The organism is Bacteroides sp. ET71 (assembly GCF_023336905.1).
Classification (GTDB): domain Bacteria; phylum Bacteroidota; class Bacteroidia; order Bacteroidales; family Bacteroidaceae; genus Bacteroides.
Genome location: NZ_JAMBLS010000014.1, coordinates 1 through 57,671, shown reverse-complemented (window position 1 = coordinate 57,671; position 57,671 = coordinate 1). Strand labels below are relative to the sequence as shown.

Here is a 57,671-nt window from a genome sequence, read left to right as displayed (position 1 = left end):
GGCTACAAGGTGGCCGCGTTCTTGCAAAACATCTGCCACCGCGAAGACCCCACCCGTCTGGTGACGTGCGGCATGGACCAAGTGTCGTGCGTGTTGGACAACGGCTTTGCCACGCTGCTCGACGTGCCGGGCTTCAACTACCGCACTTTCCGCTACCTGGAGGCATACCGCTTGCTGCCCCAGTCTGTCGTGCTGGGTTCGGAAACTGCGTCTACGGTAAGCTCGCGCGGCGTGTACAAGTTTCCCGCGCTTCCGAAGAAAGACGCGAAGTACCTCGACCACCAGTCGTCGTCCTACGACTTGGAAGCGTGCAGTTGGTCGAACGTGCCCGACGAAGACCTGGCCCTTGCCGAAGACTATCCCTGGACGATGGGGCAGTTTGTCTGGACCGGTTTCGACTACCTGGGCGAGCCTTCGCCGTATGACACCGATGCCTGGCCCAACCACAGCTCGCTCTTTGGCATCATCGACCTGGCTTTCATCCCCAAAGACCGTTATTACCTCTACCGCAGCCAGTGGAACCGGGAAGACCACACGCTGCACGTCGCCCCGCACTGGACGTGGCCGGGACGCGAGGGCGAGGTGACCCCTGTTTTCGTCTACACCGACTATCCCGAAGCCGAACTTTTCGTGAACGGCAAGAGCCAGGGCCGCCAACGCAAGCTGACTGCCGAACAGAGCCGGGCTCTGGAGGCGACGGACTCGCTGGCCCTGCAACGCCGCTTCCGGTTGATTTGGGACAGTGTGCGCTACGAACCCGGCACGCTGGAGGTGGTGGCCTACGACGCCACAGGCCGGGCGGCCGACACGCTGGCGGTGCACACCGCCGGGCGGCCCCATCATCTGGAGGTGGTGGCCGACCGCACCTGCCTGTCTCCTGACGGCAAGGACTTGGCCTACCTCACCGTGCGCGTGGTGGACAAAGACGGCAACCTCTGTCCGACAGACGGCCGCCTGGTCAGCTTCCGGGTGAAAGGTCAGGGCTCGTTCCGCGCCGCGGCCAATGGCGACCCCACCTGCCTCGACCTCTTCCACCTGCCCCGCATGCACGCTTTCTCCGGCCAGCTCACCGCCATCGTGCAGAGTGGCGAAGCGGAGGGAACCATCGAGTTCGAAGCACGCGCCCCGGGTGTCCGCCCCGCCCGCCTGACGCTGGAGTGCCGCCGCTGACGGCCGGTGTCCGCATCCTTTTCCCGCAGGATTCCTTCCACATGCCGGAGGGCAGTCCTGCGGTTTTTTCATGCCCTTCCGCAAGCGCTGTGGCCCGTCCGCACACGAAGCGCGCTTCTTCCGCACACGAAACACGGCTCTTCCGGATGCGGGACAAGGCCCTGAAACATCGTTCTTTGTGTCGTTTCCCCGTCTTTTCGCGCTTTTTTTTCCTAATATTTTGCAGTCGGACGGATTATTATTATCTTTGCAGCGGATTGGATGATAGGGGAGGGGCGACAGAGCTCCTCTTTTTTGTTCCTTATGTTTGTTAATCTATGATAGAAAAGAAAACTGTTTGCCAAATCGTTGACGAATGGCTGGAGGGGAAAGACTACTTCCTGGTAGAAGTGACCATCGGCCCCGACGACAAAATCGTGGTGGAAATAGACCACAAAGAGGGAGTTTGGATAGAAGACTGCGTGGACCTGAGCCGATACATCGAGTCTCGCCTGAGCCGCGAACAGGAAGACTACGAACTGGAAGTGGGTTCGGCCGGCATCGGACAGCCCTTCAAGGTGCTGCAACAATACCTCATCCATGTGGGCGAAGAAGTGGAAGTCTTGACGAAAGACGGGCGCAAACTGCACGGCGTGCTGAAAGAGGCCGATGCCGAACACTTCACGCTGACGATACAGAAGAAAGTGAAGGAAGAAGGAGCCAAGCGCCCCAAGATGGTGGACGAAGACCTCGCTTTTTCCTATGACGACATAAAATATACTAAATACGTAATCAGTTTTAAATAAAGACTATGGCCAAGAAAGAAGAAACAATCAGCCTGGTGGATACCTTCGCCGAGTTCAAGGAGTTGAAGAACATCGACCGCGCCATCATGGTGAGCGTACTGGAAGATTCCTTCCGGAGCGTCATCGCCAAGATGTTCGGAACCGATGAGAATTACGTCGTAATCGTCAACCCGGACAAGGGAGACCTGGAAATATGGCGCAACCGCGAGGTAGTGGCCGATGAAGACCTGACCAACCCCAACTTGCAAATATCACTCAGCGAGGCACAGAAGATAGACGCTTCCTATGAGGTGGGCGAGGAAGTGACCGACGAAGTCAACTTTGCCAGCTTCGGGCGACGCGCCATCCTCAACCTGCGCCAGACGCTTGCCTCCAAAATCTTGGAACTGGAGAAGGACACCCTCTACAATAAGTACATTGACAAGGTGGGCACCATCGTCAGTGCAGAAGTCTATCAGATATGGAAGAAGGAAATGCTCCTCATGGACGACGAGCAGAACGAACTCCTGCTGCCGAAGACCGAACAGATACCCAGCGATTTCTACCACAAGGGAGAAACCGTCCGTGCCGTCGTGGACCGCGTGGAAAACAAGAACAACAACCCGAAAATCATCCTGAGCCGCACCTCGCCCGTCTTCCTGCAACGCCTCTTCGAACTGGAAGTGCCCGAGATTAACGACGGACTCATCACCATCAAGAAAATCGCACGCATCCCCGGCGAACGGGCCAAAATAGCCGTCGAGAGCTATGACGACCGCATCGACCCCGTCGGAGCCTGCGTCGGCGTCAAGGGAAGCCGCATACACGGCATCGTACGCGAGCTGCGCAACGAGAACATCGACGTCATCAACTTTACGAACAACACGCAACTGTTCATACAACGCGCCCTGAGCCCCGCACGCGTCTCTTCCATCCGTATCAACGAAGAAGAGCACAAGGCCGAAGTCTTCCTGAAGCCCGAAGAAGTCTCGCTGGCCATCGGTAAGGGCGGACTCAACATCAAGCTCGCCAGCATGCTCACCGGATACACCATTGACGTCTTCCGCGAGGTAGACAACAGCGTACCGCAGGAAGACGAGGACATCTACCTCGACGAGTTCCGCGACGAGATAGAAGGATGGGTTATCGACGCCATCAAGGGCCTCGGCATCGAAACGGCCAAAGCCGTGCTGAACGCTCCGCGTGAAATGCTCATCGAACAAGCCGACCTGGAAGAAGAAACCGTCGACGAGGTTATCCGTGTACTGAAAAAAGAATTTGAAGAAGAGTAACAGAACGTGCTCGTCTGTAGCACAAGGCACATCGAAACATTAAAAGCAATATATGACAATAAGGTTAAATAAAGTAACGAGAGACTTGAATGTAGGCATTACGACGGCTGTCGAGTTCCTGCAGAAGAAAGGGTTTACCGTCGAGGCAAACCCCAATACGAAGATTACGGACGAGCAGTTCGAAATGCTCAAGAAAGAGTTCAGCACAGATAAGGATCTTAAAATAAAATCAGAACGCATCAGCCAGGAACGGCAGAATTTTAAAGAACGCACCAAGGCTACGGCGGCACGTGCGTACGAAAATGCGGCACACGACAAAGAACGGACGGAGGAAATCAAAACCGTTGTCCCCGAAGACCGGTTGCCGAAATTTAAACCCGTAGGGAAGATTGACCTGGATAGCCTGAATCATCCCAAACCTACGCCTGCCGTGCAGGCGGAGAAAACCGAAGAACCGGCACCCCAGGTGGTGGAAGAACCGGAAATGCCGGTGCCGTCAGAGCCGGAACCCGTAGTTGAACCCGAACCGCAACCCGAGCCCGTGGTCGAACCCGTGGAGCCGCAGCCTATGGCACAGCCGGAAGAGATGCCGGACGAGCCGGTTGAAACCCCGGAACCCGTAGAACTTGAACCGGCCACCGAAGCCGGAATGTCTTCGGATGCGGACGACCAGCCGGAAGAAGAGGCCGCCGAAGAACCGGCTCCGCAATCGAAAGAAGAGGAAATCTTCAAGATACACCACGAAGGCCTGGGCACGAAGATTAACATCATCGGCCAGATTGACTTGGCTGCCCTGAACCAGTCTACCCGCCCGCGCAAGAAATCGAAAGAGGAGAAACGCCGCGAGCGCGAGGAAAAGGAGAAGCAGCGTCAGGACCAGCGCAAGCAGATGAAGGAAGCCATCATCAAGGAAATACGCCGCGACGATGCCAAGCAGGGCAAGGACGCCAAGGATGCCGATGGCAACAGCAAAAAGAAACGTGCCCGCATCAACAAAGAGAAGGTCGACATCAATAACGTCTCCAGCTTCCAGGGCAAGGGAGGCGGCGGCGAATATGCCGGCAAGGGCGCTTCCGCACAAGGTGGTGGCAAGAAGAACAAAGACCGCTTCAAGAAACCCGTCATCAAGCAGGAGGTGAGCGAGGAAGACGTGGCCAAACAGGTGAAGGAAACCTTGGCACGCCTCACTGCCAAAGGCAAGAGCAAGACGTCCAAGTACCGCAAGGAGAAACGCGAACAGGATGCCGAACGCCGCCACGAACTGGAGAACCAGGAACAGGCCGAAAGCAAGGTGCTGAAGCTGACGGAATTTGTGACGGCCAACGAGCTGGCCAGCATGATGAACGTGCCTGTCACGCAGGTCATCGGCACGTGCATGAGTGTGGGCATCATGGTGTCCATCAACCAGCGTCTCGATGCGGAGACCATCAACCTGGTGGCCGAAGAGTTCGGCTTCAAGACCGAATACATCAGCGCCGAGGTGGCACAGGCCATCGTCGAAGAGGCCGATGCCGAAGAAGACCTCCAGCCGCGCGCTCCCATCGTGACGGTGATGGGTCACGTGGACCACGGTAAGACTTCGCTCTTGGACTACATCCGCAAGTCCAACGTCATTGCAGGCGAGGCCGGCGGTATCACGCAGCACATCGGTGCCTACCATGTGACGCTGGACGACGGACGGGAGATTACCTTCCTCGACACGCCGGGACACGAGGCCTTTACCGCCATGCGTGCCCGCGGTGCCAAGGTGACGGACGTGGTCATCGTCATTGTGGCGGCCGACGACAACGTCATGCCGCAGACCAAGGAAGCCATCAACCATGCCATGGCTGCCGGTGTGCCCATCGTCTTTGCCATCAACAAGATAGATAAGCCGGGAGCCAACCCGGACAAGATAAAGGAGGAACTGGCCAACATGAACTTCCTGGTCGAAGAGTGGGGCGGCAAATACCAGTCGCAGGACATCTCGGCCAAGAAGGGCATCGGCGTCCACGAACTGCTGGAGAAGGTGCTGCTCGAAGCCGAAATGCTCGACCTGAAGGCCAACCCCAACCGCCGGGCCACGGGCTCCATCATCGAGTCTTCCTTGGACAAGGGGCGCGGCTATGTGGCCACGGTGCTCGTGTCCAACGGTACGCTGAAGGTGGGCGACATCGTGCTGGCCGGTACGCACTACGGCAAGGTGAAAGCCATGTTCAATGAGCGCAACCAGCGCATGAAGCAGGCTGGACCCGCCGAACCCGCCCTTATCCTGGGCTTGAACGGTGCACCTGCCGCCGGCGACACGTTCCACGTGATTGAGACCGAGCAGGAGGCGCGCGAGATTGCCAACAAGCGCGAACAGTTGCAGCGCGAACAGGGCCTGCGCACGCAGAAGATGCTGACGCTGGACGAAGTGGGCCGCCGCCTGGCGCTGGGCGACTTCCACGAGCTGAACATCATCGTCAAGGGCGACGTGGACGGTTCGGTAGAGGCCTTGAGCGACTCGCTCATCAAGCTGTCGACGGAGCAGATTCAGGTGAACGTCATCCACAAGGGCGTGGGACAGATTTCCGAGTCCGACGTATCGCTGGCTGCCGCTTCCGACGCCATCATCGTGGGCTTCCAGGTACGTCCGTCCGGTGGTGCCGCCAAGCTGGCCGAGCAGGAGGGTGTGGACATCCGCAAGTACTCCATCATCTACGACGCCATCGAGGAGGTGAAAGCCGCCATGGAGGGCATGCTGGCCCCGACGCTGAAGGAGCAGGTGACGGCCACCATCGAGGTGCGCGAGGTGTTCAACATCAGCAAGGTGGGCCAGGTGGCCGGTGCGATGGTGAAGACCGGCAAGGTGAAGCGTACCGACAAGGCCCGTCTTATCCGCGACGGCATTGTGGTCTACACCGGTGCCATCAACGCCCTGAAGCGATTCAAGGACGATGTGAAGGAGGTAGGTACCAACTTCGAGTGCGGCATCAGCCTGACCAACTGCAACGACCTGAAGGTGGGCGACGTTATCGAGGCCTACGAAGAGGTGGAGGTGAAGCAGACGCTGTAATCCGTGCATTATGTGGAAAGAGAAATTAGGAAACTACCTGATTGATATATCCAAATATATCTTTACCGGCGTGGTCATCGCCTCCTTGTTCAAGGATATGGGAGATAATAAATAGCTAATCTACGGATTAGGTTTTACCTCTGCATTGCTGGCATTGATATTAGGATTAATACTAACCAATAAAAAGGAGGAGTAGACATTTATGGGAGCGATTATCGGTTTTTTGCTTGTAGGCATTCCGTGTGCCGCTGCATTGATTTATTTTCTTACCCCTAACGGCAAGCGGTGGTTGAAAGCCAACCACTTGCTTTGAGGGCGGAGGGCGGGTCACCTGCCCTGATTACAAAATGAAAGGAGGTACACAATATGGACACCATGAATCTAAATGCTGAACTGTTTCGCGAACTGAGCTATATAGCCGACGACGAAAGCAGCATGAAAAAGTTGCTGGAGTATGTCAAGAAGCTGGCGGCACAGCAATACGGCAGACGCGAGGAGGCCGGAGAGACTTCCCTTTCATCGGCTGTCGTGGCGGAAGATGCGGAAGAATATCGCCCGCTGACCAAGGCCGAACTGATTGCCGATGTGGATGAGATGTGCGAGGAAATCAAACTGATTCGGGCCGGGAAGTTGAAAGGAAAATCCTGGGAGGAGTTTAAGCATGAACTACACAATTAGACTCTACCACACGTTTCGGAAGCAGTTCAAACGATTATTCAAGAAATATCGGTCGCTGGAGACAGACACTGACGCATTGGTGGAAAGCCTGCTGGCGAATCCTTTGCAGCGCAACGGCATCCTCTGACCCCGCCCCGCACGAAAAAGAGGAGAGGATGTGTGCATCACCCGCACACATCCTCTCCTCTTCATTTTACGCCTTCGGGGCCTCGTTATCCGAACGTCCCTTGGCCGTCGTCGTTGCCATCCGAGCCGCCGGGCGTGGTGGCGTCCGAGCCCGTGCCGTCGAGGGCGGACACGGTCTTGATGTTCGTCCACACCAGGTCGTCGCTGATGAGGGCGCGCGTGATGGTGTTGCCCTTGCGGCTGGATTCGGGCACGAAGCGCACGCGCGTACCGGTGATTTGGTTGGCGTTCACCTTCTCTTCCGCGTCCACGCCCTGACCGTTGCTGACGCAGGTGTAATAGAACGTGCCCAGCCCGTCCACATGCACCGAACGGCCCGCGTTCATCAGGTCGCCCATTACGATGCCCAAGGCCTCAATGGCGGCCTTGGCGTCGGGGATGCTGACGGTAGACATGCGGGCGATGTGCTTGCACAGTTCGTCCATCTCTACGGGCGCACCCACGGTGATGGCCTGCGGGTGCCACTTCTTGGACAGTTTCTTGTAAATTGCTTTGAATATCGGCATCGCTGCAAAAATTTAAGTTAGACATGCCCTGCAAGCCCTTCTGGAGAGGTGTTGACACTTAGCACAGGTGTCGGCGACACTTAGCACAAGTGTCGGACACACTTCTTATAAGTGTCGGCCACCTTGCCTAAGCTCGTCGCCTCCGGTCAAAGGACTGTCAGGAATTATTTATAATTCTCGGTTTTATTCGTATCTTTTTTTGCCGGGTTCTCCACCATCCCGGTTTGGCAGCCAGTCGTTGCAGCCACTGGCCGGGGCTGTATGTTGTTTAATATCCTTATTCATAACCGTCCGCATAGGTCGTGCCGTTGATGACCACGCCTTCCCACGGGCCTGAGCCATCTTGGTTAAGCAAGGACGGAGGATACGGTATTGCATGTGACCCTACGCCTATCCGTTGCGCATACGCGGCAAACTCCGCATGCGCTGTACCACCGGCTGTCAGCTTGGACAAGAAAGTCTCAAGATTATCCGTGGTAATGATTATCTGTCCTGCCCTGTAATCAGGCGTAGGATTGACCACACTTTCTGTATAAGAAAAACCGATGGCGGATGCATAACGCCCTGCTTTAGCCGTCACATCGGAGTTGGTGATGGTAATCTTGCCGATGGATGGCTGGGAAGTATTTCCATATCCCATGCCGATGCCCGACGAATAATCTCCGCCATTGGCCACTATCACAGCGTCCGTGATTGTGACATCTCCGCAAGTTCCGCTGCCGGACGAGCCTATACCTGCGCCTCCAAAAGCGGAATTTCCACTACCTCCGGTGGCATGAATCGTAACATTGCCGATAGTGATATTGCCGCCGACTGTACCGCTAAGGGGAGAACCAATGCCTGCGCCCCCGTTGCCTGCCGTAGCCGTCAGCATGTCCGCCGTGCTTCGTCCCTCGATGGTGAGAGTTGCTCCGCCGGAAACGGCGATGCCCGTGTTGTCGGTGGAGGTTACGGTGTTGCCCTCACCCCTTACATGGATAGTAGGGTTGCCGCCCGTGATGTCGATGGCATTGCCGCCCGACACGCTTATCTGTGCATCTTCCAGGTAGATGTTCGGATTACCGCCCGTCACCCGTATGGCATGGCTGGCTGTGCCGCTGAAGTAGTAGATGCCGTCGTCGTTGATGATGTAGTCACCGTTGGAGAGGTCGATGGTTTTCGTGTCCTTTCTGTCCACCGTCAGCGTGATGGTATGGACTTTGCCAGCCTCCAAGGTTATGGGGGTAGTAAGGTCACATGGAGTGCTAATAGGATCTGAAGTAAGAACCATGAAATTTTCTATTTGATAATCAGGACTTGGCGGCAGGTTGATTTCCCAGCAGGGGCCTATATCCTCGTAAGTGGTTTTAAACATTAGATGATTGCGTGGTATAATAGTTCCAATATTTACTATTTTTCCTTCTTTAACATCACAATCAATGGGTACATTTATAGCTTCAACATCTATCACATCGGCTGTTCCCTTGACCATCACTCGTACCTTGGCAAGTTGGTGCTCGAACTGCAAGTTAACAGGAGTGTTGTGGCTTGCGTTGTCTGCCGTGGCCCGCAGCACATACACCAAGCCGTTATCTTGGCCGCCGAGGTACAATGCGCCATCCGTAGCGGGATACCAGGCAGTGACTTCGGCAGTCTGGGTGTTTTTCCAATAGAGGGGAGTATCGGAAGTCCATGCGCTGCCATCGTAAGTATAAGTGGCTGTTTCACCATCGAGACTGACGGTAATGGCATCATCCGGCTGCCACACGCTGCCGCTGCCATCGGGCTTCTCGCTGACGCGCGTCCACGGCTCTTCACTGCTCTCTGCGGTGATGCTGACGCTGCCTATCTGCAAGGGGTATTCGCCGTCGGGCAGGGTGTTGCCCTGCTCCATCCCTTCGTCCTGCGTGCAGGCGGCAAGCAGCAGGCAAAGGATACAGAAGTTAAATAAGGTTAAATAAATAGGGGGGGGGTAAAACGGGAAGTCAGTTTTCGGTTCATCATGTGCTTTCGGTTAAAGTTACTGATTATGCCCGCAAAGTTAGGCATTTGCAGGAGATATGTAAGGGAAGGGGGGGAAGATTTTTATCTTTTGTCCTTAACTGATAATTCACCAGGATTAACCACAGATGGGCAGATGCATCCGTCCCCCCGAGCATTGTCCTCCCCCTCTATAACGGGAGAGAGCGTATCGAGAGGTCTCACATACAGCCTTTCCCCACATGTTACGTGAGATGTCCCGACAAGCTCGACATGACAGATACAATGTTCATCTATTAAGTATAATCATTCCTTTTTAGTTTATACTATTGATGTGTCTGTCATGTTGAGCGGAGCGCAGCGAAGTCGAAACATCTCCTTCTTGCGCTGCCAGACGGACAGAGACCTTAGGGAGATTCTTCGACTACGCTTCAACCCCCTCTTTGCTCCCCCGTTTGTCGGGGGAGAACAACGCTCAGAATGACAGACACCTCATTCTCCATTATAGTATAAACTAATTATGAACAGTTACTTATTATAAAGAACCGGTGTAAATCTGTCCCCTCAGTGTTATCTGTGGTCCATAATCACCGGCACACCATCTTGCAATCCCTGCACCGTCCCAGCTCGCCGCGGAAACGCTTCTCCACCAAGTGGTGCAGGCGGTCGCGCAAGGCATCGAGGCGGATGCTGTCCACCACCTCGCCCACGAAGGCGAACATCAGCAGCAGCCGTGCTTCGCGCAAGGGGATGCCGCGCTGTTGCATGTAGAACAGGGCCTGTTCATCCAGTTGGCCTACCGTGGCGCCGTGGCTGCACTTCACGTCGTCGGCATATATCTCTAACTGGGGCTGGGTGTACATGCGGGCTTCGCGGGTGGCACAGAGGTTGCGGTTGGTCTGGCGGGCATCGGTGTGCTGCGCACCGGGACGGACAAGGACAAGCCCGGCAAAGGCACCCGTGGCCTGCCCGTCCAGCACATACTTATAGAGCTGGCGCGAGGTGCACGAGGGCACGGTGTGGTCCACCACGGTGCGGTTGTCCACGTGCTGGTTCTTGTCGGCGATGGCCATGCCGCAGAGGTCAAGCGAGGCCTGCTCGCCGCCAAGGATGACGCGGGTGGTGTTGCGCGTGGTGCCGCAGGTCAGGGTCATGCCGTTCAGCAGGACATTGCTGCCGGCCTCCTGGCGGACGTAGAGATTGCTCAGGCGGGTGGTGCCGGTGTGCGTCTCCTCCAGCTCGTAGAGGTCGAAGGTGGCGTTGCGGCCCACGAATACTTCGACGACCTGCGTGGCCAGGAAGTTTACCTCGTCCATGGCATGGTCGCACACCAGCAGGCGGGCTTGGGCACCTTCTTCCAGCACGATGAGCACGCGGCGGTTGACCAGCAGGGGCACGGTGCTGCGCAGGATGTTGATAAGCTGGATGGGCTTCTCCAGCACTACGCCCCGGGGCACGTAGAGCACCACGCCGTCCTGCGCGAAGGCGGTGTTGAAGGCGGTCAGTCCGTCGTTGGACGTGTCGGCCAGGGTGCCAAGGTAGCGGGAGACCAGTTCGGGATGGTCGCGGAAGCTGCCGAGGATGACGCCTTGGTCTGCTAAGAGTGACGAGCTGCGAGCTACGGGTTCTTGAACCGCACCACTTGCCGCTGCATTATAAAACATGTCGTTCACCACAAAGAAGAGCGAGGTGCTCATGTTAGGCACGTCGCATTTGAACACTTCGTAGGGATTGACGGGCATTTGCAGGCGTTTGAAGTTCATGCCGTAGTCGGGCTCGAAAGCCTGTGCCACGTCGGTGTACTTGCAGTCTTCCTGCTTCCGCGTGGGGAAGCCCAAGCGCTCGAAGTCGGCAAAGGCCTTGGCGCGCAGGTCGTTCAGCGGGTCGGCGCTATGGGCACGCAGCAAGGCTTCTGCCTGGGTATATAAGTCGATGTATTGCTGTTCGGGTTTCATATATCTGCATATTTTTAGGCGCTCAGGTATCTGTCATGTTGAGCGGAGCCCGTAGGGCGTAGTCGAAACATCTCCCGAAGGGAACGGCAAGAAGGAGATCCTTCGACTCCACTCCGCTTCGCTCAGGATGACAGATACCCCGCGCCTAATTCATTCTTCATTTACCTGTTCCTTCTTTATCCAGTCGAAGCCGCGCTGCTCAATCTCCTGCGCCAGTTCCGGCCCACCGGTCTTGACGATGCGTCCGCCGAGAAGGACGTGCACCGTGTCCGGCTTCAGGTAGTCCAGCAGGCGCTGGTAGTGCGTGATGACCAGGGCCGAGGTCTGCGGTGTGCACAGCTTGTTGAAGCCTTCGGCCACGATGCGCAGTGCGTCGACGTCGAGGCCGGAGTCCGTCTCGTCCAGGATGGCGAAGGTCGGTTCGAGCATGGCCATCTGGAAGATTTCGTTGCGCTTCTTCTCGCCGCCGCTGAAGCCCTCGTTCACCGAGCGGTTGGCCAGCTTGCTGTCCAGCTCGACGATGGCGCGCTTCTCGCGCATCAGCTTGAGGAACTCCGAGGCGGAGAGGGCAGGCTGGTGGCGGTACTTGCGCTGCTCATTGACGGCGGTGCGCATGAAGTTCACCATCGACACGCCGGGTATCTCCACCGGCGTCTGGAAGGACAGGAACAGTCCCTCGTGCGCCCGGTCTTCAGGCGACATGGCCAGCAGGTCCTTGCCGTTGAACAGGACGGTGCCGTGTGTCGCGCGGTAGGCGGGATGGCCCACGAGGACGTTGCTCAGCGTGCTCTTGCCCGCGCCGTTCTGTCCCATCAGGGCGTGCACCTCGCCGTCGCGGATGGTGAGGTTGATGCCCCGCAGTATTTCTTTGCCGTTTATCTCGGCATGTAGGTCTTTGATTTCTAACATAAGCTATATGGTTATTGTATGTCTATCAAGTCTATTTATCCCACACTCCCCTCCAGCGACACGGAGAGCAACTTCTGCGCCTCGACGGCAAACTCCATGGGCAGCTTGTTGAGCACCTCCTTGGCATAGCCGTTGACGATGAGGCCCACGGCGTCTTCGGTGGAGATGCCGCGCTGGTTGCAGTAGAATATCTGGTCTTCGCTGATTTTCGACGTGGTGGCTTCGTGCTCCACGATGGCCGTCTCGTTGTGGATGTCCATGTAGGGGAAGGTGTGCGCGCCGCAATGGCTGCCTAATAGGAGGGAGTCGCACTGGCTGTAGTTTCTTGCGTTGTCCGCCCGTTGGCCCACACGGACCAGGCCGCGGTAGGAGTTTTCGCTCTGTCCGGCGGAGATGCCTTTGCTGACGATGGTGGAGCGGGTATTGCGGCCCAGGTGAATCATCTTCGTGCCCGTGTCGGCCTGCTGGTGGTGGTTGGTGACGGCTACGCTGTAGAACTCGCCCACGGAGTTGTCGCCCGCCAGGATGGTGCTGGGATACTTCCACGTGATGGCCGAGCCCGTCTCCACCTGCGTCCAGGAGAGTTTGGACGACTCGCCCTTGCACAGCCCGCGCTTGGTGACGAAGTTGTAGACGCCGCCGCGGCCCTCGGCATCGCCGGGATACCAGTTCTGCACGGTGCTGTACTTCACCTCGGCGCGGTCGTGTACCACGATTTCCACGATGGCGGCGTGCAGTTGGTTCTCGTCGCGCATGGGGGCGGTGCAGCCCTCCAGGTAGGAGACGTACGAGTCGTCGTCCGCCACGATGAGTGTCCGCTCGAACTGGCCCGTGTTCCGCGCGTTGATGCGGAAGTAGGTGCTCAGCTCCATCGGGCAGCGCACGCCTTTGGGTATATACACGAACGACCCGTCGGAGAAGACGGCGGAGTTGAGCGCGGCGAAGAAGTTGTCGCGATAGGGCACCACGCTGCCCAGGTACTTCTGCACCAGGTCCGGATGTTCGCGCACCGCCTCGCTGATGGAGCAGAAGATGATGCCTTTCTCCAGGAGCGTCTCCTTGAAGGTGGTCTTGACGGACACGGAGTCCATCACGGCGTCCACGGCCATGCCGCTCAGCGCCATCTGCTCCTCCAGGGGGATGCCCAGCTTATTGAAGGTCTTGATGAGTTCGGGGTCTACTTCGTCCATCGACTTGGGGCCGTCCTTCTTCTGTGCCGTGGGGTCGGCGTAGTAGGATATGCTTTGGTAGTCAATCTCCGGGATGCGGAGGTGTGCCCACGTGGGCATGTCCATCGTCAGCCAGTGGCGGTAGGCCTTGAGGCGGAAGTCGAGGAGCCACTCGGGCTCGCCCTTCTTCTCGGAGATGAGGCGCACGGTGTCTTCGGTGAGGCCACGGTCGATGATGTCGGTGTGCACGTCGGTGGTGAAGCCGTACTTATACTTCTCTTCGGCCAGGCGGCGCACCAGTTCGTTGTCCGCCTTGAGGGTATCTTTATTTTTATTCTTGTCAGATTCGTTGGGTTGCATCGTTTATCTCGTTATAGATTTGTCTGGTAAATTCTTGCGCGGCGGGCAGGAAGAGTCCGGCCAGGGGCTTGAGGCGGTCGTAGAGCACAGACTGGCGTTTGGCTTCGCGGCTGAGCAGGACGCTGTCCGTGTCGACCACCTCCATCACGCACACCAGCAGACTCAGCACCAGGGCATGCAGCAGTCCGCCCAGCACGGCGCCCAGCAGGCGGTTGAGCCAGCCGAGCGACACGGCCTCCATCATCTTGGTCAGCAGCGCGGCCGCCAGCCAGAACAGCAGGGGAACGGCCAGCCAGATGGCCACGAACGACAGGAGCTGTGCCACGGAGGGGTTGTCGGTGACGTGGCTGAACACCCGCTCGGCCACCGAGGCGTACAGCGCCCGGGCCGCCAGCAGGCCCACCACCAGCCCCAGGAGGCTGGCCAGTTGCTTCAAGGCCCCGCGCAGGAAGCCCAGCACGACGCCCAGGGCGATGACGGAGAGGAGGATGATGTCGAGTGTAGCCATGCGTCTTCTTTGTTTATCAGACGGCAAAGATACAAATATTCCCGAAGAAAAGCCTCACCGGCTCTTGCATATTGAGCAGAAAACCCTATCTTTGTCACCGACAATGCGGGAAGAGGGTGTCATCCGAAGGTGCTTTGGCCGTCTTCGGATGACACCGCCACGCACGGCGCAACCACACACGGGGCGCGGACCGGACAGACGAATTATCTGCCCGCCGCGCCCCGCGGTTTGCAACAATATGCGTATCTTTGCACCGCATAACTAAAGAAGAAACACTTATGTACGACATCCACCAGATACGCGCCGACTTCCCTATCCTCGGCCGCACCGTCTACGGCAAGCCGCTGGTCTACCTCGACAACGGCGCCACCACGCAGAAACCCCGGCAGGTGGTCGAGGCCATTACCAACGAATACTACAACACCAATGCCAACGTGCACCGGGGCGTACACTTCCTCTCCCAGCAGGCTACCGAATTGCACGAAGCCAGCCGCGAGACCGTGCGCCGGTTTATCAACGCCCGCTCGACGAACGAAATCGTCTTCACCCGCGGCACCACGGAGAGCATCAACCTTCTGGCCGCCACCTTCTGCCAGTCGCAGATGCAGGCTGGCGACGAAGTCATCATCTCTACCATGGAGCATCACAGCAACATCGTCCCCTGGCAACTGCAAGCCACCCAGCGCGGCATCGTGCTTCGCGTCATCCCCATGGACGACCGCGGCGAGCTGCTCCTGGATGAATACGAACGCCTCTTCACCCCGAAGACCAAGCTCGTCAGCATTGCCCACGTCAGCAATGTGCTCGGCACCGTCAATCCCGTCAAGGAGATGATAGCCACCGCCCACGCCCACGGCGTCCCCGTCCTCGTCGACGGCGCGCAGAGCATCCCCCACATGCCCGTCGACGTACAGGCCCTCGATGCCGACTTCTACGTCTTCTCCGGCCACAAAGTCTACGGCCCCACCGGCGTAGGCGTGCTTTATGGCAAGGAAGACTGGCTGGACAAATTGCCCCCCTACCAGGGCGGCGGCGAGATGATTCAGCACGTCTCGTTCGAGAAGACCACCTTCAACGAGCTTCCCTTCAAGTTCGAGGCCGGCACACCCGACTATATCGGCACCACCGGTCTGGCCAAGGCGTTGGACTACGTCTCCGCCCTCGGCATGGACACCATCGCCGCCTACGAACACGAACTGACCCGGTATGCCACCCGTCGCCTGAAGGAAATCCCCGGCATGCGCATCTTCGGCGAATCCGAACAAAAAGGCAGTGTCATCTCCTTCCTCGTGGGCAATATCCACCACTTCGACCTCGGCACCCTGCTCGACCGCTTAGGCATCGCCGTGCGCACAGGCCATCACTGCGCCCAGCCGCTCATGACGCGCCTCGGTATCGAAGGCACGGTGCGTGCCTCGTTCGGGCTGTACAACACGAAGGAAGAGGTGGACGCCCTGGTGGCGGGGATTGATAGGGTGAGGAAGATGTTCTGACAGCCGTACCCCATAACTCGTAACTCGTAGCTTGTAACTATATCAGATGTTCAATTTAAGTTTATATGATAATGGAAATTCAGGTATCTGTCATGTTGAGCGGAGCCCACAGGGCGTAGTCTAAACATCTCCCTAAACTCACGACATAAGGACACGTGCCTATCTTGAGATCCTTCGGCTGCGCTCCGCTTCGCTCAGGATGACAGATTCCCTAACCTGTATTCGTAACTTGTAGCTTGTAACTCGTAACTATTATACTATATGAAAGGATTCTACACCATTCTCCTGCTCATCGTCTCCAACATCTTCATGACTTTTGCCTGGTACGGGCACCTGAAGCTGCAGGAGATGAAGATTACCACCCATTGGCCCTTGTTTGCCATCATCCTTTTCTCGTGGGGCATCGCCCTCTTTGAGTATTCCTGCCAGATTCCGGCCAACCGCATCGGCTTTACCGGCAACGGAGGCCCCTTCTCGCTGATGCAGCTCAAAGTCATCCAGGAAGTCATCACGCTCATCATCTTCACCGTCTTCACCACTCTGTTCTTCAAGGGCGAGGCGTTGCACTGGAACCATCTGGCGGCGTTCATCTGCCTCATCCTGGCCGTGTACTTCGTCTTCATGAAATGATGGCAAGTCCAAGGAACGGTTCGAAGTTATATTCTGTGTGCGGTGCAACTTTTCGCCTCGCGCTGCGTCTAATAGCAAAGAACAATCATATTAAACGTCAACATTTATGTTAGTAACTACCACCAACACCGTCGAAGGCAAGCGCATTACGCGTTACTTCGGCATCGTATCCGGCGAAACCATCATCGGCGCCAACTTTGTCCGTGACCTCTTTGCCAGCGTCCGCGACATCGTGGGCGGACGCAGCCATTCGTATGAAGAAGTGCTGCGCGAAGCCAAAGAGACTGCTTTGCAAGAGATGCAGGAACAAGCCCGCCTGATGGGTGCCAATGCTGTCATTGGCGTCGACCTGGACTATGAGACAGTGAATGGCTCCATGCTGATGGTGACTGCCGCCGGTACGGCTGTCTTCATCGAAGATTAAGCGTAACAGATACGGCACGTCCGTTTCGGCAAGGGGTTGTCTCTTTGCCGGGCAGCGTGCCGTTTTTCGTGCGGACGATGCGTTTGCTGTCTTTTTCTGCTTTGTCGGGGAAGATTCCGCGGTGAAACCGTTTTTCTTCGGCAGAAAAACCGTACTTTTGCAAACCAAAACCACCGCATTGTCGATATGAGAGTCCTACTTATCAACACATCCGAACGCATGGGCGGCGCCGCCATTGCGGCCAGCCGTCTGATGGAGGCACTGAAGAACCACGGAATCAAAGCCAAACTGCTGGTACGCGACAAGCAGACCGACCAAATCACGGTCGTACCCCTGAAACACAGTTGGCTGCTGGTATGGAAATTTGTGTGGGAACGTATCGTCATCTGGAGTGCCAACGGTTTCCGCAAGCGCAACCTGTTCGCCGTGGATATAGCCAATACCGGTACCGACATCACTTCACTGCCCGAGTTTCAGCAGGCCGACGTCATTCACCTGCATTGGGTCAACCAAGGTATGCTTTCGCTGCACAACCTGGAGAAAATCTTGGCATCGGGCAAACCTTTGGTATGGACCATGCACGATATGTGGCCGTGCACAGGCATCTGCCACCACGCCAATCAGTGTGATTACTACCGCACGATGTGCCATAACTGTCCTTACATCGGCGGTGGACGTCGCGAACACGACCTGGCTTACCGCATTTTCGTGAAGAAGCGCTCTCTTTACGCCCATCACCGCATACACTTCGTTACGCCCAGCCATTGGTTGGGTGAGCAGGCCAAGAAAAGTGCGTTGCTGGTCGGGCAGTCCGTCACCGTTATCCCCAATCCCATTAACGTCAATCTTTTCAGGCCTCATGATAAGGCTGCCGCACGTCGGAAGTGCCTGCTTCCGGAAGACCGTAAGCTGATGCTGTTTGGTTCGGTGAAGATTACCGACAAGCGCAAAGGCATTGATTATCTGGTGGAAGCGTGCCGCCTGTTGGCCGAACGGCATCCCGAACTGCGGGACAAGCTCGGCGTAGTCACGTTTGGCAAGTATTCGGAACAACTGAAAGCCATGTTGCCGTTCGAAACTTATCCGTTGGACTTTGTGCGTGACGACCACCGTCTGGTCGATATCTACAACGCTGTCGACCTCTTTGTCACCCCTTCTCTGGAAGAAAACCTGCCCAATACCGTCATGGAAGCAATGGCCTGCGGGACGCCCTGCGTGGGTTTCAATGTCGGGGGGATTCCGGAGATGATAGACCATCTGCACAACGGCTATGTGGCTGCTTACAAATCTGCTGACGACCTGGCCAACGGGGTCTATTGGATTCTGACAGACCCGGGCTATGCCGGCCTGTCCGAACAAGCTTGGCGAAAGGCCGTGGCCTATTATTCTGAGAACACCGTGGCCCGCCGCTTCATTGACCTTTATAATAAACTCTGACTTTTCCCAGAACGATGCACAACCGTCCGACTCCCGTATTCAGCGTGATTACCGTCACCTACAACGCCGCTGCTGTGTTGGAAGACACTATCCAGAGCGTCATCGCCCAAACCTACCATCATGTGGAGTACATCATCGTGGACGGTGCGTCGAAGGATGGGACGACTGGCATCATCGACCGTTACCGCGACCGCATTGCCCGCGTGGTCAGCGAACCGGATGGCGGACTCTATGACGCCATGAACAAGGGCATCGCGCTGGCCACGGGCGATTACCTCTGTTTCCTCAATGCCGGCGACAGCTTTCACGAGGACGATACCTTGCAGCAGATTGTCCACTCGCTGGCTCCGCACGACACGCTGCCGGGCGTCATCTACGGCGAGACGGACCTGGTGGACTGCGAAGGGCATTTCGTGCGCAAGCGTCGCCTGTCCGCTCCCGAAGTCCTGACGTGGAAGAGTTTCCGCCAGGGCATGCTGGTCTGCCATCAGGCTTTCTTCGCACGGCGCGACCTGGTGGAGCCTTACGACCTGCGCTACCGTTTTTCGGCCGATTTCGACTGGTGCATCCGGGTCATGAAGAAAGCGCACGTGTTGCACAATGCCCACCTGGTGGTTATCGACTACTTGGACGAAGGACTGACCACGGCCAACCGCCGTGCCTCGCTGTTGGAGCGTTTCCGCATCATGTGCCGTCACTACGGCGTGCTGAGCACCGTGCTGCACCATGCGTGGTTTGTCGTGCGGCTGCTGCTGAAAAAGTGAGCCTGCGGCAACAAATCATACCTATCTTCGAAACATTCCGGCGGCGCCTTGCCGATGCTTTTCCTTACTTTTATCCCGGCCGTTGTTTGTTGCGGGTTGCTGCTTCGTTCCGTGCGTGGCAGTCGGCTGTCCTAACATTCTAAATTTATCTTTATCATGAAACAACCTTTATTAAGAAAGTGCGCGGTCTGCGTACTGGTTTTGGCGGCTTTGATGGCCGGAAGCGTCCTGCGGGCGCAAGAGAAAGAACACCCCATTCCCCAGTTGGTAACGAAAGACGGACGCCATGCTCTGCTGGTGGACGGAGAGCCTTATATGATTCTGGCCGGGCAGTCGGACAACTCGTCCACCTGGCCCAAGATGTTGCCGGGTGTGTGGCGGGTGATAGAAGAAATGCATGCCAACACGCTGCAAATACCTCTCTACTGGGAGCAGGTGGAGCCTGAAGAGGGCAAGTATGACTTTTCGATGGTCGACCTGTTGCTGAAGCAGGCCCGTGAACACGAAGTGCGGCTCATCTTGACCTGGTTCGGGACTTGGAAGAACGGCAGCAACCACTACATGCCCGCCTGGATGAAGCTGCAGCCCAAGAAGTATCCCAACGTCGTCGGCAAGGACGGGCGTCCCGTCGATTCTCCGTCACCGCATGCCCTGGCCACGCGGGAGGCCGACGCGAAAGCCTTTGCGGCGTTGATGCGTCACCTGAAGGAAGCCGACCCGCAGCGCACGGTCATCCTGGTGCAAGTGGAGAACGAACCGGGCACGTGGGGCAGCGTGCGCGACTATTCGAAAGAAGCCGAACGGCTGTTCGGCCAGCCGGTTCCCGAGGCATTGTTGAAGCCGGAGGTGCTGAAGGCGCTGGGTGTGGATGCCCGGTCTGAGGGCACGTGGAGCGAAGTGTTCGGCGAGCGGGCCGACGAATACTTCCACGCCTGGTTGGTGGCTTCGTACATCGAATACGTGGCAGCCGCCGGACGGGAGGAATATCCCCTGCCGATGTTTGTCAACGTGGCGTTGCGCTGGCCGTTCGGCAACCCGCCGGCCACCAACTACGAGAGCGGCGGCCCCACGGACAACGTGATTCCCATTTGGAAGGTTGCCGCCCCGTCCATCTGTCTGCTGGCTCCTGACATTTATTTGCAGGGTGATGAGCCGGTGCTGAAAGTCCTCGAGCTTTACGCCCGTCCGGACAACGCCCTGCTGGTGCCCGAAACAAGCAGCGACCGTGTGAAGTACTTGTACGAAATCGTCGGTAAAGGCATCGGCTATTCGCCCTTCGGCATTGACAATCCGGTGAAGGTGGCCGTGCGCCAGCACGATGCCATCGCGGCGGAATACCGGCTTTTGGCGCCGATGGCGCGGCAACTGGCCCGCTGGAGTTTCGAGGGGCGCATCTTCACTGCCGTCGAGCGGGAGAAGCAGAGCGAGAGCCGCATCGACCTGGGCCAGTGGGAGGCAGTGCTTCAGTTCGGTACCGGACGCCACGCGGGCCAGCGGCCCGACACTGTGCCGCGTCCTGCCGACGGCAAGGCGATGATTGTCCGTCTGGCTGACAACGAGTTCCTGGCCGTGGGCACGCACTGCCGCTTCTCTTTCCGTCCCGTGGGGAAGAACGCCGGGAAGCCCTGGCAGTATCTCCGGGTGGAGGAAGGGTATTATGAGAATGGCGAGTTCCAGATGATTCGCGTGCTCAACGGCGACCAGACAGACTGGGGCGGACCGTACATAGGTGACAAGCCTACGTTATTGCGCATCACGTTGTACACGCGCTGACAGCCGGACGTGCCTCTGCACGCCCGGACTGCCCTGCCGGGGCGCTACGGCACGAGCATCTTCCGCAGTTCCTTGACGCCTTCCGACGCTCCTTCCCGAATGACGTGGATGGGGCGGTCGGAGTGGGCGTCGACGGGTTTGGGGTCGATGAGGTAGACGGGAGCCGTGTCGGGCACGTAGTACAAGAGTCCGGCGGCGGGATAGACATTGAGCGAAGTGCCGATGATGACAAAGATGTCCGCCTTTTGTACGAAGCGGATGGCTGTCTCAATCTCGGGAACAGCCTCGCCGAACCACACGATGAACGGACGTAGCTGGCTGCCGTCGCCGGCCAGATCGCCCAGGCGGACTTCGTATTCCTCGGGCTTCAGCTCTTTGATGTAGGCAGGGTTATAGGGGTCGCGGCTGGAGCAGACCTTGGTCAGCTCGCCGTGCAGGTGGATGACGTGCGTGCTGCCGGCGCGTTCGTGCAGGTTGTCCACGTTTTGCGTGACGACGGTCACGTTGAAGTCGCGTTCCAGTTCGGCCAGGCCGATGTGCCCTGCGTTGGGCTGCACGTCCAGCAGTTGCTTGCGCCGCTGGTTGTAGAAGTCGATGACCAGCCCCGGGTTGCGCGCATAGCCTTCGGGCGTGGCCACTTGTTCCACAGGATACTGTTCCCACAAGCCTCCCGCGTCGCGGAAGGTGCTGATGCCGCTTTCGGCGCTCATGCCCGCGCCGGTCAGGATGACAAGATTCTTTTTCATACGTTTTCTGTTTAAGGATTTCCTTTTTTCTTCTTCCACAAAAATACGTTTTTCCCGTTTCTTCGCAGTAGGAAATGTGCAGTATTTATTGTTTCTTTGCATTTTACAGACAGTTGAACCAAACTTGACAGACTATGGACAAACGTATTTTATCTGCCTGCTGTGCGGCATTGCTCCTGGCTCTGTCCGGGCTTCCGCTGCGGGCGCAGAATGTGTTTGCCGGGCGCTCGTCGCTGAGCGTGCAGGCCGGTCCGTCGTGGTACACGGGGCGTTTCCTGGGGCTGACCCATGCCGGGGCGGACTATCGCGGCGATTTGCGCCGGGGAGTAGCGTGGTCGGTGGACTACTGGTGGCGCGGCGTGCGGGACAAGGGGCGGCATGTGCGCGTGCAGCCGGGATTGCTCTACCAGGGCAGCACGTACAGCGGCTCGTGGCAAAACGGTTCGGACCGCCTGCATCTGCATTACATCGCTCCTCAGTTCGGCCTGTTCGGCGGGCGGGACCGCTGGCTGTGGCAGGCGTCGGTGGGCGCGGGCTACCAGTTCTTCAAGAACCACAGCCGGGTGTACGGGCGCGACCGCCGCGTGTCGATGAACAAGCTGGCTGCCAACCTGTCGGCGGGCGGCGAGTATGCCTTTACCCACCACTGGGCGGTGGCGTTGCGCCTGCACTGGTTGCTGTCGACGTCCGACCGCTACAACGTCTCCTACCACGACGAACACTGGAACGTGGAGCATCCCGCCACGGGCGAGGGCTACTTCGGTCAGTTGTCCCTGCAAGCCGGACTGGCCTGGCGTTTCTGATTTTTTGCCAACGTCCCACCCGTGCGGGGCGGCCGTGGCTCTTGTCCGCACGGAGCGTGCCTCGTGTTTGGAAGAAGCGCGGCCCGTGTCCGCAAGAGGCACGGAATCCATGAATATGAACTAAATGCTTGAATCGCAATGAAAATCCTTTATTCTCTTTTTTTGATTCTCTTGTCGGCCTGGTTGGTTTCCTGCGAAGAGGACAAGTCGGTCGACCCCACACTGATGCCTGAGGCCACGATGGAAGGGGCCAATACGTTCGGATGCCTGATAGACGGGTGGGTGTATGCCAGCGGCCGCTTCGGCCTGCCGCAAGTGAAGGACGAGAGCAGCGGCAGCGAGAGCCGCTTTGTGCTGACCGCTCCTGTGGGCACGTTTGAAGCGGTCAGCCTCACCTTCCTGAACCCCGTGGCGGGGCAGGAGTGTGACTACACCGCAGTCACCTCCGGCGGCGAAGACTTGGGCGCGGGGCGTGCCAGCATCAGTCGCCGCGACGGCTTCGTGTTCAGTGGCACGTTTGCCGGCGGACGCATCTCGGAGGGACGCTTCGACGTGCGCACCGGTTGGGACAGTGCGGAAGAACTGCCCGTGGAGTAGGGCAGGCCGTCAGTCGCCCAGCAAGTCCTTCAGCGGGATGGCCTGGAAGAGAATGTGTGCCGTGCTGCTTTCGTAGAGGATGCCTACCGTCTCGCGGTCAATCATCGTGAGGCACGAGTAGCCCCAGCTCTCGCCCTCGTCCAGCAGGACTTGCTGTGCGGCGGGCCACGTCAGGCCTCCGTCGGTGCTCAGTTTTACGGTGATGCGGTGGCGGCGCTTCGGGCTGTCGGGGTTGGAGAAGAGCAGCAGGTCGCGCCCCGTGGCATTGTCTTCGGCACGGACATGCAGCAGGCTGGCCATGCAGACGGGTTCTTGCAACGCACTGCGCGACGACGGGTGCTCCTGCCAGGTCTGCCCCAGGTCGGTGGTGGTGCACACCGCCCGGCTGCCCCCGCGGTTGTCGCGCATGTTCAGCATTAACTCGCCGGGTCGTACTTCCGCCACCTGGGCTTCGGTCGTGTTGCTGCGGGCCGGCTGGCTGATGCTCCACGTCTGTCCGTGGTCGCGGCTGTAGATGAGGCAGGCATGGGGCGTGCGGTCGGCGGCGATGAACTGTCCGGCAAAGACCAGCGTGCCGTCCGTCGTGCAGATGCCCCGTCCGGGCCCTTGCAGCAGGAAGTGCCATTCGGGCTGTTTCACCTGGGCGGTGATGTTGACAGGCTTCGACCACGTGCGTCCGTCGTCATCGCTGCGTGCCAGCACCAGTTGCCCCGTCTCTTCGATGTCCATGCCCGGCTTCGACTGGTTCCAGGCGCGGGCGTTGCCCATGCCGTGCGTCCAGGCGGCCATAATCCAGGCGGTGCCCGTCGTGTGGTCTACCAGGATGGCCGGGTCGCCCACACCGTTCTGTGCGCGGGGCAGTCCGCCGTGCTCCCCGAAGCTCAGGGGGATGCGCATCTTCTCCCACGTCTGTCCGCCGTCGGTGCTGCGGCTCAATCCTATCTCGATGTCTTCCTGAAGGTCCACACTGCTGTTGTGACGCACGTCGTAGACGGCGAGCAGCGTGCCGCGGTTGGTCGTGGCCAGTCCCGGTATGCGGTAGGCGGCCGCACCGTCGTCGCCGGCGTGGCGCACGCCCACGGCCATCCGGCGCGTAGTGCTAAGGCCCGTGCCCGACACCGGAGCCTCGCGCCCGTCCAACTGTGCCCCGGCCAGGCTGGCAGTCAGCCGGGCGGTCAGCGGGGTCGAACGTTTCATCTGCAAGCTTACCCAGAAATAGTTGGTGCCCGGGAACAGGTCTAGCCCCGCCTTCAGGGTCACTTCGCGGCCGGGGTGCTTCACTTCGTCTTTCAGCACCGAGTACGACGGAGAGGCGGCGCGGGTCTGGCCGGGCTGGTGCAGGGGGATGTAACTGACGGGGTAGAAGAAGTCGGCCGGGCGCTGGCGGATGCGGTCTGTGCCGCCATAGTACAGCTTGACGCTTTCGATGCTGTTCAGGTCCGTCTCGTCTCCGAAACGCACCTGCACGCAGTCCAGCCGCCGGGAGTCGGTGGCCCGGATGCGGAGATACATCAGTTCGTTGTCTTGACGGTCCAGCAGGATGGGAGTGGCGGGCGTGCGTACGAAAACAGTGTCGCCCGCTGCCTGTACGGACAAGGCTGCCATGAGGCAGAGCAGAAGGAGGGATGCTTTGGTATTCATAAGGTAGCGAAGGATTAAAGTTCTTTTCACGCAAATGTACGGATTCTATTCGGATTTCCAAGCAAAGGACGGGCGGAAAAGGGCGCCGGTGCCGGCAGAAGGGCGGATGGTCCCGTTTCTTTTGTGCGCTTTTTTCGTCATGCTAAGATTTTTTAAATCAGCGAAAGGTAGTTCATTCGGAGAAAAGACGTACTTTTGCGCCTTACAAAATGACAACCGGCTGGCAACGAACCGGAACCGGCCGGCAGACTAAAACGAAAACATGGACAAATTCAGCTACGCCATTGGCCTGGGGATAGGCCAGAATCTTTGGAGTATGGGCGCACGCGGCCTGGTGGTCGAAGATTTCGCCCAAGCAGTGAAGGATGTGTTGGACGGTAACGAGACCGCCATCAGCCACACGGAGGCCAGAGAGATTGTGAACAAGTATTTTGAGGAACTCGAAAAGAAAGTCAACGCCGAGAACATAGAGAAGGGAAAGCAACTGCTGGAGCAGAACAAGCAACGCCCGGAAGTGGTGACGCTGCCCAGCGGGCTCCAGTACGAGGTGATTGTGCCGGGCAACCCCGACGCTCCGCGTGCCACGCTGACCGACCGCGTGCAGTGCCATTACGAGGGCACACTGGTGGACGGCACTCTGTTCGACAGTTCCGTGCGCCGCGGCCAACCCGCCACGTTCGGCGTCAACCAGGTCATCCCCGGATGGGTGGAAGCCTTGCAACTGATGCCCGAAGGCGCCAAGTGGAAACTCTACATCCCCAGCAACCTGGCCTATGGCGCGCAGGGAGCCGGCGAACTCATCCCGCCGCACAGCACGCTGGTGTTTGAGATAGAACTTCTGAAAGTAATCAAATCATAATAAATAAATACGAAAAGCAACATGAAAAAGTTATCTTTCCTGGCCGTCGCAGCCATCGCTGCCGGCTTCGCATCCTGCACGGCGCAAAGCCCGAAGGCAAATCTTGAAAACAATGTAGACTCGCTGTCCTATGCCATCGGCATGGCCCGCACGCAGGGCCTGGAGGCTTTCCTGAGCCAGCAGGGCATCGACTCGACACAAATGTCCAATTTCATCAAGGGCTTCAACCAGGGCGCTTCGATGATTGACCCCGAAGACGTGGCCTACGTGGTCGGCCTGCAGGTGGGCAACATGGTCAGCAAGCAATGGGTGGAAGGCTTCAACCGCCAGATTTTCGGCAACGATTCTACGCAGACGCTGAGCCGCGAGAACATGTTGGCCGGATTCGTGGCTGGTACCCTGCACCGCGAAGACGTCATGAAGCAGATTGAGGCCGAAGGCTACATGCGCACCCAGATGGAAGCCATCCGCGAGAAGGCTCTGGCCGTGGAGTTTGCCGACAACAAGGCTGCCGGCGAGAAGTTCCTGGCCGAAAACAAGACGAAAGAGGGCGTGCAGACCACCGAAAGCGGCTTGCAGTATAAGATTCTGACCAAAGGCAACGGCCCCATCCCCGCTGACACGAACCGCGTGCAGGTGAACTACAAAGGTACGCTCATCGACGGCACCGAGTTCGACAGCTCTTACAAACGCAAGGACAAGAACGGCAAGAGCAAACCCGCTACGTTCTCGCCCAAACAAGTCATCAAGGGTTGGAGCGAGGCACTGACCATGATGCCTGTCGGCTCGAAGTGGGAACTCTACATCCCCTACGACCTGGCCTACGGCTCTCGCCAGTCGGGTAAGATCAAGCCTTTCTCCGCATTGATATTCGAAGTAGAACTGGTGGGCATCGAGAAACCGAAGAAATAAAGACGAGGCTCTCCGCGCGCCGTTTCGCAAAACAAAAGGGCAGGACAAATGCTGCAAAAGCATGTGTTCTGCCCATTTTTTTTGCCTTTTCCGCATTTTTCCTTCGTTTTGCATAGATAAATTAAAATAAAGCGCTATATTTGCTTACTATTTGACAATCGTTTATCTCTTATACCAAACATCATGGAAAAAATAGACAACCTTGATCGGCAGATTCTCGAGATCATCTCGCAGAACGCCCGCATCCCGTTTAAAGACGTGGCGGCAGAATGTGGCGTGTCGCGTGCAGCCATCCACCAGCGTGTGCAGCGCTTGATTGACTTGGGCGTTATCATTGGTTCGGGATACCACGTCAATCCCAAGTCCTTAGGCTACCGGACGTGTACCTACGTAGGTATCAAACTCGAAAAAGGCTCCATGTACAAGTCCGTCGTGGCCGAAATGAAAAAAATCCCCGAAGTCGTGGAATGTCATTTCACCACCGGCCCCTACACCATGCTGACCAAACTCTATGCCCGCGACAACGAACACCTGATGGAGCTGCTCAACAGCAAGATGCAGGAAATCCCGGGCGTCATCTCCACCGAAACCCTTATCTCGCTGGAGCAGAGCATCAAGAAAGAAGTACCCATTTGCCCGGAATGAGCCTATGGAGATTCTGACGGAATACCGTGTGGGCGGGTTGGTCATAGGCATTTGCACGTTTCTCATCATCGGCCTGTTCCACCCCGCCGTGATTAAGGCCGAGTATTATTGGGGCACCCGCTGCTGGTGGGCATTCCTGCTGTTGGGCGTGGCCGGCGTGCTTGCCTCTGTCTGCGTGGCCGACCTGTTCTGGTCGTCCTTGCTCGGAGTTTTTGCATTCTCTTCCTTCTGGAGCATCAAAGAGGTATTCGAGCAGGAAGAGCGTGTCCGTAAGGGTTGGTTTCCGAAGAATCCGCGTCGGAAGTACACGTTCTGACAGAAAAATATCCGCCAAAGTCTTGCACAAGTCAGGGAAAAGCACTACTTTTGCCCCCGCTATCCCGCAGAGAGGATGCATTGGACTTGTAGCTCAGTTGGTTAGAGCAACAGACTCATAATCTGGAGGTCCCAGGTTCAAGCCCTGGCTGGTCCACTGATAAACTCCTGTAAGTTAAATACTTATGGGAGTTTTCTTTTTATCTTCTGTTTATGAATCTTGACAGGAATCTGCCTGAAATCTGCTGATGTTGGTCTATTGTTGTTCCCAAATTATTTGAGATAACATGTTGACATTCAGAGTAGAAGTACTAAAGAGTAAGCGAAAAAGTGATGGTACTTACAATGTAAAGATTAGAATGACCTATAACAGGGAGGTCAAAAGACTGTCTACCAATATCTTTGTTAGGCAAGAAGATTTAACTAAATCATTCAAACTAAAGAACCCCAAGTTTATTAAAGAGGCAGATACCATAGTAAGGTATTATCAGGAAATCTGTGCTAAATTGCAGGTGGATATTAACAACTATACTTTGGATGATATTATAGTTCTCTTGAAGGGAGAACAAAAGAAATCCCAAGAGATAGACTTCATCCAATTCAGTAGAGAGTGGATAGCTCATACAACCATCAAAGGTGCAGAGAATTACACATCAGCCATCAATGCCTTTGTGAAGTTTCTTGGTAAAGATAAGTTGCTTGTCCAGCAATTGACTACTTCCTTATTAAAGGAATTTATGGACTATCTTGTCAAGAAGAGAGAAGAAAAAATCAAGTTGCTCAGGAAGCAAGGTAAAAGAATTCCATCCAATAGAGTAGTTTCCTTATATCTTGGCAGTATCAAGCATCTGTTTAATGAAGCCAAGAAGCAGTATAATGACTATGATAGGGACATAATACTCATCCCTCACTCTCCATTTGAGAACTTCAAGATACCCAAGCAGGAGGCAACAAGAAAAAGAGCCATTTCAGCTAAGGATATATTGAGGATATATGAAATGCCCTATCTTCTGGACTGTAAAGGCAGGGAAAGAGTAGGTAGATTCAATCTTGCCAAAGACTGTTTCATCCTCTCATTTGGGCTTATAGGCATGAATTCAGCAGACCTCTATTCATGTGAAGATATAAAGGAGGATGTCATTACTTATTATAGGGCAAAAACTTCTGCCCGAAGAAATGATAAAGCAAAAATGAAAGTAAAGGTAATGGATGTTATCAAACCTTTGGTAGAGAAGTATAGGGACAGAACAGGAAAGAGGGTGTTCAACTTCTATCAGCATTACTCTACAGCCGATGCTTTCAACAAAGCCATCAATTATGGCTTAAAGCAGATAGGAACAATCCTGCAAATAGAAGATTTGGAATATTATGCTGCCCGGCATAGTTGGGCTACCATAGCCATCAACAAAGCAGGAATAGACAAATATACCGTCCATTCAGCTCTCAACCACATAGATGAAGCTATGAAAGTGACTGATATTTATATTGAAAGGGACTTTAGAATTGAGAATGAAGCCAACAGGAAAGTGATTGAGTTTGTGTTTGGCAAATGAATAGGTTACAGTACAGAGAAGAATCTTTTGTTATTTTCGACGAGTAACAAAAATTCTTCTTCTGTATTCATTTCCTTTTCTTTAATTAGAAGAAATGAATACAAATGATTAACTTCGCGACATTAACAACTTATACCAAAATAAAATGGAAAATATTATAGAGCCGGGGAGTATCATTTCTGTAGGTAGATATGAAATACTATTTGCAACAGCACCTTATTATGACGAGGAAAACAATATGGTGGATGACAAGAAAGTCATACAATATTTGAATGATGCGGCAGTTAAATATGGTGAGATTGATTTGAAATATACCATAAATTGGTTGGAAAAATGGAAATCTATTTCTTCTGTCAATTTTCTAATGCCTGAAGATAAAACTCATTTGATGGATATTTTTGTCACCACCCCATATGGTCTAATAAAGAAGAACCGAACTGGAATTGGAGCTACTACATTGGAATTAAATTCTCCAAGAAACAGTATAGTGGTTGTACCAACCCGTTCATTGGCTTATGGAAAGGCTGTTAATAGTAAAATAGAAGGAGAAACGAATAAATATAAGATATTATATGTTGGCGGAAAAATTACAGGTTTTGATATACCAAGTATATCTGATTATTTATTAGATTCTTCTATAGGGTATAAGAAATTTATTGTTGTTGCTGACAGTCTGCCTATCCTATTAAATATGATAGGAAAGGACAATTTCAAGGATTACTTCTTTATGGTTGATGAAATAGATTCATACCAATATGATTGTAGTTATAGACCTAAAATGGAAGACGTCATTGATTACTATTTTCAATTTCCTCCTTCAAAAAGATGCTTAGTATCTGCTACTATTGGAAATTTTTCAAACAAAAAAATAGAAGAAGAACCTGTAATCAATGTGGAATTTTGTAATCCACAACCAAGAAATATTAAACTCATCCATACAAATGATGCCGAGGTGAGAACTAAAAAGACTATTGAAGATATTTATTCGGCTAATCCCAATGAGAAGATACTGATAGCATACAATTCTGTAAAGGGATGTGCTACAGTCATAAATAGTTTAGATGCAAATTTGAAATCCCAATGTGCTATCTTATGTAGTTCTACAAACAAGGAGATAACAGAATATTATGACGAAATACTAGAGGAAAATCTTCCTAAACAGATAGCTTTTATGACTTGTACTTATTTTGTAGGAATTGATATTAAAGAAAGATTTCATCTTATTTCCGTTGTCAACACCCAAAAACCTTATACTGTCTTGTCGATTGATAAGTTACAACAAATTGCAGGAAGATGCAGGAATAAAGAAGGTTTATTAAGCGAAACCATAATATATACAACTACAGAAACTGAGGAAAATATTGATTTACAGGATATACAAAGACGAGCATTGGAGGATGCTAAACAAATGTCTGATTTTGGTAATTTATATCCTCAGCTTAAATGCAAGTTCCCTAATTCATACTTGCTTAGGGATGAATTTGTAACAAAAGATTTCATTGAATCATCCAAGAAAAAGTATGGAAGAAGTGGATATATAAGAATGGTTCGGAAGGATATATATGAAAAATTCGTACCTTCATATTTTAATTTGGATTTTATTAGAATACAAGTTGAAATGTTGAATTATTTATATTCAAAGGGGTCACATCTTGCAGAAAAAATGCAAAATACTGGACATTATATTGAATGTTATGATTATACAGAGAGTGAAGAAATACCGGATGATGTTAGAGAAAATACAGATGCAGAATTCCAACAAGCCAATATTATTCAAAGAGAAGAGATTATTTTACGATTACAAGAAGCAAATACGATAGAAGATAGAAAGATGATTGCAAAGAATTTATCTATGGGAATTTGCTCACAACAAAATAGACTATTTCTTGAGTATTTTGTTGAATTACAAGAATATGTGCCTTTTAGCGTCTTAATAGAAAAACTAAATTCTTTTGATACTTACTGCTATGATAAATTCTATAACTTTGTCATTTTCTGGGCTTTAGATGATACCCACTCTATTAAATCTACAATCCATAGGAACCTACCTACAAATACCCCTTTTACGGGGGAAGAATTAACAAAAAAGTTTAATGCTGTATATAGCGGAGTGTTAGGCTATGCTCCTTTAACTCCGAGACAGGCAATTCCTATTATTCGGAATTTTTGTACTATATCAGAGAGGACGTCAAAACGTGTAGAAGGAAAACCTATAGGAGCGTACAAAGTAATAGATTATAATCCTTTTGGATTAGAGGGAGAACCCTTAAAACGTATTACTGCCAACCAAAACATGAAAACTTTTTTTAGATTTTAACATCCTTGATTGTATTCACTTCTCATATATATTAAAATGGATATGAATACAAAACAATCCATTAGCCCCTGTTTTCAACCCTTTGGAAGCAGGGGCTTATGTTTCTGAAATAGTAATGAATAGCTGAATTTACTCCCTAAGTCATTTCTAACTAAAATTATTTTATTTTTTTCAGTCGTCTTTATAACCACAAGCACCCAGTAACTCACTTTTCCCTCCCTCCCCTTACTTTAGAGTGGGATATTCCCCTCCGCAACAACTAAATATTACAGATATGGAAAAGCTGAAATTTCTGGAGACTATGACTGTAGAAGAATTCAAGTCCAAAATGAGTGTGAACAAGATTGAAGTGAAGCAGAATCCCCACACAGGTAAATGCTTCTTTGTGTATGGCTTTGAGACAGGGGCAGTAAGTGAGAAATTCATCCATGGTGAAATCACTAATCCTGTTATCTCACAAGTATGTTCGCCTGATACAGGTGATATGTTCTACATGCTTCATCAGAAAGGGGATAATGGGGCACCTACACTGGCTACTCTCTAAGGCAGTCAGTAAGAATCAGAAAAGTGGCAGGCTGAGGCTTGCCACTTTTTTTGTTTATCAGCGAGTTTAACTTAATAAATGGTATAGTTATGATGAATTTAAGAAAATCATCCAAGAAGCAGGCTAAAATCAAATTAGCCTTGCAAGGCTGTGCAGGAAGTGGAAAGACCTACTCAGCCTTATTGCTGGCTTATGGACTTTGCAGTGACTGGACTAAAATTGCAGTCATTGATTCTGAAAATGGGAGTGCAGACCTCTATGCACATTTGGGGGATTATAATGTGTTGCCTCTTCTGGAGAACTTTACTCCTGAAACCTACATGGAAGCCATTGGTATCTGTGAAAATGCAGGCATGGAGGTAATTATCATTGATTCCATTTCCCAATGCTGGGATAATTTGTTGGAATACCATGCCAACCTGCAAGGAAACTCATTCACCAATTGGCAGAAGATTACTCCAAGGATGAATGCCTTCATGCAGAAGATATTGCAAAGTGAAAGACATATCATCTGCACCATGAGATGCAAGCAGGATTATGTCCTCAATGAGAAGAATGGTAAAATGGTGCCTGAGAAAGTAGGATTGAAAGCTGTTATGAGGGATGGAATAGACTATGAATTTACCATAGTTTTTGACATCAATATGAAGCATCAGTGTGTGGTGTCTAAGGACAGAACAAACCTTTTCATTAATAAACCTGACTTCATGATTACCCCAACTACAGGACAAATTATCCTTGATTGGTGTAATGATGGAGTAACTGTTGAGATGATAAGAAGCAAGATAAACAACAGTAAATCCATTGAAGAACTGACTTCCATCTATCATCAATATCCAGAATGGTATCAGCAGCTTACCTCAGATTTCATGCAGAAGAAAGCCTTTCTTCAAGAGCAAAAGACAAATAATCAATCTATTAATTATTCACCTAATTTCGTAAGATATGGAAGCAATGCAACTACAGCCTGTGCACAGAATTAACAGGCAAATCATGCCAATCCCCCAACCTCAATATGAGGAAGTGGAAATCTTGGAACCTGAAATCACAGGCTCCAGAGGAAGTGATGTAAAACTGCCTTTTATTGAAGCCAATACAAAAGAGGTCACTATTGAACATTTGAAGAATGACTGTGTAGTTCCTGTATTCAGTAAAGACAATGAGATAACCATCAGCCATCCTGTTTTTATAGAATCAGTCTGGGAAGCTGCCAACAGGGTATTTCCCCATGAAACTATAGAAGAACCAGCCATAAGGGTAAGCCATGTAATCAAGGGAAGAACCCCAGAAGCCATCCACAAGCCAGTAAAAGATTTGTTGGAAACTGACAAAACCATCTATTATGAAAGGATGATGTTCTGTTTTGAGATACCCACCATCCATGAGGATATTGCAGGTAACAGGCTAAACCTCACTATTGGTGGTGTAAGGGCATACAACCATGAGAACCTCTACAGCAAGAAAGGCATGGAGAAATTCAAACTTTTCATAGGCTTCAAGAACATGGTATGCTGCAATATGTGTATCAGTACTGATGGCTACAAGTCAGAACTAAAGGTGATGAATATACATGGTTTGTTCAATGCTGCCATGCAGCTTTTTCAAGACTACAATGCAGCCAAACACCTTTACTATATGGGTGCTTTCAAAGACAGCTATATGACAGAACATCAGTTTGCACAATTTCTTGGGAAAAGCAGGCTGTATCAATATTTGCCTGTGGAACAGAAGAAAAGGCTTCCCCAGATGCTTATGACAGATACCCAGATAGGTCTTGTAGCCAAGTCATTCTACAATGATGGCAATTTCTCAGTAATAGAGCGTGGAAATGAAATCAGCATGTGGAATGTGTATAACCTGCTTACAGGAGCCAATAAGAGCAGCTACATTGATAACTTCTTAGACAGGGCTTATAATGCCACACAACTTGCTGAGGGGCTGAATAAAGCCCTCTATGGAGAAAATGAGTATACCTGGTTTATCAGTTAGCATGGCTGTCTCCTTAGGAAGTAGGAAAATAGTGGCATAGTCTTTCTTATCCATTATGGTAGGAAATTTTGCAGTGTCGAAAAAACTGGTTCTATTCCTTAGAAGAAAGAAAACAAAAAATCGACATTAGCGCACTAAGTCACATATTATATAATTGAAATATACAGACTATGCAGCAGAATGAGTTTGTATTCACTTCTTTTATTTTATTATAGAAAAGTGAATACGCCTGTTGTTTACTAGTGGCTATTGTGGTCAGGAAGTGAATAATCTGGAAAGGTATTCTTTACCACCTTACTAAAATATTTCCTTCTGGAGCATAATAGCTATGTAAATATTGACTATGTCGAACAATTTATCATTTGAAGAAATGGACATATTATTGAATATTGCAGGAGGAATAGTCATGTTTGTCATAAGCCTCTATGTTATGGCGCAGATATTGGACTGGTAACAGTTCCATATTTGTAGTTTAGTGTTGTTTAGCCCCGACTTATTATAGGTTGGGGCTTTTACTGCATTGCATTTATGAAAGTCTTGGCATGATTATTTGCATTTGTCCGCATGAGAAACAAGGAATAAAAGTACTTTTGTATGTCATTAAGGCATAGCCCATACCTATGGTATCTGATGTGTTGAAGTTGAACTGAAAAATTAGTGTTCAGATGATTGTTACTTGCCGAAAAGTAGTAACTTTGTAGCATGAACAATTAAATGAATGGCTAATGAAATAAAAGTTTAACCAAGACATATTAGAAAAAGAAGTGTTTGCTTCTTGCTTGATGAGTTCTGAAAAATCGCCAATTTGTAAGAATATATCCATCAATAGCAGGTAAGTGAATGCTCATACCATAAGGTGTGGGCTTTCCTTGTTTGTATGGATATAGGTGTTTGGCGATACCTTCAGAATGACATTCAAGGTTAAGCCTGCACCTTTCTTTTTGTGGTATGGCTACAAAAGGAATATCAGATGGACAGGGACTATATCATTTTTCAGGAAAATGGTTTGTTTGGAGCAAAGAATCGAAGTGGAGAGGTTATCATTGTTCCCCAATATACAGAAATGCAACCTTTCAGTTGTGGTTTATCCTTGGTCAGAAATGACCAATATCAATATGCTTATGTTAATACAAACAATAAACAGGTGGTTCCTTTTGGAGAATATTCTTGGTGTGACCCCCAATTCGTTTGTGGTTATGCACGTGTATTGGATAATCATTGGGGCATCATTGATACATTAGGAAATATCGTTGTTCCATTGAAATATGATAAGATTTGGACTATAAAAGAAGAATATATTTTCTCAATTAAAGCATTTATAGGTGATGAAATACAGATATTGAATCTTCACCAATTAGCCAATAAAACCATTTTTGATGGCCTGAAATACTTAAAGATATGCTCAATAGAAGAATTTAAGAATTTGGTGAATTGCGAAAAATTATTTGTCAGAACAGTGCCTAATACTAATCAGTTGTATTTTACTTATGGCTGTAATATCGGGTTAGCTGCAGCTATTGGAATTCCTAAAGAACCAGTAATTGCTATTGTTACGAATAGCAGTGGCAAGATATTCCCTTTATGGATGGAAAAAGGAGACATCGGAAAATCAACATTACCAATTGCTACAGTAACACTTAAAAAGAAAGGATATTCCAGAACAGATAATGCTGATAACTGGAGTGACCCTTATGGAGATGAACAAGCTTATTATGGGGGATGGAGTAGAGAGGATGTTGAAAGTGGATTGGCAGATGCTTATGAAGGTGATTTGGATGCAAGATGGAATACTGATTAATTCATAAAATGGTTTTACCGTGAGTATAAATGTGCTTATAATTGGAATAGAACATTTCTTTTTTCTAGTTTTTGGATAGCTTTATGAAAAGATTCAATCAAACTCCAGACCTTTCAATAACAATTCATTCAGGTGGTGAACTTAAGGGCAGAATCAGTGAATCTTGGTACATAGAAGGGCGTATTAGTTACCTAAATAAAACAGGAATAGGACTTTTTACAACAAAAGAAATCTTGGAAAAGATTCCCTCATATTTGTATCCTGTTGTACAGGATGGTAAGATAGGCTTTATCAATAGTTTTGCAGACGTAGTTATTCCTCTGCAATACGATGAGTTTATTGGAGAGTTTTCTTCATCTGACTCTTTGATTACGGTATGTAAAGAAGGTAAATGGGGAATACTAAATGCCAATGGTATTGAAATGTTGATGGGAGAGTATCAAAGTATATCACTTATTGACACGCAATATGCAATAGTAATGAATTCAGAACGGCAGAAAGGTATTATTGAAATTATGACAAAGAAAACAACAGTACCTTTTGGAGAGTATAATGACCTCAGCTATTACGGCAGCCTTTTGAGAGCCTCTAGCAAACAATTTAAGGGGTTGATTACTCCTACTGGCAAACGGATTACTCCTATTCAATATAAGTGGATTGGCGATGTTGAGTATGGGTTAATTAGAGTTATCATAGAAGAAAAAATAGGTGAAGAGGTCATTCAAAAATGGGGAATGATAGATACCCAAGGGCGTGAAATACTTCCTGCTATCTATGATAATATATCACGCATTAAATATGGTAGTACAACAATTTATGCTAATAAAGACCATAGGTGCATAAAATTTGATATAGAGAATTTGACCAAAAAATTTGGTATCTATAATAACAGTGAATCCAAGTAAAAATAACATTAGAAAAAGATTGATTCATATGGAATTTCCTTTAAGCTGGGGGTTAAGCAAAACTGGTTTGCCCCTTTTCATTGTAACTTGCAAAGATGATGGTGGCAATGTGAGAAACTTATGTTTCATGATTGATACAGGTGCCACAGAAAACATTTTGTTCAACTTTGTGTATGGCTTGTTCAAAAACAGTTTCAGACATATAGATGACCAAGGCTCTGTAATGTCCATTGATGGGGCTACATATGAAGCTCCACTTGTTCAAGCCACATTTAACTTCGAGAATGAAACTTTTACTGGCAGTTTCTTGATTTTGAGTGTCTCTGATGCCATAAAAAGTATAGAGAATGAATCTGGAATACAAATACATGGTGTGATTGGTACTCGCTTTTTAGTAGAAAATGAATGGATTATAGATTTTGAAAAGTGCAAAATAACATCCAAATGAAATGGTGCCTACAGGTATTGGTATATCTATATGGATTCTGATGATATTGGGATTCTATTTTTCATATAGAAATGAAAGAAAAGCTGCTGCGATTTGTATAATCCTTGTATTTCTGCTGGGCGTAATATTTGCAAAAGACCCATAGTTATTAGTCAATTCGATGATGAGTACAATACATAACTATTTAACAATAGAGTGATTTATGAAACAGAAGCAAGAAACTTTAGCACTAATAAGTGCATTTATTGGCATAGTATAAGTACAAGCCAATGTTGGTCAATAGTTGTTCTATTGGCTTTTCAAGAGAGTATTAACCGACTGACATACAGTAGTTTCAAGCAAATGTTCTGATAGCCTCATAATCTGGAGGTCCCAGGTTCAAGCCCTGGCTGGTCCACGTTAAGAATCAGGCACTTACGAGAAATCGCAAGTGCTTTTTTCTTTGTCTGCGTAAACAATGCGTAAACAAACGGTTTGAGTTGGCTCGGTTTACCCATAGAATTTCTATGAAATCCCATGCCATTCTATAACATAATTCATTAAGATATTCTGTTAATATGACTCTACTTGGCGGTTAAATAAGCTCAAATATATTCCATTTATACCTTGATTTATAGAATAATATCGTACTTTTGTATCGCGTAATGCATTTGTGGCAAGCCATGACCTTGGTGGTGCTCTTTCTTGAAAAAGAAAAGTGAGTTTGCCTAACCGCCGTGGGAGGGTTATCCCATTCCGATGAATCAATGCGTAGAGGGAGTGCCAGTCGGAGGGTTCTCTATGACAAACGAAACGCGAGAGTTGCTTCAGGGGTTGAGACCGATTAGCATAAGCCCGGTTACCAGTCAGCGACAGAAGACAACGAGATTGCACCGCTGCATATAACAACGATGTTTTTATCCGCCTAAAGGATAGGGACTCTGTGGTTATATGCAGTGTTTTGTATATGTATGCCTCACATTGCAAAGCGTCTGTATTCAGAGGTTATGTTGAACATAAACAATGAATGCAATGGAAAAACTGACAAAGTCCCTGTCGCTTTTCAAGGAACGGAACTGTTCTGTTTCTGTCGTGTTGGATTCACGTACTCGCAGGAAAAACGCGTGCGAGTTTCCATTATCTCTCCGTTTCACGATAGACCGCAAATTCTTTTATCTTATTGTCGGAAGTTCTTTCACTGAAAGAAAGTTCTCAGACATCTGTAATGCGACTAAATGCAAGAGCGAGAATTACAAACTTCAAAAAGAGTGGAAAGATAGCTTTGCCCCCAAATACAAAGAAATTCTGATGAACCTGAATAAAGGTGGCATTCTGACATTTGAAATGGTACGCCAATGTATCATGGGTGAGGGAGTGATGCCATTCAAAGAAGATACGACCAAGGTACAAACCTTTGTTGGTGTATGGGAACAAATCATCCATGAATTACGGACAGACGATGGTGGCGCACGTTTTACCACAGCAGAGAGCTACGAATGCGCACTCAAATCATTCAGAAAAATTCTCGGAAGCAATATGATTAGAGGATTCTGCATCAGTGCTGCAGAAATTCAGAAGTGGAAAGACGGAATGCATGATGGAGTAAAAGACGAGAATGGGGCGATAGTCGGGAAAATCAGCGATACTACCGCCGGGATTTATCTCCGTTGTTGCCGTGCTGTATGGAACAGGTGTATACATGAAGGCTATCTCAAAGATGTTCCTTATCCTTTTTCTAACAAGAAGGAGAAAGGGCTTGTGAGCATACCCAAGAGTGCAAAGCGCAAACAGAGCTTTCTGAATGTCTGCCAGATGACGGAGCTATATAACCTTTTTGTCTCAAAGAAATATCCCGAACATTGGTCGGAAGAATATACCAAACGTGCCCACTACTCATTGGGATTGTTTCTTGCCCAGTACCTGTGCAATGGCTTCAACATGGCAGATGCAGGGCGATTGACTTATGACAGTTATTATTATCAGACAGATGGCAAGGCTTTTCGTTTCAACCGAAAGAAAACTTCCCGAAGAAGCGCTGACGGTTCTGAAGTTATCGTTCCCATTATCCCCCCTTTACAATATGTGTTAGATGAAGTGGCGGCACCTCCGACTCGGGGTGGGCTTGTTTTTCCTCATATATTAAAAGGGGCAGAAACGGAAGAGTTGCGCCGCAAATATACCATGCAGGAAAACTCAAACGTAAAAGATCGTATTATTAGGATATGCCATGAAGCTCTAAATTGGGATAAGTCCATCTGTCCGTCCGGGACTTGGTGCCGACACTCATTTGCCACCAACCTGCATAATGCCGGAGTAGACATGGATTATATTTCTGAAAGCATGGGGCACGCATCCTCTGATCATGCTATCACTCAAATCTACATCGAGCATTATCCTCTCGACATTCAGATGCAGAACAATTCAAAGCTGCTAAACCTGGGTAATACTTCTGAAAGGGATGCTCTGTTGGCAAAGTTGGCAAGCATGTCCACAGAAGAATTGCTCAAACTGTTCAGACAACCTTAATACCATAAGACAATGAAAAATTTCATAGAAAGGATAAAATCCTATTCCAAGAGAAAGGACACTGCAGATATGGCTATCCGTGCATGGAAATCAGTCAATGAAGAATCGTATGCCGATTTCTGTAAACGCATGGATGCTATAGGCAAAGGGTACTTATCTATTCTAATGGATATATACCGGATGATGCGGGAGTGTACACCGCCAGAAGCCTTGTTACTATATAACTGGCTTTCTGATTTCATAAACGGTAAAGATGTACAGCATATAGCCAATCAGCAATGGGCTGGCAAGTATACAGATATTATTGCCCAATGTATCACCAACAAACGGTTATGGATAGGTATCAATGTAAAAACGGGTACGGTAGAGCTGCTCACATCCCCAAAGTCAGAATTATTGATGGTTCATTCCGGAACACCTATTGAAATTTGGAACCGCTTACCGCAGGAAACGAGATCCTATTTGATAGAGCAATTGGATGTACTTATGAAAAACAGCAAAGGTTGTTATCTGTTGAGTAAACTGGAAAGAAAAATGGTCTATCAGTTCCTGGCCTATATCTCTCAAATTGTTTTCCTCTCCCATGCGGTGTTTATTGGTGGATTTATGGCTAACCTCTATGACCGTGTGATGGAAAAGAAAGAAGACTTGGCTTATTGCGTGTACTATTTCGTGGTATTTGACCACGGTCTTTCACGTATGGCTAAGTTACTTGACCATCTGCTGAACAGTGAAGAGGTTGACCATGGTGATATGCTTTTGGTAAAGTCATGCATTACCATGCTTGTCAATGGAAGTATAGAGATGGGCACAGAAACCAAAGCGGATTGGGAAGATACTGTAGAGAAGTGTAACCCTGAAATATGGAAGGAAGTTATATTTGCCTTGCGAAAAGTCAAAGGTAGACGTGGGAACAAAAAGGTTATGCAATCATTGGATGATATCCTCATTGGGGACAAGGAACGCATCAAGCAAGGAATCTGTTTATTCCTTGAAGAGAATACCGAGGACATAAGCCTTGCCTATCTGTTGAAATCATTGGCGAAAGCGGGCAGAATAAAAGCGTCTACAAAGTACATGGCATTCCATCGTGCCATAGAACAGTTCTCTCAACGGCATTACGGACACGATATACCACAGAAGCGATATGGCGAAATCAAGGATATGGTTTTAGACTTGCCTCAAAGAGGGAACAGCTTCGTCAAGGCAAAACGAATAATAGACCGATGGACGGACTTTTTCATCAATAACGGGTAGTTGGGAAATCTAGCTATTCGTTTTTTTACTGCAAACATCTGTTGTCATTCGGTCGGTAAAATTAAGCTATAAATAAACCGACCAATACGCAGAGTTTCATAAACTACTTTTGCTTGTGAAATCGGTTTCACAGAGTTGAGCCGAAACTTAAAGTATCTAATAACTAAACAAGTAAAGGTATGGAAGAAAGATTCAATTTTAACCAATTACTTCAAAAACCTATCGCCATGATGACTGGCGAGGAGCTTTGCTTTCTCATTACAAAAAGTGTAGAATCCGCCGAGAAGCCCACATCTCCAATGGCCTCCAAAGGCAACTATTATGGTATAGAGGGTATTGCCCGTGTGTTCGGATGCAGCGTACCCACGGCAAACCGCATTAAGAAGAGCGGTATCATAGATAAGGCTATTACGCAGATAGGACGAAAAATCATTGTGGACGCAGACCTTGCATTGTCTTTAGCAAAGGAATCAGGTGGTATCCATATTAAGGAACAATAATATGGACGATAATTGGAAAAAAGATTTGGTAACAGACAGCTATGGAAATCCAGCCCGTTCCATCAGCAACCTCCGACTTATTTTCACTTTGGATGAGAATCTTAGTCAGATAAGATATGATACCTTTTGTCAGGACGATGTATGTTTCAGCCCTTTGTTTCGCAATGTCAATGGCAACAAGATTGATGAAGAATCGGCAGGAAAGATACAAGACTATTTGGAAAGGACATACAGATTACATCTGACACAGAATAAGGTATTTGAAATGCTAAAAACGACCTCTTCAGAACGGAGTTTTAACCCTGTACAGGATTTCATCACCCAAGAGACATGGGACGGACAGCCTCGTATAGCCACAACCCTCATTGATTATTTGGGAGCGGAGGACATGCCGCTTATCAGGGAACAGACAAAACTATGGTTCGTGGCGGCTGTTGCCCGGGTTTTTACCCCTGGTTGCAAGTTTGACAACGTACTGACTTTGCCTGGTCCGCAAGGTATCGGGAAAAGCACCTTTTTCAAAACCATCAGTGGAAAGTGGTTCAACGATTCATTCTCTTTTGCCAGTGGTGACAAGGAAAAGGTAGAAACCATAACCAATGGCTGGATTATTGAAATCAGTGAACTGAATGGTTTGAAACGGGCGAATGATGCAGAGGCAGCCAAAGCTTTCCTGAGCCGTTGCAGCGACTATATGCGCCCGGCATACGGACATAAGGTTGTGGAGTTTATGCGGCACAATGTCTTTGCGGCTACTACCAATGAGACAAACTTCCTGCAAGGGGATAACGGAAACCGCCGCTGGTGGATAATTCCGGTAAAAGGTAATGGCCATGTTTCAGAATGGCTGGATGCGCTACAACGTGTTGTTCCTCAGCTTTGGGCAGAAGCATACGCCTATTATCGGCAAGGAATGAAACTTTATTTGACACCCGATATGGAAATTCAAGCCAATGAAGTGCAGGTACAACATTCCAACATCCTTGTTGACCCCATCATAGAAGATCTGGAAATGTATTTGGAGCGTGAGATTCCCGTCCAATATGCAAGTTGGACCATTCCGATCCGACAGGCTTATCAAAAGGGAGCATACTCAGAACCAAACTCAACAATGACCACACTCAACATGGTTTGTGCCCGGCAGATTATAGAGGAAATGCCTAATGACTTGGTCAGACGCAATCCTGCCAAATACACATCACAATATATCAATCGCCTGATGTCCATGATTCCTAATTGGAAACGGAGTGATCAGGAAAAAGTCAAAGGGTTGCATCCTGCCTATTGTGACAAGACCGGACGAGCAAAGCATCCGTGGGTGAGAGTGGACGCACCAAACGAAGAAGTCTGTACTTCATTACCAAGTGAACAGGAGCTACCATTTTAAATCTCAAACTAAGGGAAAAAAAGAATATCTGTCCCTTTGTCCCTCTTTTCCCCCTAAAAAAGGATGAAAACCAAAGACAGATAAAAGAGAAAGTTATAAGAAACACCTGGGACATGGGACAAAATAATTGAAAACATGAGAAAGGAAGAACTTATCAAACAACTGCAAGAGCATGAACCGTTACTGGCAAACGCGGTCTGCCACATGGTGGAGTATATTCAAGGCCGTTACCCTGCGGCATATCCAAGCAAAGCACAGACCGAAGCTGTGAACGATTATCTGCGGAGCGTCTATGCAGATGGGGACGGCAGCATGTCAGAGAGGAACCGCGAACATCGACGTATCGCTTCGCAGAACATCACTATTACCGCCATCCGTGTATTGGATAGTCGCCAACTTGCCAGGCTGCAAGACGTACTTGACCATATTGCGTACGACAGGGAGTATTATATGCCGGAGAGAGGATGTGGAATACACCGCTGACTTTCTCTTTTGGCTGCACCATTTATAAAATATCTTCAAACAGACAGATGATGAAAACAGACTTGAATTATTGTATAGTGCTTTCGGCGGAGCAGCTTATGTATCTGGCAGGGAGCAAATACGGCATTGACCGCATGAAGATTCTACACCAACTGATTGAAGCAGCCGTATTAAAAGAAACCGAGTACACCATAAAAGGTTTCTCCACAACCTTGCAAGTGGGGCAAGCTGTTCTTTCAGAAGTGGATTTGGCCAACAAGTTGGGCTATGACAAAAAGACCATATCCCGTGTGCTTGACAAGATGAACCAGTTGGAAATTGTCGCATCTACACAGAGTAATCGGACAAGCATCCATACGCTGAAATGTATATCGGCATGGATGCAGAACGGAAACCGCATAGACAATCCTTTCTATGTCCGACTGAAAGACCGGCAAGATGATAAGGAGAGTATGTCTGCTATATCAGATGAAGGCAAACAGCCTTCTCCCTCTTCTTTCCCTTCTGTTTCAGTTTCCCCACAGACTGCGGCAACGGAAGATTTCGGAAGAGATATTCCGGTTGATAACCAGATATAGCTGTACCAGAAAGTTGGTGTGTCCGAAGCTGTTGTATGCAGTATTGCAAGAAGTTCCTATGTCGCACAAATTCGCTTCGCTTATTCGTACTACATAGGCATATTCCGGCAGTCGCAAGCTCCCACCGTGCTGACCCTTTTTGAATTGATGTTTTACCCATAGCATAACAGAGTATGAAGAAGAAAAAGAATACCGACAAAGAAATTGATGAAGAAAACGAGAAAAAAGTCACAAGACGCACCCTGCGGCTTGAAGCCAGGGTGACAGAACAGGAATATGCTCAAGCGGCAGAACTTGCCAAAACCTGCGGCTTATCCATGAGCGAGTATGTGCGGCGTACCGCCTTGGGGCAACATCCACGGCAACGGTTGTCTGACCATGAAGTGGAAGCCCTGTGTAGTCTGACGGATGCAAGGGGTGACCTTATTCGCATCGCGGCAGCCGTGAAATCCATCCAAGCGGACAAACGGGCTATGTATTTCAGCGATACCCGATTTGTGGAACAATGGATGAGGGCCGCTACTCAGCTTATCAATCGTTGGAGCCAGATAGAAAATTACCTTACTGAATAAATTCCCTCACCTATTATGATAGCAAAAGCCTCCACCATATCGCATGGCGCAAATGCCATAAGATATTCCGTCAACAAGGAGAAAGCGGATATAGTCAAAGCCAACTTCTTGCCCGATGATATTTCGCCGGAAGCAATGTATGGACGGATGATGCTCGTACAGAAAAAGTTTGCTGAGAATATCAACAAAGGCAGGCCTCTTAGTAGAAATGTGATAAGAATTGAGATTTCCCCATCCGAAGAAGAAAGTCGGGATTGGACGATGGATGATTGGGAACGTTTATCAAACGAGTTCATCCGCGTGTTTGATTCCATTGACCTCTCTGGCAAAACCAAACGGGCTTCTTCAAAGCAGGTCAACCTCAAAGGCTCGCAATACATAGTCGCCCTGCATCGTGATTCCAAAAGTGGCATTCTCCACTTGCACATTGACGCTAACCGTGTGGACATGAACGGTAAAGTCAATGATAGCCATAAGATTGGTGAGAGGGCTGTCATGGCTGCGAATATCATCAACGAGAGACGAGGCTGGGTACAATCTGAAGAAATAGGCATACGTCATAGACAAGAAATCTCAGACAGTTGCATGGAGATACTCCGCACGATGGATGAATTCAGTTGGCAGAGGTATGAAATGGAACTGGTGAAACGGGGCTATAAAGTGCACCTGCAAGAAAAAGACGGTGGCGGAATTTATGGCTATTCTATCAAGCGTGGCAACTCCATTTACAAGTCATCCATGTTGGGTATCGGGCGAAACCTGACTCCATCAAAGATTGAAGCTACTTGGGCAAAACTACATCCGCAGGAAAGGAAATCCGATCCGGCAAAGCCTGTTCCCCAACAAACATGGATAGTAGACACGACTCCTGTTATACAACCTTCGACTGCTTCGCAGCCTGTTATGAAGCATTACGATATAGCGACAGACGAATATCACAGTTTCCATATCGAGGTATCCGAAGCCGCTGATACTATCATTCGGCAGAATTGTTCTTTGGAGGAAGCACATCCGTTGGCTAAGATTGAAGAAATACAGCACACGGCCCTTTTGCTCTTTGCTGGGTATTTGGATGCTGCCACAAGTATGGCGGCGTCAAGTGGCGGTGGTAGTTCTGACACAAGTAGCTGGGGACGGGATAAAGATGAGGATGATCTTGAATGGGCACGCCGCTGTGCAAGAATGGCAAACAGCATGTGCAAGCGCAGGAAAGGACTTCACAGATAAATTAACAATCAAAAGGCAAGAATCATGGGAATTGGCAAATCAAAAATTACTCCATCAATAGACGTTGATGATATGTTGAAAAAGGTTGAAAGCAATCATGAATTAGAGGCTGAAAAGCAGGATGCAGACAAGCGGCTCACAGAAATCCGTGAAGCAAAAGAGGCATTGTTGAAAATCCATCAAGACCTTCAAGACGCTATTAAAGCAGAGCGTGATGCTGCAATGATATTGAAAACTGCTATTGATAGTTTCGGCAATATCATTAACGGTATTTGCAATGCGATTGTAAAAGCAGAGCAAAACACACAGTTCAAGGCAACTATAAAGTCTGAACATCTTGCCCAGCTTCAACAACTCTTAAACCAAGCCATTGAGACATGGAAAACCCTATTGGAAAATCATCGTTCCGAACAGACGAAAATGTTAACGGAACATGAATCCAATATGCGCAAAATCCTTAGGCGAAATGAAGGCGTTTGGTTCTCTGACTTCTGGATGAAAGTTTTGGTGATATTTTTGTTCGTTTATACGATGGCATTAGGGTTGATTGTATATTGTGTCGCGTGAAGTGTCATGTGCGATGCCATCCAATATGGACGGTTTTCTGCCTCTAACATGCTCCAGTCTTTACCAACAACTTGTTAGCAAATTAAAAAGCAAAGTTCGGAAAAGCGACTGAACTTCGCCGCCATTTCCTTAAATACCCCTTTCTGAATAATCAATACTTTCATTAGATTTCAATCAGGTTCGGAAGGTTGAAGTTCGTGTAATCTCCATTCATGATCGCGCCATTTGAGAAAATAGTTAAAACATCTTTCTTTATACCATGCTGTTTATGGATATGGCCAAACAGATGCAAACGAGGCTTTATTTCTTCCACCCTCGCCAGAAGTTCTGTCGAACCATAGTTTATCTCATCGTCAAAATCAAGAATGCCATAGGGCGGACAATGGGTAATTAATACATCTGTGTCGGCAGGTATGGCGGCATAGTTACGGCTCTGACGTTCAGAGATACAATCTTCCATAAACATGGGAACGCCATAAAAATTAACGCCATCAATTGTTACGCCGGAATTGCATAGGTAATACACATTCTTATCCAACCCGTCTATCTTGGCTCCATATAGGCAGGCATCGTGATTGCCACAGATGAAAATCTTGTGCGGGTAAGGGAGATCGCAAAACCAATTCATGAAATCAATGGCTTCTTGTTCGCTTCCGTTCATGGTGAAATCACCTGAATGCACAAGGATGTCAGCACCGGGCAGCTCTATGAGCCGCCGATGCTGACTGTGGGTATCGGAGAGGTGAAGGATGGACATCATTATTCAAATTGAATACTTATTGCAACTTAGTAGATGCAAATTTTGCTAATTCTCTTAGTTCATTGATTATTACATTATTATCAGTATCTATACTGATTACTTTACAGATATGCCACCACGAATTATCCTTATACAGATCGTACGTTTCGTATCCTTTCAACTGTAGCAACTGCATATTTGTTACTTCTCCGATGCGTTCGGCTGTTTTGGGCAACCGTCTCAGTCCTATCTCTATTTGGTTAACAATGCTTCCATCTTGTTGATTTAGTACCATCGTAAAAGCCGCATAATATTTGTTTTCGGTGATGCAACCACACGACATCCACTCCCAAGTCCAGTCATCAATATTTTCTTGCGGATACTCCATAATATTATTGTAAAGGAAGTATATACCGGCTGTAAAACCCTCATTTACCAATATGTCGCAGATATCCGTCATTCTCTCCTTACGATCCTTTATTCCTCCTTCTTCGGTGAAAGTAATTTCTCCTACCCTAAAATCTACCGGTTTAAGCAGAGTATATACTTCATTGTAAATCTTGCACATACGAGTGAAGGTCTTTTCTGCGAAGCGCTTTGCTTGCTCTACTTTACCATTTAACATTCCATTAAACAGTTCGCCGAATCTGGTTATTTCCTCATCTGCCAGCAGATTTGCAGAATTATGCTCATACTCATCCCAGTTTGCCTCATTACTTTTTGCTCTATTCACCCAAAATGGAATGGCAGCCATGTTTCCATTGTTATCTTTCCAAGCTTCGCAATAATCGGTGTATGCCTGTCTTTTACTCCATTGCTTATGTATCCAATCTTGGGGTATGATATGGTCGAAATCCCACGGTCTGTTTTTGTCTTCCCATAAATCTTGCCGTGCCGGGTCGTAATTAGGGAATCTCTTACACATATATTCCCGTTGCGCGTAGAGTAACATTTCTCTGTTATACGATACGGTATCCCACAGCAGCCACCACGGCATACTGCTACGTCCATTTTCATTAGGTCGCCAGTTTTTATCTCCCTCAATTGTAAACAAGCCCTTGAATGCTTCTGGCGATAACAAAGGGGTGATGGTTCCTTTCACACATGACACCAACAACACTTGCTTTATAATGGTTCCCCATTCGTTTAGCGGATTGTTTGCTACAGCCTGGTATATACTATTTGCCACACCAAACTTATCGCCTACCATCCAATGAAGATAGTAAGCCGTTGCCCGAAATAGCGCCTCTTCCTTTAACGTCGGATCTATCTGTCCCTCTTCTTTCCACTTGGCAAATGCCATCAGCAACAAGTAAACTACGGACGACTCACGGGCAATTGTGGTTCTTAATACTTTAGGTATCTTATCACAATCTGTCAACCATTGATCTACTAAAGAAAGTATGCGGCTCATTACAGATTTATTTCCATCAGTAAGGTACAGATTGTTTATCGCATTACGTACGCCATCATTACCAGCCAACTTTCTGATTTTCGTCACATCCGGTGTTCGTTCAAGTCCTTTGTTTGTATCGGAAAGCACAAGTTGGAAAGCCAATGATATCAGCGTATGTGGAGGCATGTAGAGTGCTGCCAACCTATCGTTCTCTTTCGTCAGTTCCGGCCAATAAGCTTTTACCGCTGAATACATCAACTCGCGTTCGGTGATACGGGTACCACCGGTGCCGATACGGTTGAAAAGTATCTCTATGTCCGAGAGTGTTCCATTTCCACTTTTATTCTCACTTTCTTTGTTGATAGTTTCTTGGTCTATACGAATGGTCGGGACTTTAAAGGACGACAATCTTTTGAAAACATCATGGTATTTGGCTATCAAACAAGCATTAATTTCGTCCACATTTTTCAGTTTAAACATTCGGGATACTTTATTCTCTCCTATTTTATCCATAATGTATTCCGCAAAACCATATTTGTCCTCACTATATTCCTCTCCTGCAGCTACCATCCAACACAGAGGGATGGGCACCCCTGATTCTATAGGATAAGTTTCAGTCAGGCTGATTATGCCTTTGTATTCGTCGTCTGTGTTTACTCCAAACTCCTCAAGTGCAGCTCTCTTTTGTGCCGTCTTAAGCGGATTACATTTATCGTCAGCCTCATAGCCCCAGGGATGTGCCTTCGTGGTGACACGTATGAAATATTTCCTAGTAGTATTGCCTTCCTTCCAAACGCTTTCAGGTTTTAAGTCAATCCATAAGATACAACCATCGTTCGATGTGCTATATCCTGATGCTATGGCGTTCCAACGCTGTTGACCGTCTATCAGGTCGTACATTTCATCTTTGTATGAAAGCATGAAAGCGCCAATAGGGAATTGGCGCAGAATGGAGTCCCATAGTAATTCTACCTGATTTGGTTTCCATACCAACCCTCGTTGTATAGCAGGTATTCTCACTTTCGAATTATCTTTTACCCATTCTGATATTTCTTTCAAAGTCCATTCCGTTTTCATATAAATATGTTTAATCGGTCAAATCGTGTATTTAGCATAAAAAACATGACATACATAGTTCCTATTTTATCGGGATTACAGCACTTACATTGTTTACCGAAAATGTGCTACATTTACAGCTTCCCACCACAATATCCCATTTCTTCCAATTCGCACCCTGCATCCTCCAACTCCGTCAGAAACAACCTCGCACACATCTCCGCATCATCTCCAGCCCGATGGTGTTGCCCATAAGGTATCTTGAACTGGTCACAGAGATAGTCCAGACTGTTGCAACCGAAGTTGTAAAGTCTGCGTGCGGCACGGAGGGAACAATAATAAGTGATGTCAGGCTTCTCCATACCATAGAGTTCTAACGAATGACGGATGCAACCTATGTCAAAAGCGGCATTGTGGGCCACAAGCACTGGTATGTCTTTAAGGTATCCGCAGATTTCCGCCCACACTTCCGGGAATTCCGGTGAATTGACGGTATCATTCGGTCGGATACCGTGTATCTGCATGTTCCAATAACTGTAGCTGTTCCCTTGCGGACGGACAAGCCACGAACGGGTTTCTGCGATCTCTCCGTCACGCACCACGCAGATGCCCGCCTCACAGATGGAAGCACGTTTGCCCGTAGCTGTCTCAAAATCGATGGCTATGAAATTTATTCCTTGCATGGTTTATCCTCCTCTTTCCAAGTGTAATAGTCCAACATGTTTTTTGCAAAATTGCGCATTTCGTTGCGCACGGATTCCGGCTCCAGCACTTCTACTTGGTCGCCTTGGGCAAGAACCAACTGATAGAAGTCAAAAGTCGGCTTCAGATGGTATTCAAAGAGTGTGGACTCATCATCACCCTCTATCTCCCGTTGCGATTCGTGTAGAGGTAAAGTACGTAGATAGTCGGCAAAACCACCATAAGCCAAAAGCACGATACGTTGGATGGGGGCGTCTGAAGTGATTACTCCACAGCATCCTTCAAAATAGTGATTAATATCAAATTCCTTTTTCATCTTGAATGTCTTGCCCGTGTCCTGAATGTCTGAAATACGGTCGAGAGCATACACTCGGTAGACATCAGCAGGCTTAATGCCTTTCTCTTTGTTTCGCTCCGAATAGTACGGGCTACGTGCCACCACGTACCAACGACGCTTCGCAACTTTCAGGCAGTATGGTTCAATCTCAAACGTGCTGGGTTCCGGCTTGCCAAAACCTTGGTGCGTAATGCTTAATACTCGATTACGCCGCATGGCATCCGCAATGCAGGTCAGCCAAGTCTGTCCTGAAGGGATTTCTTCAAAAATAATTCGCTCTTCCAACTTATTGTCTGCCTTTATCTGATTCAATGTGGCGTATGAACTGATGAGCCAACTGCGCAGATTGTTTCCTTCGATGCGTTCCGGCTCATCAATATAATAACGGTATCCATCCTTCCGGTCACATTCTATATATACATCGAATATGTCTTTGATAGCCTTCTTGTGGTTATGAAAAGTCTTCAAAGGCAATTCCTCGCCATAACTCAGTCCGCTTTCCTGCCAAAGTTCGTTGATTTCCTCAAACGTCAAACGCTTATGTCTTCGCAGAATGTCCATCAGCCAGACATATCGTCCCAAAAGATTTGCTGCCATGCTACTATCATTTTATGGTTATGCCACAAAGTTACGTATTCTCCTGTGCCAAATCGTAGCCCAATCTTAATTTTTTCTCTTTTCCTGCATTTCTTTTATGTTATGCCGCGTTTTGGCATTTAAGACTCTTTACTTTGCAGCAGAATAGATGTTAAACCTTTTAATGACAAGTAGTATGGCAACAAAGAACTGGAACAACGATTTTATGGCTAAGGTATTGGAAGAAGCCGCATGGAAAGAACTGTCAAGCGAGTTTGCGTGGAATGAGCCACTGCTGGAAAAGTACAAGGACAAAGTGGCGTGGAAAGAGATTTCCGGCAACAGAAACATCCTTTGGACTGCATCCATGATTGAGAAGTTTAAGAACAAAGTGGACTGGGAGGAACTTTCCAGTTCGGACAATGAGCATCTGTTTACGGCGGAGAATCTGGATAAATACAAGGAATATTGGAATTGGCGTGAATTATCAAGAAACTCCGACATCGAACTTACTTCCGCACTCTTGGAACAGTTTGCCGAGTATTGGGATTGGAACGAAATCATAGACTGCTATCACCGGGACGAATTGTATAGCATGGAGTTTCTGGAGAAATACCAGGATTATATTCCAGCATCCGCTTTGCAACGTTCACGCCTGTGGGACAAATTGGTTGAAGACGAGAAGAAACAACTGAAGATACGTATCCTTTCATAAAACAAAATGAAAACCGTAGAAGGCTATAACGTAAAAATCTACACGGACAATATCGAGGACAGTGCCAGCGAACAAATCAAGGAGTTGCTGTCCATCGATGTGTTCAGCAAGTGTAAAATCCGCATCATGCCTGATGTTCATGCAGGGGCAGGCTGTGTCATTGGCTTTACAGGTGACTTGGGAGACAAGGTTATCCCCAATATCGTAGGTGTTGACATAGGTTGCGGCATTCTTGTGCAGCCGTTCGTCTGCGTGAATGAGATAGATTATCATGCTCTCAACGAGTTTATCCTTCACCACATCCCGTCAGGACGCAATTACCGGGACAACCGATATGCGCCGCTCCCGCAAAATTATATGGGTGTATATCGAGAAGCCAAGGACATCATCAAACAGTTACGCTGCTATCGCGAGCTGAAGGAAACTAAACGCTTGAACGCCTCCATCGGTTCACTGGGCGGAGGGAACCATTTCATCGAACTGGATAAGGATGAATGCGGCATGACCTATCTTGTCGTTCACACCGGAAGCCGCAACTTTGGGAAACAGGTGGCGCAGATCTATCAGAAGCTGGCCGTGAAATGCCAGTCGGGATGGGCGGAACTGATGGAAGAACAAAACCGCATGATTGCCGAATACAAAGCGGCGGGGCGTAAGGACGAGTTGCAGGATGCCATTCGCCAACTGCATAATTCGTTCAAGATGCGCAAACCCGCGATACCGCCCGACTTGTCCTATCTGGAAGGCACTTATCGGGAAGATTACCTGCATGACATGCGCCTCTGCCAGCATTGGGCCAAGATGAATCGCAGTCTGATTGCCAATCTTATCATGGATTACTTCATCTCCCAAGGCTATGTCGAATTGAAACAAAATGAACTGGCATTTGAGAGCGTGCATAACTACATCGGCGACGACAACATCATCCGTAAGGGGGCGATTGCCGCTTATGAGGGGGAAAAGTGCATCATCCCGCTAAACATGCGAGACGGATCGCTTATTTGCATCGGTAAAGGTAATGCGGGGTGGAACTGTTCCGCCCCACACGGTGCCGGACGCATCATGAGCCGGAGCCAGGCCTTCAAGAGTATATCCATGGATGACTACCGGGCTTCCATGCAGGGCATATACAGCGAAAGCCTGTCGGAAGAGACCAAAGATGAGTCGCCCATGGTGTACAAGCCGAAGGATGAAATCATCGGAAACATCCGCGAAACGGTGAGCATTGTGAATGTGATAAAGCCTGTGTATAACTTTAAAGCTGCAGAATGATATGGATAACCCCAAAGAACTGACAGGACTGGATCCTGGCAATTATGACTATCCGCTGGCCGACGTTTCCCATCTTTCTGAAAAAGAGAAAAAGGACTTGCTAAGACGAGGAATGCGCATACCGAAGGAACTGCATTCCGACGAGGAGTTTGAACAATGGGTAACACTATTTGCTGAATGGAACACGTACAGCTACAGCAACGGGCATAAGCCTACGGAAGAAGGAGAAAGAAGCTTCGAAAAAATGCTTACCGCAAGTTATGAACGTGGATTGTGGTATCACCGCAAGTGTTTCAACGAGTGGAAGAAAGAACACCTGCAACCTCTCATTGACGAATTGGTGGAACACGCTGCTCATGACCCGCAATATGACTGGCAATATCTGTATGCCTTGGAGTATGCCAAACTACGTTGCATGAGGGCTTATTTCTCACATTCCCTGATAGCGGACGAGAACGGCAACTTCGGCTTCAATCGTTGGATAGACACTTGTATCAGTCTATTGAAATATATCAAGGATGATGATTTGCACATCTCCCGACAGCAAATTGATCGGATGAATATCAGAAATGTAGGGGATATAGTTTCTTCCGCCCTAGTGGACGCTTATGAAGAAGCGCCTACACCAAGTGATGAAAAAGACGGTCTTCCCGACAAGCTCTATTATGGCAAGAAAATATATGTCCGCAAAATGGAGCGGCTGTATTACCGGATACGTCTTTACAAGATGAGGGAGTGGTGGGAGTAACAATAAAACAGAGTAATATTGGTAAACTAACAACTAAAAGGTATATTTGTAGGAACTTTATAAAACTTATTGAGTATGGAAACACTATCAGAACAATTAACCGAACTCTACAAACGTAAGTGGGGCGGCTTAATAGAACAATTGAAAACCAACGGATTGAGAGACCAACTGCAATGCCCCTTCTTGATTTCTGCATTACGAATAGCTGACATTGAAAAAAAGCGTGAAGAAAATAAATTGGATGTAGAAGAAAATCCTGAAAATGAAGCTTGGTATACTGACGCAGACATTAGAATAATGTTTTTCGGTCAGGAACCTTATATGTGGGAGAAATGGGATGAGGACATGAAAACTCCAGATGTGGGTGACCTGATGTATACATATGAAAAATTCTTGGATGATAATTATGTAACGCACAAGAACGGTGGATACTTTGACCAAGACAAGCTAAGAAGCCGGTTATTTAAATTCTCCATAAATGGAATTCTTTCATGTCTAATGGAAGAGATGGGAAAATCTTATCCAGGTAAAACCATCTCAATGATTTGGAACAATATCTCCAAAATGTCAGCCATTACAAAGTCGGGCGGTGGACCAGTCGATGCTTCAGTACATGAGATTGAACATGAATATTTTCATGTCATTCCTAAAGAAATCGAGATTCTTAAACCAAACATTCTAATCTTCTTCACAGGACCAGGTGAGAATACGTATTATAGATATATTCAGGAAAACTTTACCATGGATGGCGAACCGTTACCGTTAGCCTCCCTATCTGTACACGATGTGACCAAATTGCCAATCAAGGAAGTGGAGTTGGCTTACAAAACCCACCATCCCAACTCTACAATATCAGATAAAGCCCATTGGGATAATTATCATGCCATCCTTGCCGACATCAAAGAAAACATCGACCAATTATTGAAAAAAGAATAACTTGTGAACCACTTTGGCGCAACCAGACCTCATCTTTGCATCATGACAGATGGAAAGATGAGGTCTTATTTTTCTCAATGTGCAACTAAAATCAGAAAAATATGGAAAAGAGAAACAATGTGGTAAGCAAATGCCTGCAAAAGCAATTGAACGAACTAGTAAGCAATAGGCAATACGACGAGGCCATAAGATTATTGGAGCCCGTCGCCCGTAAGGGAAATGCGGATGCGCAATATAAGATGGGAAAACTGTTTTACAAAAAAATGACTTATACAGGAGCGCGTTTTGTGTTGGAAGACGTTGCCTACTGGATGAACAAGGAAAAACAACAAGCGGTGTGCCCGGAAGATTACCCTGATGCCAATCAAATGATTTATTGGTACGAGGAAGCTGCTAAGCAAGGACACTTAAAGGCAATAGTGGAACTTGCCGGGTGGTATATTCCGTTTTCTTGCGATTCTTCCCAAGTAGGGAGAATCATCAATCAATCGCCATCTTTCGCCCTGAAAAGCGACTTGGAACGGGCGTTGTCTTTGTACATGCAGGCATTGGATGCCGGGGATGATAGCTTTTTGACGCTGCAAGCAAGTAATCTGCTCCATTCGCGCCATGTGCCTAAAGAAATAAAAGATAAAATCGTGGGTATATTTTATGATTGGGCAGAGAAAGGAAGCTGGCATGCAGCTGATTCGATTTTCAGAATAATAGAAACCAAATTGCGCTTTCCTGAACATAAACCCTATTATGACATAGAGATAGACGAATATGAATTGTTGCATGCAGACTGGTTCCAGTTATTGTTAGACCACGAGGCGGAATGTGAGAAGGAAAAGAAGTATTCTGGGAAAGATGCTCTTCGTTTATTATCTGATCTGGCCAAGAACGGCAACTCAGAAGCACTGAATATGTTGACGGATATCGGAATGAAAACGAAAGGCTTGTCTGCTTGCTGGGCCGGAGACATCTATTATGAACGCAAGGAATACAAGAAGGCTTTGGAATGCTATTTGGCGGGAGACGCAGTATATAATCTCGGTGAAATGTACGAGCGAGGCGAAGGTACCACACCCGATATGGAAAAAGCGTTCCAATATTATGAAGAAGCGGAAGATCATTTCAACATGGGGCGAATGTATGAACAGGGTCTTGGCACAAAAAAAGATTTGTGGAAAGCATTGGATTGTTACCGCCACTACATAGATGGCCTACTTATCAACTCTTCCGAGTATGAAGAACGCAATGAAAAAATTCTCTACGCCCGTCGCTCGTTCCGTCGCTTAAAGAAAGTGCTTTATAAGCAAAAGGACGAGGTAATCATGACGGTTGTTGCAAATAAGAAAGATGCCATTTGTTCCTTTTCGTTCACCAGCTACAATGATTGTGCTTTTACGATAGATTGGGGCGATGGCTATGTAAAAAAGGTGAACAATGAAAAAGGTGGAGAAATCCACCTGACGCATTCTTATGAGAAAGCGGGGAAGTGGCATATTCATTTAAAGAGTAATGAAACACACACGCTTACTGCCTTGCATTATAACTGTGAAACCTGTGTACTTAAAGTATTGGATGTCACACAATGTCCGATACTCCTTGACCTATATTGCGTAAACCAAGGTTTGCGATATTTGAATGTCTCGAATAATCCGAGACTGGAACGTCTGGTTTGCCGGGGAAACAGATTGAGAACATTGAATATCTGGAAGAATTATCGTCTTACCCAATTAGACTGTTCCGATAATCCTGGATTACGTCATGTAGATTGGCATCCGCGATATGCTGCGCTGTCTATGGTTTGTATGAAGAACACCGCTTATACTGAACAGCTTGCTCCTCTTACCGAACTGTTAAAGCTTAATAAAGGCGGGATGTGCGATACAATCATGGAAACTCCGCTCCAGCTGATATGTCTTCCACTTACTTATTATATGCGTTGTATGACATGGAGCGGTGTAAAAGCCAAGATGAAAAAGGGAGGATATCCTATAAGTATAAATCATTCTTGGACGAAGTATAAAGCTGCGTTCGACGATATGCGATCACGGAATGATTTTCATTATGATGGCTCCAGTCGCATTGTTTGTGAAGGCGGCTATACCCATTGTGAATGTTTTCACGCAGAAAAGAAAGAATATGTACACCAAGATTTAGAAGATATGTTAATCAACTCCACTCCCTGGAGCGAAACTCTTGACATGCCCGTGCTGATGAGGGAGAAAGAAGGGTGGATGATGTTTCCTTTGGCTACATGGGCAGATGTGTTTTGTGCTTGTTTTTCAGAAATGACATACTCACATTGGAAAGAAACAGAAAAAATTATACGCTGCGAGCAGGAATTCTGGGAATGGCTTCGCGGACAACAAAAATAATAAGAACAACAAAAATAATAAGAACAACAAATACCACATATTATGGAGCAAAATACTTTTAAGTCCTTGTCATCCCGGTTAAGTTTCGATAACATTCTCCCAGCGTTTAAGGCCATATTCCAAAAACTAAGGCCGGATTTGTTTGAACAAATAGATTGGAACATTTATCGAGATATATACCAAGACCTGCGAACACACGAGGCTGACACGTCCCAATATTCTATCCTGATATTCGAACATTGGGAAGATGCCTCATATCCCGGTTCAAACTGTTGTGTAGGGTATGAGGAGGGAGACAATTACGATTACCGAGCAATAGGCGGATATCCTTTCTTGTCAGAGATTCTGGGTATGGAGATAACAATCAGCAATGGTATTACGCTCACTCTGCAAGAACTGGCGGCCGGTTTGCTCTGGGAAATCACATACGCCCAACGTAACGGTTTGGCTGATCTTGATAGAGAACATCTGACTTTCGGATATTTACTCTCACGCTTTAGTTTTGATGACATCTTACCAGATTTCAAACATTTATATCAAAAGAATGCACCGGACTCATTCCGTAATGCAGATTGGGAAGCATACCGAAAAGTGTACCAAAACCTTCAAAACCACGAAATATCGGAATCACGGTATATCATCTATTTAGCATCCCGTTGGGAGGGG

General features: G+C 48.8%; 53 protein-coding genes, 1 tRNA gene and 1 pseudogene (1 of these 55 running past the window's edge). 43 read left to right on the top strand and 12 right to left on the bottom strand.

Annotated features, from left to right (window positions below; all coding sequences use genetic code 11):
• The 7 genes from M3090_RS09135 to M3090_RS09110 all read left to right on the top strand — a co-directional run.
• Positions 1-1,170, top strand: the end of a protein-coding gene (locus M3090_RS09135; protein WP_249055441.1) for a glycoside hydrolase family 2 TIM barrel-domain containing protein. 1,308 nt of this gene lie to the left of the window's left edge; 1,170 of the gene's 2,478 nt are visible here — the last part of the coding sequence; the start codon falls outside the window, past its left edge; its stop codon occupies positions 1,168-1,170.
• A 317-nt stretch (positions 1,171-1,487) separates the two neighbouring features.
• The gene (rimP, locus tag M3090_RS09130; protein ID WP_249055438.1) at positions 1,488-1,955 is read left to right on the top strand and encodes a ribosome assembly cofactor RimP; all 468 of its coding nucleotides are present in this window, start codon (positions 1,488-1,490) and stop codon (positions 1,953-1,955) included.
• 5 nt (positions 1,956-1,960) lie between these two features.
• Positions 1,961-3,226 (top strand): transcription termination factor NusA, encoded by a 1,266-nt coding sequence (gene nusA / locus M3090_RS09125; protein WP_249055436.1) that lies wholly within the window; start codon positions 1,961-1,963, stop codon positions 3,224-3,226.
• Between the two features lie 52 nt (positions 3,227-3,278).
• Positions 3,279-6,263, top strand: a complete 2,985-nt coding sequence (infB, locus tag M3090_RS09120; RefSeq protein ID WP_249055434.1) for a translation initiation factor IF-2 — start codon at positions 3,279-3,281, stop codon at positions 6,261-6,263.
• Between the two features lie 10 nt (positions 6,264-6,273).
• The gene (locus tag M3090_RS15920) at positions 6,274-6,378 is read left to right on the top strand and encodes a DUF6722 family protein (RefSeq protein ID WP_317239172.1); all 105 of its coding nucleotides are present in this window, start codon (positions 6,274-6,276) and stop codon (positions 6,376-6,378) included.
• A gap of 251 nt (positions 6,379-6,629) precedes the next feature.
• A complete protein-coding gene (locus tag M3090_RS09115) occupies positions 6,630-6,941 on the top strand; it encodes a cytochrome P450 (RefSeq protein ID WP_249055432.1) in 312 nt (103 codons plus the stop codon).
• The gene (locus M3090_RS09110) at positions 6,925-7,068 is read left to right on the top strand and encodes a hypothetical protein (protein ID WP_249055429.1); all 144 of its coding nucleotides are present in this window, start codon (positions 6,925-6,927) and stop codon (positions 7,066-7,068) included. Before M3090_RS09115 ends, M3090_RS09110 begins: the two co-directional genes overlap by 17 nt.
• 85 nt (positions 7,069-7,153) lie before the next feature.
• Here the strand turns inward: M3090_RS09110 and M3090_RS09105 are convergent, their stop codons facing one another.
• From M3090_RS09105 to M3090_RS09080, 6 genes are all read right to left on the bottom strand, one after another.
• The gene (locus M3090_RS09105; protein ID WP_249055427.1) at positions 7,154-7,633 is read right to left on the bottom strand and encodes an HU family DNA-binding protein; all 480 of its coding nucleotides are present in this window, start codon (positions 7,631-7,633) and stop codon (positions 7,154-7,156) included.
• A gap of 277 nt (positions 7,634-7,910) precedes the next feature.
• The gene (locus M3090_RS09100) at positions 7,911-9,506 is read right to left on the bottom strand and encodes a fimbrillin family protein (RefSeq protein ID WP_249055424.1); all 1,596 of its coding nucleotides are present in this window, start codon (positions 9,504-9,506) and stop codon (positions 7,911-7,913) included.
• Positions 9,507-10,179: 673 nt separating this feature from the next.
• Positions 10,180-11,547, bottom strand: coding sequence for a Fe-S cluster assembly protein SufD (gene sufD / locus M3090_RS09095; RefSeq protein WP_249055422.1), 1,368 nt, complete (start codon positions 11,545-11,547; stop codon positions 10,180-10,182).
• Between the two features lie 150 nt (positions 11,548-11,697).
• Positions 11,698-12,456 carry a Fe-S cluster assembly ATPase SufC gene (gene sufC, locus M3090_RS09090; protein WP_249055421.1) on the bottom strand — a complete coding sequence of 253 codons (759 nt, stop codon included), beginning with the start codon at positions 12,454-12,456 and terminating at the stop codon, positions 11,698-11,700.
• Between the two features lie 35 nt (positions 12,457-12,491).
• Entirely contained in the window at positions 12,492-13,985 is a 1,494-nt protein-coding gene (gene sufB, locus M3090_RS09085) for a Fe-S cluster assembly protein SufB (protein ID WP_249055418.1), read from the bottom strand.
• Complete coding sequence (locus tag M3090_RS09080; protein WP_249055417.1) at positions 13,966-14,493, bottom strand: CvpA family protein; 528 nt, start codon at positions 14,491-14,493, stop codon at positions 13,966-13,968. The genes sufB and M3090_RS09080 overlap by 20 nt, the downstream gene beginning before the upstream one ends.
• A 278-nt stretch (positions 14,494-14,771) precedes the next feature.
• Between M3090_RS09080 and M3090_RS09075 the strand changes: the two genes are divergently transcribed.
• The 6 genes from M3090_RS09075 (at position 14,772) to M3090_RS09050 (ending at position 21,014) form a co-directional block, all read left to right on the top strand.
• The gene (locus M3090_RS09075; RefSeq protein WP_249055415.1) at positions 14,772-15,986 is read left to right on the top strand and encodes an aminotransferase class V-fold PLP-dependent enzyme; all 1,215 of its coding nucleotides are present in this window, start codon (positions 14,772-14,774) and stop codon (positions 15,984-15,986) included.
• Positions 15,987-16,247: 261 nt separating this feature from the next.
• Complete coding sequence (locus M3090_RS09070; protein WP_249055413.1) at positions 16,248-16,616, top strand: DMT family protein; 369 nt, start codon at positions 16,248-16,250, stop codon at positions 16,614-16,616.
• A gap of 106 nt (positions 16,617-16,722) precedes the next feature.
• Positions 16,723-17,040, top strand: coding sequence for a YbjQ family protein (locus M3090_RS09065; RefSeq protein WP_249055412.1), 318 nt, complete (start codon positions 16,723-16,725; stop codon positions 17,038-17,040).
• A 186-nt stretch (positions 17,041-17,226) separates the two neighbouring features.
• The gene (locus M3090_RS09060) at positions 17,227-18,477 is read left to right on the top strand and encodes a glycosyltransferase family 4 protein (protein ID WP_249055410.1); all 1,251 of its coding nucleotides are present in this window, start codon (positions 17,227-17,229) and stop codon (positions 18,475-18,477) included.
• Positions 18,478-18,491: 14 nt separating this feature from the next.
• Positions 18,492-19,241: a glycosyltransferase family 2 protein gene (locus M3090_RS09055; RefSeq protein ID WP_249055408.1), complete on the top strand. Its 750-nt coding sequence runs from the start codon at positions 18,492-18,494 to the stop codon at positions 19,239-19,241.
• A 156-nt stretch (positions 19,242-19,397) separates the two neighbouring features.
• Complete coding sequence (locus tag M3090_RS09050) at positions 19,398-21,014, top strand: DUF5597 domain-containing protein (RefSeq protein ID WP_249055406.1); 1,617 nt, start codon at positions 19,398-19,400, stop codon at positions 21,012-21,014.
• Between the two features lie 44 nt (positions 21,015-21,058).
• On the opposite strand, the gene M3090_RS09045 is transcribed toward M3090_RS09050, so the two are convergent.
• Positions 21,059-21,760 carry an SIR2 family NAD-dependent protein deacylase gene (locus tag M3090_RS09045; RefSeq protein WP_249055405.1) on the bottom strand — a complete coding sequence of 234 codons (702 nt, stop codon included), beginning with the start codon at positions 21,758-21,760 and terminating at the stop codon, positions 21,059-21,061.
• Positions 21,761-21,894: 134 nt separating this feature from the next.
• Between M3090_RS09045 and M3090_RS09040 the strand changes: the two genes are divergently transcribed.
• Positions 21,895-22,563, top strand: a complete 669-nt coding sequence (locus M3090_RS09040; protein WP_249055403.1) for an outer membrane beta-barrel protein — start codon at positions 21,895-21,897, stop codon at positions 22,561-22,563.
• 138 nt (positions 22,564-22,701) lie between these two features.
• The gene (locus M3090_RS09035) at positions 22,702-23,160 is read left to right on the top strand and encodes a hypothetical protein (protein ID WP_249055402.1); all 459 of its coding nucleotides are present in this window, start codon (positions 22,702-22,704) and stop codon (positions 23,158-23,160) included.
• 9 nt (positions 23,161-23,169) lie between these two features.
• Here the strand turns inward: M3090_RS09035 and M3090_RS09030 are convergent, their stop codons facing one another.
• On the bottom strand, positions 23,170-24,801 hold the full coding sequence (locus M3090_RS09030) for a sialidase family protein (RefSeq protein WP_249055399.1): 1,632 nt from the start codon (positions 24,799-24,801) through the stop codon (positions 23,170-23,172).
• A gap of 262 nt (positions 24,802-25,063) precedes the next feature.
• On the opposite strand from M3090_RS09030, the gene M3090_RS09025 reads away from it, so the two are divergent.
• The 22 genes from M3090_RS09025 (at position 25,064) to M3090_RS08920 (ending at position 46,162) form a co-directional block, all read left to right on the top strand.
• Entirely contained in the window at positions 25,064-25,660 is a 597-nt protein-coding gene (locus M3090_RS09025) for an FKBP-type peptidyl-prolyl cis-trans isomerase (RefSeq protein ID WP_249055397.1), read from the top strand.
• A 21-nt stretch (positions 25,661-25,681) separates the two neighbouring features.
• Entirely contained in the window at positions 25,682-26,572 is an 891-nt protein-coding gene (locus M3090_RS09020; RefSeq protein ID WP_249055395.1) for an FKBP-type peptidyl-prolyl cis-trans isomerase, read from the top strand.
• 183 nt (positions 26,573-26,755) lie between these two features.
• The gene (locus M3090_RS09015; protein WP_249055392.1) at positions 26,756-27,217 is read left to right on the top strand and encodes an Lrp/AsnC family transcriptional regulator; all 462 of its coding nucleotides are present in this window, start codon (positions 26,756-26,758) and stop codon (positions 27,215-27,217) included.
• Positions 27,218-27,221: 4 nt separating this feature from the next.
• Positions 27,222-27,533, top strand: coding sequence for a DUF4491 family protein (locus M3090_RS09010; protein ID WP_249055390.1), 312 nt, complete (start codon positions 27,222-27,224; stop codon positions 27,531-27,533).
• Between the two features lie 82 nt (positions 27,534-27,615).
• Positions 27,616-27,689, top strand: a tRNA-Ile gene (locus M3090_RS09005).
• A gap of 130 nt (positions 27,690-27,819) precedes the next feature.
• On the top strand, positions 27,820-29,085 hold the full coding sequence (locus M3090_RS09000) for a phage integrase SAM-like domain-containing protein (protein ID WP_249055389.1): 1,266 nt from the start codon (positions 27,820-27,822) through the stop codon (positions 29,083-29,085).
• Positions 29,086-29,230: 145 nt separating this feature from the next.
• Positions 29,231-31,402: a hypothetical protein gene (locus M3090_RS08995; protein WP_249055388.1), complete on the top strand. Its 2,172-nt coding sequence runs from the start codon at positions 29,231-29,233 to the stop codon at positions 31,400-31,402.
• A gap of 274 nt (positions 31,403-31,676) precedes the next feature.
• Complete coding sequence (locus M3090_RS08990) at positions 31,677-31,946, top strand: hypothetical protein (RefSeq protein WP_249055386.1); 270 nt, start codon at positions 31,677-31,679, stop codon at positions 31,944-31,946.
• Between the two features lie 89 nt (positions 31,947-32,035).
• Positions 32,036-32,929, top strand: coding sequence for an AAA family ATPase (locus tag M3090_RS08985; protein WP_249055384.1), 894 nt, complete (start codon positions 32,036-32,038; stop codon positions 32,927-32,929).
• Positions 32,892-33,935, top strand: coding sequence for a DUF3871 family protein (locus M3090_RS08980; RefSeq protein WP_249055382.1), 1,044 nt, complete (start codon positions 32,892-32,894; stop codon positions 33,933-33,935). The genes M3090_RS08985 and M3090_RS08980 overlap by 38 nt, the downstream gene beginning before the upstream one ends.
• 970 nt (positions 33,936-34,905) lie before the next feature.
• The gene (locus M3090_RS08975; RefSeq protein WP_249055379.1) at positions 34,906-35,733 is read left to right on the top strand and encodes a WG repeat-containing protein; all 828 of its coding nucleotides are present in this window, start codon (positions 34,906-34,908) and stop codon (positions 35,731-35,733) included.
• An 83-nt stretch (positions 35,734-35,816) separates the two neighbouring features.
• On the top strand, positions 35,817-36,638 hold the full coding sequence (locus M3090_RS08970) for a WG repeat-containing protein (RefSeq protein ID WP_249055375.1): 822 nt from the start codon (positions 35,817-35,819) through the stop codon (positions 36,636-36,638).
• A gap of 28 nt (positions 36,639-36,666) precedes the next feature.
• Positions 36,667-37,086: a hypothetical protein gene (locus M3090_RS08965; protein WP_249055373.1), complete on the top strand. Its 420-nt coding sequence runs from the start codon at positions 36,667-36,669 to the stop codon at positions 37,084-37,086.
• A gap of 1,011 nt (positions 37,087-38,097) precedes the next feature.
• A complete protein-coding gene (locus M3090_RS08960) occupies positions 38,098-39,591 on the top strand; it encodes a tyrosine-type recombinase/integrase (protein WP_249055370.1) in 1,494 nt (497 codons plus the stop codon).
• A gap of 12 nt (positions 39,592-39,603) precedes the next feature.
• A complete protein-coding gene (locus tag M3090_RS08955; protein WP_249055367.1) occupies positions 39,604-40,848 on the top strand; it encodes a DUF6043 family protein in 1,245 nt (414 codons plus the stop codon).
• Positions 40,849-41,027: 179 nt separating this feature from the next.
• Positions 41,028-41,348: a DUF3853 family protein gene (locus tag M3090_RS08950; protein WP_018712127.1), complete on the top strand. Its 321-nt coding sequence runs from the start codon at positions 41,028-41,030 to the stop codon at positions 41,346-41,348.
• A gap of 1 nt (position 41,349) precedes the next feature.
• Positions 41,350-42,735, top strand: coding sequence for a virulence-associated E family protein (locus M3090_RS08945; protein WP_249055365.1), 1,386 nt, complete (start codon positions 41,350-41,352; stop codon positions 42,733-42,735).
• 135 nt (positions 42,736-42,870) lie between these two features.
• Complete coding sequence (locus M3090_RS08940; RefSeq protein ID WP_249055363.1) at positions 42,871-43,218, top strand: hypothetical protein; 348 nt, start codon at positions 42,871-42,873, stop codon at positions 43,216-43,218.
• 50 nt (positions 43,219-43,268) lie between these two features.
• Positions 43,269-43,796 carry a hypothetical protein gene (locus tag M3090_RS08935; RefSeq protein ID WP_022383670.1) on the top strand — a complete coding sequence of 176 codons (528 nt, stop codon included), beginning with the start codon at positions 43,269-43,271 and terminating at the stop codon, positions 43,794-43,796.
• A gap of 173 nt (positions 43,797-43,969) precedes the next feature.
• A complete protein-coding gene (locus tag M3090_RS08930; protein WP_022383669.1) occupies positions 43,970-44,368 on the top strand; it encodes a plasmid mobilization protein in 399 nt (132 codons plus the stop codon).
• A gap of 15 nt (positions 44,369-44,383) precedes the next feature.
• A complete protein-coding gene (locus M3090_RS08925) occupies positions 44,384-45,595 on the top strand; it encodes a relaxase/mobilization nuclease domain-containing protein (protein ID WP_249055361.1) in 1,212 nt (403 codons plus the stop codon).
• A 24-nt stretch (positions 45,596-45,619) separates the two neighbouring features.
• Positions 45,620-46,162, top strand: a complete 543-nt coding sequence (locus tag M3090_RS08920) for a hypothetical protein (protein ID WP_249055359.1) — start codon at positions 45,620-45,622, stop codon at positions 46,160-46,162.
• 163 nt (positions 46,163-46,325) lie between these two features.
• On the opposite strand, the gene M3090_RS08915 is transcribed toward M3090_RS08920, so the two are convergent.
• The 4 genes from M3090_RS08915 to M3090_RS08900 all read right to left on the bottom strand — a co-directional run bounded on the left by M3090_RS08915 (position 46,326) and on the right by M3090_RS08900 (position 50,989).
• Complete coding sequence (locus tag M3090_RS08915; protein WP_249055468.1) at positions 46,326-46,919, bottom strand: metallophosphatase domain-containing protein; 594 nt, start codon at positions 46,917-46,919, stop codon at positions 46,326-46,328.
• 19 nt (positions 46,920-46,938) lie between these two features.
• Positions 46,939-49,374 carry a DUF262 domain-containing protein gene (locus tag M3090_RS08910; protein WP_249055357.1) on the bottom strand — a complete coding sequence of 812 codons (2,436 nt, stop codon included), beginning with the start codon at positions 49,372-49,374 and terminating at the stop codon, positions 46,939-46,941.
• Between the two features lie 113 nt (positions 49,375-49,487).
• Positions 49,488-50,036 (bottom strand): 3'-5' exonuclease, encoded by a 549-nt coding sequence (locus M3090_RS08905; protein ID WP_249055355.1) that lies wholly within the window; start codon positions 50,034-50,036, stop codon positions 49,488-49,490.
• Positions 50,024-50,989, bottom strand: coding sequence for a helix-turn-helix transcriptional regulator (locus M3090_RS08900; protein WP_249055353.1), 966 nt, complete (start codon positions 50,987-50,989; stop codon positions 50,024-50,026). Before M3090_RS08900 ends, M3090_RS08905 begins: the two co-directional genes overlap by 13 nt.
• A 175-nt stretch (positions 50,990-51,164) precedes the next feature.
• Here M3090_RS08900 and M3090_RS08895 point away from each other — a divergent pair, with 175 nt between their 5' ends.
• The 6 genes and pseudogenes from M3090_RS08895 to M3090_RS08870 form a co-directional block, all read left to right on the top strand.
• Entirely contained in the window at positions 51,165-51,683 is a 519-nt protein-coding gene (locus tag M3090_RS08895; RefSeq protein ID WP_249055351.1) for a hypothetical protein, read from the top strand.
• A 6-nt stretch (positions 51,684-51,689) separates the two neighbouring features.
• Positions 51,690-52,955 (top strand): RtcB family protein, encoded by a 1,266-nt coding sequence (locus tag M3090_RS08890; protein ID WP_249055349.1) that lies wholly within the window; start codon positions 51,690-51,692, stop codon positions 52,953-52,955.
• A gap of 1 nt (position 52,956) precedes the next feature.
• Positions 52,957-53,703 carry a hypothetical protein gene (locus M3090_RS08885; RefSeq protein WP_249055347.1) on the top strand — a complete coding sequence of 249 codons (747 nt, stop codon included), beginning with the start codon at positions 52,957-52,959 and terminating at the stop codon, positions 53,701-53,703.
• Between the two features lie 75 nt (positions 53,704-53,778).
• Entirely contained in the window at positions 53,779-54,639 is an 861-nt protein-coding gene (locus tag M3090_RS08880; protein WP_249055345.1) for a hypothetical protein, read from the top strand.
• A gap of 101 nt (positions 54,640-54,740) precedes the next feature.
• Positions 54,741-57,005, top strand: a complete 2,265-nt coding sequence (locus tag M3090_RS08875) for a tetratricopeptide repeat protein (protein WP_249055342.1) — start codon at positions 54,741-54,743, stop codon at positions 57,003-57,005.
• Between the two features lie 351 nt (positions 57,006-57,356).
• Positions 57,357-57,671 (top strand): annotated as a pseudogene (locus M3090_RS08870) (hypothetical protein); the annotation flags it as partial.

Bases quoted from the DNA above. Each gene is read 5' to 3' on its own strand.
- rimP (WP_249055438.1), top strand. From the start codon at position 1,488: ATGATAGAAAAGAAAACTGTTTGCCAAATCGTTGACGAATGGCTGGAG.
- nusA (WP_249055436.1), top strand. From the start codon at position 1,961: ATGGCCAAGAAAGAAGAAACAATCAGCCTGGTGGATACCTTCGCCGAG.
- infB (WP_249055434.1), top strand. From the start codon at position 3,279: ATGACAATAAGGTTAAATAAAGTAACGAGAGACTTGAATGTAGGCATT.
- M3090_RS15920 (WP_317239172.1), top strand. From the start codon at position 6,274: ATGTGGAAAGAGAAATTAGGAAACTACCTGATTGATATATCCAAATAT.
- M3090_RS09115 (WP_249055432.1), top strand. From the start codon at position 6,630: ATGGACACCATGAATCTAAATGCTGAACTGTTTCGCGAACTGAGCTAT.
- M3090_RS09110 (WP_249055429.1), top strand. From the start codon at position 6,925: ATGAACTACACAATTAGACTCTACCACACGTTTCGGAAGCAGTTCAAA.
- M3090_RS09105 (WP_249055427.1), bottom strand. From the start codon at position 7,633: ATGCCGATATTCAAAGCAATTTACAAGAAACTGTCCAAGAAGTGGCAC.
- M3090_RS09100 (WP_249055424.1), bottom strand. From the start codon at position 9,506: ATGGAGCAGGGCAACACCCTGCCCGACGGCGAATACCCCTTGCAGATA.
- sufD (WP_249055422.1), bottom strand. From the start codon at position 11,547: ATGAAACCCGAACAGCAATACATCGACTTATATACCCAGGCAGAAGCC.
- sufC (WP_249055421.1), bottom strand. From the start codon at position 12,456: ATGTTAGAAATCAAAGACCTACATGCCGAGATAAACGGCAAAGAAATA.
- sufB (WP_249055418.1), bottom strand. From the start codon at position 13,985: ATGCAACCCAACGAATCTGACAAGAATAAAAATAAAGATACCCTCAAG.
- M3090_RS09080 (WP_249055417.1), bottom strand. From the start codon at position 14,493: ATGGCTACACTCGACATCATCCTCCTCTCCGTCATCGCCCTGGGCGTC.
- M3090_RS09075 (WP_249055415.1), top strand. From the start codon at position 14,772: ATGTACGACATCCACCAGATACGCGCCGACTTCCCTATCCTCGGCCGC.
- M3090_RS09070 (WP_249055413.1), top strand. From the start codon at position 16,248: ATGAAAGGATTCTACACCATTCTCCTGCTCATCGTCTCCAACATCTTC.
- M3090_RS09065 (WP_249055412.1), top strand. From the start codon at position 16,723: ATGTTAGTAACTACCACCAACACCGTCGAAGGCAAGCGCATTACGCGT.
- M3090_RS09060 (WP_249055410.1), top strand. From the start codon at position 17,227: ATGAGAGTCCTACTTATCAACACATCCGAACGCATGGGCGGCGCCGCC.
- M3090_RS09055 (WP_249055408.1), top strand. From the start codon at position 18,492: ATGCACAACCGTCCGACTCCCGTATTCAGCGTGATTACCGTCACCTAC.
- M3090_RS09050 (WP_249055406.1), top strand. From the start codon at position 19,398: ATGAAACAACCTTTATTAAGAAAGTGCGCGGTCTGCGTACTGGTTTTG.
- M3090_RS09045 (WP_249055405.1), bottom strand. From the start codon at position 21,760: ATGAAAAAGAATCTTGTCATCCTGACCGGCGCGGGCATGAGCGCCGAA.
- M3090_RS09040 (WP_249055403.1), top strand. From the start codon at position 21,895: ATGGACAAACGTATTTTATCTGCCTGCTGTGCGGCATTGCTCCTGGCT.
- M3090_RS09035 (WP_249055402.1), top strand. From the start codon at position 22,702: ATGAAAATCCTTTATTCTCTTTTTTTGATTCTCTTGTCGGCCTGGTTG.
- M3090_RS09030 (WP_249055399.1), bottom strand. From the start codon at position 24,801: ATGAATACCAAAGCATCCCTCCTTCTGCTCTGCCTCATGGCAGCCTTG.
- M3090_RS09025 (WP_249055397.1), top strand. From the start codon at position 25,064: ATGGACAAATTCAGCTACGCCATTGGCCTGGGGATAGGCCAGAATCTT.
- M3090_RS09020 (WP_249055395.1), top strand. From the start codon at position 25,682: ATGAAAAAGTTATCTTTCCTGGCCGTCGCAGCCATCGCTGCCGGCTTC.
- M3090_RS09015 (WP_249055392.1), top strand. From the start codon at position 26,756: ATGGAAAAAATAGACAACCTTGATCGGCAGATTCTCGAGATCATCTCG.
- M3090_RS09010 (WP_249055390.1), top strand. From the start codon at position 27,222: ATGGAGATTCTGACGGAATACCGTGTGGGCGGGTTGGTCATAGGCATT.
- M3090_RS09000 (WP_249055389.1), top strand. From the start codon at position 27,820: ATGTTGACATTCAGAGTAGAAGTACTAAAGAGTAAGCGAAAAAGTGAT.
- M3090_RS08995 (WP_249055388.1), top strand. From the start codon at position 29,231: ATGGAAAATATTATAGAGCCGGGGAGTATCATTTCTGTAGGTAGATAT.
- M3090_RS08990 (WP_249055386.1), top strand. From the start codon at position 31,677: ATGGAAAAGCTGAAATTTCTGGAGACTATGACTGTAGAAGAATTCAAG.
- M3090_RS08985 (WP_249055384.1), top strand. From the start codon at position 32,036: ATGATGAATTTAAGAAAATCATCCAAGAAGCAGGCTAAAATCAAATTA.
- M3090_RS08980 (WP_249055382.1), top strand. From the start codon at position 32,892: ATGGAAGCAATGCAACTACAGCCTGTGCACAGAATTAACAGGCAAATC.
- M3090_RS08975 (WP_249055379.1), top strand. From the start codon at position 34,906: ATGGACAGGGACTATATCATTTTTCAGGAAAATGGTTTGTTTGGAGCA.
- M3090_RS08970 (WP_249055375.1), top strand. From the start codon at position 35,817: ATGAAAAGATTCAATCAAACTCCAGACCTTTCAATAACAATTCATTCA.
- M3090_RS08965 (WP_249055373.1), top strand. From the start codon at position 36,667: ATGGAATTTCCTTTAAGCTGGGGGTTAAGCAAAACTGGTTTGCCCCTT.
- M3090_RS08960 (WP_249055370.1), top strand. From the start codon at position 38,098: ATGGAAAAACTGACAAAGTCCCTGTCGCTTTTCAAGGAACGGAACTGT.
- M3090_RS08955 (WP_249055367.1), top strand. From the start codon at position 39,604: ATGAAAAATTTCATAGAAAGGATAAAATCCTATTCCAAGAGAAAGGAC.
- M3090_RS08950 (WP_018712127.1), top strand. From the start codon at position 41,028: ATGGAAGAAAGATTCAATTTTAACCAATTACTTCAAAAACCTATCGCC.
- M3090_RS08945 (WP_249055365.1), top strand. From the start codon at position 41,350: ATGGACGATAATTGGAAAAAAGATTTGGTAACAGACAGCTATGGAAAT.
- M3090_RS08940 (WP_249055363.1), top strand. From the start codon at position 42,871: ATGAGAAAGGAAGAACTTATCAAACAACTGCAAGAGCATGAACCGTTA.
- M3090_RS08935 (WP_022383670.1), top strand. From the start codon at position 43,269: ATGAAAACAGACTTGAATTATTGTATAGTGCTTTCGGCGGAGCAGCTT.
- M3090_RS08930 (WP_022383669.1), top strand. From the start codon at position 43,970: ATGAAGAAGAAAAAGAATACCGACAAAGAAATTGATGAAGAAAACGAG.
- M3090_RS08925 (WP_249055361.1), top strand. From the start codon at position 44,384: ATGATAGCAAAAGCCTCCACCATATCGCATGGCGCAAATGCCATAAGA.
- M3090_RS08920 (WP_249055359.1), top strand. From the start codon at position 45,620: ATGGGAATTGGCAAATCAAAAATTACTCCATCAATAGACGTTGATGAT.
- M3090_RS08915 (WP_249055468.1), bottom strand. From the start codon at position 46,919: ATGTCCATCCTTCACCTCTCCGATACCCACAGTCAGCATCGGCGGCTC.
- M3090_RS08910 (WP_249055357.1), bottom strand. From the start codon at position 49,374: ATGAAAACGGAATGGACTTTGAAAGAAATATCAGAATGGGTAAAAGAT.
- M3090_RS08905 (WP_249055355.1), bottom strand. From the start codon at position 50,036: ATGCAAGGAATAAATTTCATAGCCATCGATTTTGAGACAGCTACGGGC.
- M3090_RS08900 (WP_249055353.1), bottom strand. From the start codon at position 50,989: ATGGCAGCAAATCTTTTGGGACGATATGTCTGGCTGATGGACATTCTG.
- M3090_RS08895 (WP_249055351.1), top strand. From the start codon at position 51,165: ATGGCAACAAAGAACTGGAACAACGATTTTATGGCTAAGGTATTGGAA.
- M3090_RS08890 (WP_249055349.1), top strand. From the start codon at position 51,690: ATGAAAACCGTAGAAGGCTATAACGTAAAAATCTACACGGACAATATC.
- M3090_RS08885 (WP_249055347.1), top strand. From the start codon at position 52,957: ATGGATAACCCCAAAGAACTGACAGGACTGGATCCTGGCAATTATGAC.
- M3090_RS08880 (WP_249055345.1), top strand. From the start codon at position 53,779: ATGGAAACACTATCAGAACAATTAACCGAACTCTACAAACGTAAGTGG.
- M3090_RS08875 (WP_249055342.1), top strand. From the start codon at position 54,741: ATGGAAAAGAGAAACAATGTGGTAAGCAAATGCCTGCAAAAGCAATTG.